General features: G+C 45.5%; 44 protein-coding genes (1 of these 44 running past the window's edge). 8 read left to right on the plus strand and 36 right to left on the minus strand.

Annotated elements, in window-relative coordinates:
* A protein-coding gene (locus tag DMI82_RS10195) for an IS630 family transposase (protein WP_084449127.1) crosses the window boundary here: on the plus strand, positions 1–134 show its final stretch. 397 nt of this gene lie to the left of the window's left edge; 134 of the gene's 531 nt are visible here — the last part of the coding sequence; its start codon lies off the left edge, out of view; the stop codon is at positions 132–134.
* A gap of 35 nt (positions 135–169) precedes the next feature.
* Here the strand turns inward: DMI82_RS10195 and DMI82_RS10200 are convergent, their stop codons facing one another.
* The 4 genes from DMI82_RS10200 to DMI82_RS10215 form a co-directional block, all read right to left on the minus strand.
* A complete protein-coding gene (locus DMI82_RS10200) occupies positions 170–601 on the minus strand; it encodes a hypothetical protein (RefSeq protein WP_110103222.1) in 432 nt (143 codons plus the stop codon).
* 155 nt (positions 602–756) lie between these two features.
* On the minus strand, positions 757–1,416 hold the full coding sequence (locus DMI82_RS10205; protein ID WP_330409241.1) for an SdpI family protein: 660 nt from the start codon (positions 1,414–1,416) through the stop codon (positions 757–759).
* Complete coding sequence (locus DMI82_RS10210) at positions 1,403–1,681, minus strand: autorepressor SdpR family transcription factor (RefSeq protein WP_015527197.1); 279 nt, start codon at positions 1,679–1,681, stop codon at positions 1,403–1,405. Before DMI82_RS10210 ends, DMI82_RS10205 begins: the two co-directional genes overlap by 14 nt.
* Positions 1,682–1,896: 215 nt before the next feature.
* Complete coding sequence (locus DMI82_RS10215) at positions 1,897–2,127, minus strand: HPr family phosphocarrier protein (protein ID WP_110103223.1); 231 nt, start codon at positions 2,125–2,127, stop codon at positions 1,897–1,899.
* Positions 2,128–2,281: 154 nt separating this feature from the next.
* Between DMI82_RS10215 and DMI82_RS10220 the strand changes: the two genes are divergently transcribed.
* On the plus strand, positions 2,282–3,508 hold the full coding sequence (locus DMI82_RS10220) for a 6-phosphofructokinase (protein ID WP_110103224.1): 1,227 nt from the start codon (positions 2,282–2,284) through the stop codon (positions 3,506–3,508).
* Between the two features lie 146 nt (positions 3,509–3,654).
* Here DMI82_RS10220 and DMI82_RS10225 read toward each other — a convergent pair whose 3' ends face one another.
* The 10 genes from DMI82_RS10225 to DMI82_RS10270 form a co-directional block, all read right to left on the minus strand.
* On the minus strand, positions 3,655–4,743 hold the full coding sequence (locus DMI82_RS10225; RefSeq protein ID WP_110103225.1) for a class II aldolase/adducin family protein: 1,089 nt from the start codon (positions 4,741–4,743) through the stop codon (positions 3,655–3,657).
* Positions 4,744–4,983: 240 nt separating this feature from the next.
* Positions 4,984–6,801 carry a S8 family peptidase gene (locus tag DMI82_RS10230; protein ID WP_110103226.1) on the minus strand — a complete coding sequence of 606 codons (1,818 nt, stop codon included), beginning with the start codon at positions 6,799–6,801 and terminating at the stop codon, positions 4,984–4,986.
* Positions 6,802–6,905: 104 nt separating this feature from the next.
* A complete protein-coding gene (locus tag DMI82_RS10235) occupies positions 6,906–7,676 on the minus strand; it encodes a prolipoprotein diacylglyceryl transferase (protein WP_110103227.1) in 771 nt (256 codons plus the stop codon).
* Positions 7,676–8,491 (minus strand): arginase family protein, encoded by an 816-nt coding sequence (locus DMI82_RS10240; protein WP_110103228.1) that lies wholly within the window; start codon positions 8,489–8,491, stop codon positions 7,676–7,678. The genes DMI82_RS10235 and DMI82_RS10240 overlap by 1 nt, the downstream gene beginning before the upstream one ends.
* Positions 8,492–8,534: 43 nt before the next feature.
* Positions 8,535–9,479, minus strand: coding sequence for a DUF308 domain-containing protein (locus tag DMI82_RS10245; RefSeq protein ID WP_110103229.1), 945 nt, complete (start codon positions 9,477–9,479; stop codon positions 8,535–8,537).
* A gap of 168 nt (positions 9,480–9,647) precedes the next feature.
* Complete coding sequence (locus DMI82_RS10250) at positions 9,648–9,839, minus strand: small, acid-soluble spore protein, alpha/beta type (RefSeq protein WP_015527205.1); 192 nt, start codon at positions 9,837–9,839, stop codon at positions 9,648–9,650.
* 97 nt (positions 9,840–9,936) lie between these two features.
* Positions 9,937–10,119, minus strand: coding sequence for a PspC domain-containing protein (locus DMI82_RS10255; RefSeq protein ID WP_015527206.1), 183 nt, complete (start codon positions 10,117–10,119; stop codon positions 9,937–9,939).
* 13 nt (positions 10,120–10,132) lie between these two features.
* Positions 10,133–11,050 (minus strand): DUF4097 family beta strand repeat-containing protein, encoded by a 918-nt coding sequence (locus DMI82_RS10260; RefSeq protein ID WP_110103230.1) that lies wholly within the window; start codon positions 11,048–11,050, stop codon positions 10,133–10,135.
* The gene (locus DMI82_RS10265; protein ID WP_092068371.1) at positions 11,047–11,823 is read right to left on the minus strand and encodes a DUF1700 domain-containing protein; all 777 of its coding nucleotides are present in this window, start codon (positions 11,821–11,823) and stop codon (positions 11,047–11,049) included. Before DMI82_RS10265 ends, DMI82_RS10260 begins: the two co-directional genes overlap by 4 nt.
* Before the next feature lie 2 nt (positions 11,824–11,825).
* Positions 11,826–12,143, minus strand: a complete 318-nt coding sequence (locus DMI82_RS10270; protein WP_015527209.1) for a PadR family transcriptional regulator — start codon at positions 12,141–12,143, stop codon at positions 11,826–11,828.
* Positions 12,144–12,399: 256 nt separating this feature from the next.
* On the opposite strand from DMI82_RS10270, the gene DMI82_RS10275 reads away from it, so the two are divergent.
* Positions 12,400–13,860, plus strand: coding sequence for an RsmF rRNA methyltransferase first C-terminal domain-containing protein (locus DMI82_RS10275; protein ID WP_192925808.1), 1,461 nt, complete (start codon positions 12,400–12,402; stop codon positions 13,858–13,860).
* A gap of 52 nt (positions 13,861–13,912) precedes the next feature.
* Here the strand turns inward: DMI82_RS10275 and addA are convergent, their stop codons facing one another.
* Both addA and addB read right to left on the minus strand, forming a co-directional pair.
* Positions 13,913–17,635, minus strand: coding sequence for a helicase-exonuclease AddAB subunit AddA (gene addA / locus DMI82_RS10280; RefSeq protein ID WP_110103231.1), 3,723 nt, complete (start codon positions 17,633–17,635; stop codon positions 13,913–13,915).
* Positions 17,616–21,038, minus strand: coding sequence for a helicase-exonuclease AddAB subunit AddB (gene addB / locus DMI82_RS10285; RefSeq protein WP_330409242.1), 3,423 nt, complete (start codon positions 21,036–21,038; stop codon positions 17,616–17,618). Before addB ends, addA begins: the two co-directional genes overlap by 20 nt.
* Before the next feature lie 167 nt (positions 21,039–21,205).
* Between addB and DMI82_RS10290 the strand changes: the two genes are divergently transcribed.
* The gene (locus DMI82_RS10290) at positions 21,206–21,643 is read left to right on the plus strand and encodes an FMN-binding protein (RefSeq protein WP_110103232.1); all 438 of its coding nucleotides are present in this window, start codon (positions 21,206–21,208) and stop codon (positions 21,641–21,643) included.
* A 23-nt stretch (positions 21,644–21,666) separates the two neighbouring features.
* Here the strand turns inward: DMI82_RS10290 and DMI82_RS10295 are convergent, their stop codons facing one another.
* The 4 genes from DMI82_RS10295 to DMI82_RS10310 form a co-directional block, all read right to left on the minus strand.
* A complete protein-coding gene (locus DMI82_RS10295; RefSeq protein WP_110103233.1) occupies positions 21,667–23,616 on the minus strand; it encodes an NAD(+) synthase in 1,950 nt (649 codons plus the stop codon).
* A gap of 19 nt (positions 23,617–23,635) precedes the next feature.
* Positions 23,636–24,517: an Hsp33 family molecular chaperone HslO gene (hslO, locus tag DMI82_RS10300; protein ID WP_110103234.1), complete on the minus strand. Its 882-nt coding sequence runs from the start codon at positions 24,515–24,517 to the stop codon at positions 23,636–23,638.
* Positions 24,518–24,534: 17 nt separating this feature from the next.
* Positions 24,535–25,308, minus strand: coding sequence for a class I SAM-dependent DNA methyltransferase (locus tag DMI82_RS10305; RefSeq protein WP_110103252.1), 774 nt, complete (start codon positions 25,306–25,308; stop codon positions 24,535–24,537).
* Positions 25,309–25,484: 176 nt separating this feature from the next.
* Positions 25,485–26,615, minus strand: a complete 1,131-nt coding sequence (locus DMI82_RS10310; RefSeq protein WP_059086908.1) for a hypothetical protein — start codon at positions 26,613–26,615, stop codon at positions 25,485–25,487.
* A 443-nt stretch (positions 26,616–27,058) separates the two neighbouring features.
* Here DMI82_RS10310 and DMI82_RS10315 point away from each other — a divergent pair, with 443 nt between their 5' ends.
* Positions 27,059–27,622, plus strand: coding sequence for an ECF transporter S component (locus tag DMI82_RS10315; protein ID WP_022426584.1), 564 nt, complete (start codon positions 27,059–27,061; stop codon positions 27,620–27,622).
* A gap of 48 nt (positions 27,623–27,670) precedes the next feature.
* Positions 27,671–28,801 carry a pyridoxal-phosphate-dependent aminotransferase family protein gene (locus tag DMI82_RS10320; RefSeq protein ID WP_110103235.1) on the plus strand — a complete coding sequence of 377 codons (1,131 nt, stop codon included), beginning with the start codon at positions 27,671–27,673 and terminating at the stop codon, positions 28,799–28,801.
* Between the two features lie 90 nt (positions 28,802–28,891).
* Here DMI82_RS10320 and DMI82_RS10325 read toward each other — a convergent pair whose 3' ends face one another.
* The 3 genes from DMI82_RS10325 to DMI82_RS10335 all read right to left on the minus strand — a co-directional run bounded on the left by DMI82_RS10325 (position 28,892) and on the right by DMI82_RS10335 (position 32,004).
* Complete coding sequence (locus tag DMI82_RS10325) at positions 28,892–29,713, minus strand: carbohydrate ABC transporter permease (protein ID WP_092068387.1); 822 nt, start codon at positions 29,711–29,713, stop codon at positions 28,892–28,894.
* A complete protein-coding gene (locus tag DMI82_RS10330; protein ID WP_242981829.1) occupies positions 29,713–30,594 on the minus strand; it encodes a carbohydrate ABC transporter permease in 882 nt (293 codons plus the stop codon). Before DMI82_RS10330 ends, DMI82_RS10325 begins: the two co-directional genes overlap by 1 nt.
* Before the next feature lie 84 nt (positions 30,595–30,678).
* A complete protein-coding gene (locus tag DMI82_RS10335; protein WP_015527223.1) occupies positions 30,679–32,004 on the minus strand; it encodes an ABC transporter substrate-binding protein in 1,326 nt (441 codons plus the stop codon).
* Positions 32,005–32,289: 285 nt separating this feature from the next.
* Between DMI82_RS10335 and DMI82_RS10340 the strand changes: the two genes are divergently transcribed.
* Positions 32,290–34,092, plus strand: coding sequence for a sensor histidine kinase (locus DMI82_RS10340; RefSeq protein WP_110103236.1), 1,803 nt, complete (start codon positions 32,290–32,292; stop codon positions 34,090–34,092).
* Positions 34,093–34,096: 4 nt separating this feature from the next.
* Entirely contained in the window at positions 34,097–34,864 is a 768-nt protein-coding gene (locus DMI82_RS10345) for a response regulator transcription factor (RefSeq protein ID WP_092068395.1), read from the plus strand.
* A gap of 98 nt (positions 34,865–34,962) precedes the next feature.
* On the opposite strand, the gene DMI82_RS10350 is transcribed toward DMI82_RS10345, so the two are convergent.
* The 13 genes from DMI82_RS10350 to DMI82_RS19775 all read right to left on the minus strand — a co-directional run bounded on the left by DMI82_RS10350 (position 34,963) and on the right by DMI82_RS19775 (position 52,504).
* Complete coding sequence (locus tag DMI82_RS10350; RefSeq protein ID WP_092068398.1) at positions 34,963–37,065, minus strand: HelD family protein; 2,103 nt, start codon at positions 37,063–37,065, stop codon at positions 34,963–34,965.
* 5 nt (positions 37,066–37,070) lie between these two features.
* A complete protein-coding gene (locus DMI82_RS10355) occupies positions 37,071–37,391 on the minus strand; it encodes a putative heavy metal-binding protein (RefSeq protein ID WP_015527228.1) in 321 nt (106 codons plus the stop codon).
* Positions 37,392–37,547: 156 nt separating this feature from the next.
* Positions 37,548–39,917: a glycoside hydrolase family 31 protein gene (locus DMI82_RS10360; RefSeq protein WP_110103237.1), complete on the minus strand. Its 2,370-nt coding sequence runs from the start codon at positions 39,915–39,917 to the stop codon at positions 37,548–37,550.
* Between the two features lie 172 nt (positions 39,918–40,089).
* Positions 40,090–40,959, minus strand: coding sequence for an AraC family transcriptional regulator (locus DMI82_RS10365; protein ID WP_110103238.1), 870 nt, complete (start codon positions 40,957–40,959; stop codon positions 40,090–40,092).
* A gap of 104 nt (positions 40,960–41,063) precedes the next feature.
* On the minus strand, positions 41,064–41,357 hold the full coding sequence (locus DMI82_RS10370; RefSeq protein ID WP_110103239.1) for a hypothetical protein: 294 nt from the start codon (positions 41,355–41,357) through the stop codon (positions 41,064–41,066).
* A gap of 124 nt (positions 41,358–41,481) precedes the next feature.
* Positions 41,482–42,633, minus strand: a complete 1,152-nt coding sequence (locus DMI82_RS10375; RefSeq protein ID WP_110103240.1) for an aminotransferase class V-fold PLP-dependent enzyme — start codon at positions 42,631–42,633, stop codon at positions 41,482–41,484.
* 4 nt (positions 42,634–42,637) lie between these two features.
* A complete protein-coding gene (locus tag DMI82_RS10380) occupies positions 42,638–44,005 on the minus strand; it encodes a hypothetical protein (RefSeq protein ID WP_092068733.1) in 1,368 nt (455 codons plus the stop codon).
* A gap of 396 nt (positions 44,006–44,401) precedes the next feature.
* On the minus strand, positions 44,402–46,234 hold the full coding sequence (locus DMI82_RS10385) for an ABC transporter ATP-binding protein (RefSeq protein WP_110103241.1): 1,833 nt from the start codon (positions 46,232–46,234) through the stop codon (positions 44,402–44,404).
* The gene (locus tag DMI82_RS10390) at positions 46,231–48,393 is read right to left on the minus strand and encodes an ABC transporter ATP-binding protein (protein WP_110103242.1); all 2,163 of its coding nucleotides are present in this window, start codon (positions 48,391–48,393) and stop codon (positions 46,231–46,233) included. Before DMI82_RS10390 ends, DMI82_RS10385 begins: the two co-directional genes overlap by 4 nt.
* Entirely contained in the window at positions 48,386–48,904 is a 519-nt protein-coding gene (locus tag DMI82_RS10395; RefSeq protein ID WP_021651325.1) for a MarR family winged helix-turn-helix transcriptional regulator, read from the minus strand. Before DMI82_RS10395 ends, DMI82_RS10390 begins: the two co-directional genes overlap by 8 nt.
* A gap of 301 nt (positions 48,905–49,205) precedes the next feature.
* Positions 49,206–49,379, minus strand: a complete 174-nt coding sequence (locus DMI82_RS10400; protein ID WP_044961487.1) for a DUF4250 domain-containing protein — start codon at positions 49,377–49,379, stop codon at positions 49,206–49,208.
* Positions 49,380–49,666: 287 nt separating this feature from the next.
* Entirely contained in the window at positions 49,667–52,249 is a 2,583-nt protein-coding gene (clpB, locus tag DMI82_RS10410; RefSeq protein WP_110103244.1) for an ATP-dependent chaperone ClpB, read from the minus strand.
* A 105-nt stretch (positions 52,250–52,354) separates the two neighbouring features.
* Entirely contained in the window at positions 52,355–52,504 is a 150-nt protein-coding gene (locus DMI82_RS19775; RefSeq protein WP_156906918.1) for a hypothetical protein, read from the minus strand.
* Between the last annotated feature and the right edge of the window lie 192 nt (positions 52,505–52,696).

The following is a 52,696-nucleotide window of genomic DNA, read 5'->3' on the forward strand; positions in this document are numbered from 1 at the left end:
AACTCAAAGCATTTTTAAGGAAAGAAAAGATACGGATTGCATCGGAATTACCATCAGCTATTTCAAAAGGATTTTTAACAATTCGTCCAAAGGACTGCATAGGGTGGTTTCATTCGTGTAATTATGTGCAATAATTTATTGGATTGCTATAGTTTTTCACCAGATTTATTTACAATTCAAATTTCTTCTCTTTAAATCCATAATTTGCTTTTTTCAAATGGAGAAGTCCCATCAGCGCTGCAGGTCTCCTCCACTCTTCAGCCAGTTTCAGGAACACCTCCAGCTCCTGTTCCCCAAACCATTCGCTCTCATAAAGCTTCTCGATCTTTTCCCAGTCATCTTCCAGGATCAGGCGTTCCACAGCCGGACGGATCCTTTTCTTAAGATATGCTCCATAATGCGCGCGTTCCTCTTCCTCCACACCTTCCTCCAGAAAATATCCCCGCAGGGCAACTGCCAGCCGCAGCGGCTCCTGCTTGGTACTTCCGAATTTCCGGTAAAGATGAATGGCCTCTTCTTTGGCATCCTCGTTCTCTGCCCGCATTTCAAGAGCAGTGGCAGCAACTTCCACATCTTTTTGAAAACGGCTTAATTCTGTCATAATGATCCCTCCTGTCTGCTGTCTGTTTATAGTGTTCGAGGAAATGCTTTTGTATGACATTATCATATCACGTACCGCTTTGTTTGAACATTGTTTTTTGTTAAAAAAGAAACCGCCATTGCCTTTTCACGACAATGACGGTCTGAAGATTTTTCTCAGATTCCCTTTTTATAAAGAATAAATGAATAGATCATTGGCACAAGGATGACCAGCAAAATTACCGCAAAAACAATTTCCGTTTTCAGAAGCAGCGAATTCATAAGAAAAAGCAGTCCCGACAGAATCAGTACCCAGCCTGCCATACGGTTGGTACGGTTCCAGTTCTCCTCGCTGTTCAAGGTCCAGGGAAGCTTCATTCCCACTGTATAATTCTGTTTCACCTTATGAACGTAATTTCCGAGAATGATAAACATGATACCTACCATTATATTCACGATCACACCTATATCAAGTTCCATTCCCAGAGCAAGTCCGTAGATCGCCATGCAGGTGATCACAGACACCACCGGAACCAGCCACAGGATCATGGTAAAAATACGCCTGTTGATATTTTTTCTCTTTGGATCATTGGCTGTAAAAAACACGCAAAACAGATGGATCAGCAAAAGCAGAAATGGAATTCCAAAAACTGCCATCGGCTTGCTGCTCCAGCCGTTGGCCACATTGTGCTGATCAAAATGTGTTGCGATCTTCTCCGGCAGACGGTTCCACAGCAGGATCCCTGCCAGTGACGGTGAGATCGTAAGGATACTCCCGGAGATCAGGGACATTTTATATTCCTTCAGAAACTCTTTTCTTTCTTCACCTTTCATCATTCTTTCCCCCTTTCAGATCACTGAGCCACAGAAGCAGCTCCTCTACAACTGTGGTATTCAGTTCGTAATACACGAAATTCTTCACCTTCGTCTCCCACACAAGATCTGCTTTCTTCAAAATTTTCAGATGATAGGATATGGTTGCACCTGTCATGTCAAAATGTCCTCCGATCTCACCGGCTGACATTTTCCCGTTTTTCAGAAGCTGCAGGATTTCTCTCCGCACAGGATCCGAAAGTGCCTTGAAGGTTTCCGCAAACGCCATCGTGTATGTCTTCCTCCTTTCGGATAGTATTTAGAAATATTTCTAAATAGAATATATCATTTTCAGATTTCCCAGTCAATAAGTATTTAGATTTTTTTCTAAATACTCACATTTGTCATCTATAAAAAATGAGGATACCGATCATCGCCTCTGCGACCTTACGATATCCTCATTCACCATCGATCAACCATTATTTATTTTTTCTCCTCTTAAACCTACCTCATGCAAAAACCAAGACTGGATGTGATCTCCGGCGCAAGCTCCGGCACATGTGCACAAAAGTCCATCTCTCTGCCAAGGCCAATAGATGCAACTCCAAGAATGGATTTGCCATTTACTGTCCTGCTTCCCCTTTTCAGATCCACTGCAAACGGAAAATGCTCCGTCACATCAAGAAAACGGTTCACTTCATCCATGCTCTCAAACTGTACTTTTCTTACTGTCATCGTTTTTTCACCTCTTTTCTCTGTTTATACTATTATATTACTATGATATAAACATTTGCTAGAGTAATTTTTTTATAAAAAAGGTGATTTTTTTAGATGTTATCTTCTCCTATTTCTGTTACAATATAAAAAACAACACCCAGGAGGTATCAGAATGTCAAAAAAGAACCTTATCGCAGGACAATCCGGCGGACCGACCGCAGCTATCAACAGCAGTCTTTACGGTGTGGTATCTGAAGCACTTAAACATACAGAGGAGATCGACCATGTTTATGGTATGGTCAACGGCATTGAGGGATTTTTAAACGGAACATTCCTTGATTTCCAGGAAGCACTTCCGGGAGAGCAGCTTCTCGCTCTTACCTGGACACCCGGCGCCTATCTCGGCTCCTGCCGTTACAAGCTTCCGGAATCCCTGGAGGATCCGGTTTATCCGAAGCTTTTTCAAAAATTCGAGGAGATGAACATCGGCTGGTTCTTTTATATCGGCGGCAATGATTCCATGGATACCGTCAGCAAGCTTTCCCGCTATGCCGAAAAGATTGGCAGTGACATCCGTATCCTCGGTGAGCCGAAGACCATTGATAACGACCTTGTAAACACCGACCATACTCCCGGATTCGGAAGTGCTGCCCGCTACGTAGCCTCCACCGTCCGTGAGATCACCCTGGACGCCTGTGTCTACGAGAAAAAATCCGTCACTATCATCGAGATCATGGGACGTCACGCAGGCTGGCTCACCGGAGCTGCTGCCCTTGCCCGGAAATACGTCGGAGACAATCCGCTTCTCATTTATCTTCCGGAAACCAATTTCGATGTAGAAGAATTTCTCCTGAAAGTTAATGCTGCCTTTGAGAAAAACTGCAACGTCGTAGTCTGTGTATCTGAGGGAATCCACGATAAAGACGGCACATTCATCTGCGAATACGACAGCGCTGCCGGAACCGACGCCTTCGGTCACAAGATGCTTGCTGGCTGCGGTAAATATCTTGAGAATCTTGTACGCAGCCGTCTTGGTGTCAAAGCCCGCTCCGTAGAGCTCAATGTAAGCCAGCGCTGCTCTGTCTCCATGCTCTCTGAGACAGACCAGCAGGAAGCAATTCTCGCCGGTGAATTTGGTGTACAGGCTGCCCTGAACGGCGAAACCGGAAAGATGATCGCATTTAAACGTCAGAGTGATTCTCCGTACTCCATGAAATGCACACTGGAGGATGTCAACGTTATCTGCAACGAAGAAAAGACTGTCCCTGTGGAATGGATCACAGAAGACGGCTCCGATGTCACCGAAGACTTTATCCGCTATGCCCGCCCTCTGATCCAGGGAACTGTAAATGTTCCGGTTGGCGAGGACGGACTGCCGGCGTTCGTGTATCGGAAATAAGATTTGTGGTAATGCGGATAAAAATATCCACATTTGCTGCGTAACTCTGTCCTGAATAACTGTATCCGTCATTCGATAAAAATGCACCGGGAATTTCTTAACAGTTCCCGGCGCATTTTCTTTATTTCTCTATATATTTTTCTTTTTTATTTCTTACTGCGGTATGCTTCTGCTTCCCAGTGTGTGATAAAATATGTGATCTCATCGGTCATCTGCAGCGGGCCGCCAAAGCTCTCCGCATACACTGCAAGCTTGATCGCATCCTTTACCAGAAGCTGTGCCTTTGCTGCCTTTCCTTTGTCATCTTCCATGATAAATGCGCCAACGCCCTGTACCAGGATCAGTCTTGGCTCTTTATCATGCTCTGTCATAAATGCATCCATCGCATTTTTCGCCTCATCAATATTTTCTACAAATAACGGATAAGGTCCGCAATATACAATATGATCCGGAGTAAACGGCTTCAGAAGAGGTGCTGCAGCAGTTTTATCTTTTACAAAATTATCAGCCTCCGCAGCCGGTACGACTTCCACCGCATGTCCAAGCAGACTGGAAAGCTTCTGTGCTGCCTGCTCTTTTTCAGGTGTAACTGCATCACTTACATCCGCAGTTCTCTTTACCTGCTTTTCCAGCTTTCCGATCACACCATCGAATAAAACGCCAATCTCCTCTACAGTATCAGCCGCAACAAAAATTCCGTGATTCTGAAGCAGAAGGATCTGCACGTCTTTTCCTGTTTCTTCTTTATAGGCATTCATTTTCTCGAAGCAGATGCGGGCAAGTGTGTATCCCGGTTTACAGATATCGATCCAGAGTACATCTTTTCCAAGAAGCTCTTCGCAAAGAGCCTTTGCGCCCTTTCCGCAGGTCAGTCCATTGATAAGTGTCGGATGAACATGCAGGACATACGTATAGGCAAACAGATTGTGGAGCAGCGCTTCCACGCTGGGACGTTTGGTTTTATCCTCATCGGTCACTGCCGCCATTACATCTGCAAGATATGCCGATTCACGCTTCACATCATCCGCCGGATATTCCGTTTTCATGATCTCATTCAGACGGGCTCTGTCCATTTTGACAAATTCCTCTGCCTTAATGGTAGCAAGCTGTGTACCGGATCCCTTTACATACAGTGTTGTATCGTCTTTTACAGAAGTATTACCGCCTCCTGCCAGAACATAAGCCGGATTGCTTCCGTAAGTGTTTGACATTTTTACCAAAGTTGAAAGCTCCATAGTAAAATCCTCCCTTTTGTATCATTATATATTTTTTCCATATATTTATAGTACACGATACAAAGTGAATTATCTATATGAATATTTTTTCCAAAATTAGTACTTTCGTATCCTTTTATTACTTTTCCAAATGTACTATCTATACATCTTTCCACTGAGTTTCTTCTGCGATCCGGGAAATCGTTTTTCCTTTATATTATAAATAATAAGCAGCATACATGATCAAAAAAACAGATCATCTCACGTCAACAACTCAAAGGTATGATACAGATCCACCCTCCCATACCCCCACTCCGGGTTTGGGTACTGCATGTTTTCTTCTCTTCTTGCGCCTCTCTGCAGATAATATTTCACGCTGCTCCCAGTAAAAAACGGCTGGTTATTCCGTATGATCGCCCATTCAAACAGAAGTGCCGCGATGCCGGCGGTCTGTGCAGCGGATATACTGGTTCCGGAGCGGGTTCCAAATCCGCCTCGTACCAGCGGCACTTTTACGTTAACGCCAGGAGCTGCAAGATGTGGAGTTATCATGCCATCTGGCGTATAGCCTCTGCCTGCTGCAATGTAGATGCTTCCGTCACGGTGCTGGTAGGCGGTTGCCGTGATGCTGTTCCTGGCGTCTCCCGGCGCTGTCACCGTAGTATAGGGGGATGGTTCCAGAAAATAAGTATCCTGGGAGATCAGCCCTTCCACAGGAAGCCACATATGGAACTTTACGTTCTGCTGATTTCTTGCCTTGGTAAAAATTTTCCAGATACCGGACGCCGGATGGAAAAATCGAATATACACCAGCGAATACCCGGTCTGACGCTCGATCAGGATATAATTCACATACACCTTTGTTTCCACAAAAACAAATGACAGCTCCTGAGTCCTGAAACCGATGGAGCTGCTTACCTCCAGTATCTCTCCTGTAGGTGACTGAATGGAAAGCCCGTAGATTTCCGGCGGCTCACCCCAGAATTCCATGGTAAAGCCCTGCTCTCCTTCCGCCACACGAAGCTCCGTCACGATCTGCTCCCTTCCCTGAGAAAAAAAGCCTGCACTGTGGTTTCTGGTATTTCCTTCGTTTCCTGCTGCCACAGATACGGATACTTGGGAAAAATTTGCCACATAGTCCACATACTGGCTTAACGCATTGGTCCCCAGATGTGCGCCCTGGCTGCTTCCGATTCCCAGACAGATAGAAAGTGGCATCTTCAGCTTTTTGGCCTGGGTAATCGCAAAAGCAATGGCCATCATCACATCATTTTCCTGAAAAGCTTCTGCCTCCGGAGGATAAAGATAAAAATTACGGAGATATTGTTTTGCCGGCTTTACCTTGATGATGATCAGGGTTGCCTCCGGTGCTGCTCCGGTAAAATTTTCTCCGGGTACCATATTTCCGGCAGCAATACCTGCCAGTGCCGTGCCATGGCCGTTGGTATCTCTGGATGGCACGATGGCAAACGGATCCTCGGAATCCAGTGCCCGGTCAATATCCTTTTTCCGGAATAATTTGCCATATGGAACTTCTGTATCTGTTATATCATCCCCCTCTTCCGGCAAATTATCTGCATCTCCATTTTCAGCTTCCAATTCCCGCCCAGACTGATTTTGTTCTTCATCTTCTATGGACTGATCCCATAAATAAGCGATTCTGGAGCCGCCTGCATTTCGAAACACTTCATTCTGATAATCAATCCCCGAATCGATCACCGCCACCGCAGTACCTTTTCCACGCAGCTTCAGATAGGGGTGATCGTGCAGCCTGTTGATCCCTGATTTCCCTGCTGCCTCCATATCCATGTAGGTATAGCATTTCGGGATTGAATTATAGGAGATTCCCGTAACCTCGATCTCTCCCATACTTTCCAGCGGAACATAAAGAACACCGAAAATTTCATTGATTGCCTGAAAAGATGTCCCCGGAAAAAGTTCCATAGTATCCTGGACATCCTGCATATATTTCACGATAAAATCCCCGAAGCGCTGACTCTGTGCCGGATTTTCCGTCTGCGCTCCGGGGATCTTATCCTCTGTTTTCATATTTGGTTCAAAATCTTCTTTTCTGAGCATGACAGGCCTGCTTTCGCCTTTTTCATAGATGTATGCAGCGAAAGCCTGTCCTTATACCACTATTGTCCAACTTTTTCCTGATACATGGAACTTCCCTGATTCATTTAAACGCAGCTCTTGCTGTCTCTTTTTTTCCTGATCAATGTCAGCAGCACGATTCCCGCAATCCCGGTAAAAATACTGATAAACTGGGATGTCGACAAAATCCCCACACTTCCACGGATAATATCCCCACGGAAAAACTCGATTACAAACCGTCCAATGCTATAAAAGATCAGATAACAGGCAGTGACCTGACCATCTTCTTTTTTGTTCCGTGCGATCAGCAACAACAGAAGAAAATGCAGAAAATCCAGTCCGCTGGAATACAACTGCGTCGGGATCAGCGCCACGTGATTGGGCGCATATTCAGAATTCTGAAATATCACAGAAAAAATACTCTCTGTCTCTTTTCCATAACAGCAGCCCGCCAGGAAACATCCGATCCGTCCAAATCCCTGGGCCAATGCCACAGATGGCAGGATCACATCTGCATATTTAAAAAATACAAGCTTTCTGATCCTGCAGTACAAAAGCCCCGTCAGTATCCCGCCGATGATACCGCCAAACACCACAAAACCAGAGCTTAAAGTTTCCATTATAAATCCCGGATCCTGGACAATTGATTTCCACTCTGTGATCCAGAAGAGAAACTTTGCACAGAAAAATCCCCCTACCAGGCACCACAGGATCATTGGAAAGATCTGTTCACTGTCAAGCTTCTGTTTTCCGGCTCTGTATTCTGCAGTCAGGCAGCCTGCCACAATTCCAATGGCGATCATCAGACCATAACCGTATACCGTAAATGGCCCGATGGTAAGAAGTTCATTTTTCATCAGTTTCCTCCTGTTATCTTATTCTTATTTCCGTCATGATCTTCGCTCACGTATGCGGACAGAAAACACTCCAGCAAAGCAGCATTGGCCCGGTCATTCAAGGCGCTGTTTCCAGATTCTGCCACATCACATTCACCACAGATATCCACGCCCCGGATTCCCTCTGCACATATTTCTCTGACCCTCTTCAGACATTTCAGCATCGTATTCAGGCGCATGTCTCCCTGGCTCCAGTTCGTGTCCGCATCATCCTTGCAGAGAACATCTTTATCCACAGAAATGTACAGCGGCAGCTTTCCCACATGCTCACTTACAAACGCACACACTTGCGCTTCTTCCATTTCCAGAAGCTTCTCTCTGCTCAAGAACTCCACCTTTTCCTGAATCTCCGATTCCACTCTGGAAAAAGCCTCCTCATCCGGGCCGATCAGGATCACCCTTTTAAGCAATGGAAGTTCCATAACAGAATCGTAGATCCATCCTCCGCAGGAAAGCAGACCTCCGAATGCCGGCGGCTGCATATCCGTGTGATTGTCAAATACAAGAAGCGAGAAAGGCTCCGATATCTTTTCCAGCCAGATCCTTGTCATATAGTGATAGTTTCCGGAATCAATAAAATGGATTCCTCCGGAAGAATAAGGGGCAATACGGCTGCGAATGGCATTCATCGCATCCTCATCACAGTAGCAGTTGGTTCCGGGAATGTCCCTGGCCTCCACCCGGGATACTTCTTTTCCCCTCCAGAACTGCTGATCCTCATATATTCCGGAAAAATCCATCATCAGTATCTTTATATTTTTATCTGTATTTTTCATGTGCACATCTTACCACGGAATGGCAGATGATGCAAGAGAAGGGTCAGTCCTTCCACTCTTCCAGTTCTTCATCGGAACCGTCCAGAAGATCCTTCAGGCTGCCGGTTTCCGCCTGGTCTTTGCCTACAGCCCAGAGCTTCATCTCCACATTCTCCGGTTCTTTTTCCCATCGGGAATTCTTCTGCTTTTGCTCTTCTTCCGGTTCTGTGGGTTCTTCTGTCTCTTTTCTGTCCGCAGAATATCCGTCTGCATCCTGTGCCGGCATAGCCGCTGTAGTCTCTGCTGTAGTTTCTGTTGGATATTCTGTTTCCTTCCCACTCTGCTGCTCACTCGGCGCGTTTTCATCCTGGGTTCTTGTATCATTTGTCACATCCATATCTGCCGTTTCATTTACAGCATCGGAACTGTCTGCACCAGAATCTTCCTTCTCTGTCTCCGCTTTTTTTGCGATCTTTCGAAGCCCCAGCTTCATAATAATATAGAATACGATATCCGCAGCTCCGTCACACACCAGCACCCAGCCGGAAAAGATCAGCAGAGTCATGATCTTCGGAAATCTTCCAAACAGCATCACGATTCCAAGTGCAATGAAAACAAGACTTCCGATCAGAAGCACGCTCCATGCGCCGTTTCCTCCTTTTTTCAGAAGGAAGGCTCCTTTAAACTTCCACAGACTGTCAACCAGTACAAATGCGCTGAGCATCCATGGAAGCAGTTTGATCACGATGGACGGTGTCATAAAAAGAAACACACCCAGCACAAAAACAACCACACCACTTAGAAGATCCATGATCGTAGCTTTCTCTTTTCCACGTATGTAAATATAGATATGATAAATGCCAGCTCCGATGAGGATCAGCCCGAATACTACTTTGCAGATCACGTCCACCGTCTGCGTGGGGATCAGGATCAGGCAAAGTCCCAGCAGTATATAAAATACTGAGGAGATGATCTCACCCTTTAGAATGTTGTTGATTTTTTCACCCATGTTCCTTCATACCTCCTCTGTTATTCCAACAGTATAGCTCTTTTCCACTGGTCAGTCCACCCTGAACCGTCAAAAAAATTTCTTTTTTCCAGAAAAATATTCTTATAATTCAATACAGCCCGAAGGACTTTTCCGGCGTCATTTCGCCTTGTTCCTTCAGGCTGTATTTTACTTTTTATGTTTCTTCTTTTTTGTCATAAGACCACCGATCCGTCCGGTTTCTTTTGCAGAAAGGCTTTTCCACCCGTCTTTGATCACTTTATCCAGAACTCCCATCTCATCGGCAATCTCGTATTTCAGTTTTTCCGCCTGGGAAAGCTTTCCCTCAAGATATGCTTTTACTTCTTTCTCCCTGTTCATCTTCCACACTCCTCATCTTTTTTATGGAGTATGGACAATTTCCGGATAAATTATGCATTCTGAAAAATATGTCCGTCCTTTATGGGTACTGTCATTTTTAATCCGGGATAATGATCGCCGCAATGATATACGCCAGGATTCCGGCTCCGCCCATCAGCGTGATGATCACCCATACCAGCCGGACAAGAGTCGGATCGATATTAAAGTATTCCGCAATTCCGCCGCAGACACCACATAACATACGGTTTACTGATGATTTGTATAGTTTTTTGTTACTCATAATGCTTCCTCCTTTAATCTTCTTCAAATTCAACCTCAACGTTTCCCATTCCGCAATCCAGTTTTATATTTTTCGTGGCACCTTCATTTGTGATCTGTTTATTTCCGGAAGTAATGGATGTTTCCAGAGAATCATCCACCTCCAGATTTCCAAGACCACATTTCAGCTCATAATTATACTCAGTAGCTTTTCCTGTAAGTGTAAGCTCCATATCTCCCATACCACAGCTTCCTTTTAAATTCTCCACCTGAAGTTCACTGATGTCAGCAGTTCCCACTCCGACTGTAAAATCTGCTTCCTTTATATCCAGGCTGCTGGAATTTTCAATGGTTCCGGCCCCCACATTTACTTCCATCTGCTCCGCTTTAAAATCACCATCCAGTTCGATGGTTCCGGCTCCCATCTGAAGTTTTATCTTCTGAAAGCTTAAGTTTTCCGGGCAAAAAATTTCTATGGAACGGTTTCTCACTTTTTGATTGCTTGCAATTCTCAGACTACCGTTGTCATTGCTGATCTGAATGCGATTGTGATCCTTCCCTGAAACTTTCACCTGGACTTTATCCTCATTCCATGTTTTCAAAACCAGTTCTTCGTATCTCAGATCACAGAAAAGGTCTGACACAGCCGAGGCCTCATATACTTTCGTATATGCGGAACTGTCTGCACTGTCTGCCAGAACGCCCTTCTCAGTTACCGCGCTCTCTGCATTTGCCTGAAAATCGTCCTCCTGCTCATCCATATCTTCCTCGGAATCTTCCACTTCCCAGCTGTCTTCATGATCCAGAACACGAAGCACCTGCGTGATTCCATGATCCAGAACACTCACATCTCCCATAGTCGCTCCCATGGCAGCTCCGCCGGCAGTAAGTCCCAGGCCTGCCACACCGAATACCGCTGCAAGGATCAGAATTACCTTCAGAAAACGTTTCATACTTTTTCCGCCTTTCTTCCATTCAGGAGATTGCTGCAGAATCCCGTAAATTTCCGCAGGATCGCAGGCAATATCTTACCTGTAAACCACACCGTCAGTAACAGTAACAAAAGTCCAAATGCCATCATCAGGCATCCGATACCGATAGTCAGGATCCCGGCCGGCGGAAGAGACACCGTCATGGCAATCCCAACAACAATGCACGCAGCTGCACCGATCACAAGGATGATCGATCCCGCTCCTGCAAAAAATGTCAGCAGGAAAGGCAGCAATGCCAGTGTCACCAAAATCCCCAGTACTCCGCCAAATAATCCTTTTATCAGAGGAGCCGCAAAAACAAGAACGATCAGCGCAAGAATGATTCCTGCCTTATTCTGCTTTTTCTCTGCGTGATAGCCGCGCTGGGCACGTCTTTTCCTGCGGTCTTCGAAATTTTCTGTATTTCCCGTATCACGATGGGCCTCTCCCTGTCCATTTCCGTATACGGTTACTTCTGTATAATGGTCCGGCATTTCCCCGTTCTCTTTCACACGGGTATCCTGATATCCGTTCTCTGTGTATTCCCCGTAATCTTCACTGTTCTCCTGAAGATCTGCCTTAATGATCGCAGCAACCTTCCCCGGATTTCCCAGTTCCCGGATCACTTCTCCTTCATTCTCAGGACCTGCATCATCAAAATATCCTTCATAATATTCCAGTGCTTCCTGTCTCTCTGCCTCTGAAATATCGGAAAGCAGCCGTTCAAGCTGTTCCATAAACTGCTTTCTGTTCATAATCAAACTCCCTCCTCAAACATCCTGGTGATCTTGGATGAATAGATCTCCCATTCACTTCTGTAAAGATTCAGCTGCGCTGCGCCCTTATCTGTCAGCTTATAATATTTCCGGTTTCTGCCTGCATATTCCATATTGTAGGCTTCCAGACATTCATCCTTCTGAAGCCTGCGAAGGACCGGATACAGCGTAGATTCTGAAACCTCCAGAACACTTCGCACATCCTGGGTGATCTTGTACCCGTAGGTACCGTCCTTCTCTCTGGAAATAACAGCCAGGACGATCGCATCCAGGAGGGCTGCTCCTGTATTAAATACCATCTGCTCACCTCTCTATGACCTGTAAAACGGACATTCACATTCCGTCTTACTACATGCTGATGAACGCGATCACTTCACGATCCAACGCTCACATGATAAGTCATGTAATATTGTTCTGTGAATAATACTATATATCGTATAATATAGTTTTGTCAATAGTATTTAGAAAAATCCCTCTATACTTTATAATATTTTTCGGAAACCACTCTTTTCACACAATATCCGAAAGAGTCAAGTTTATATTATGGAGGAAATTATGACAGATTCAGATAAAATACAGACATTACCGCTTCCTTTTCTGGAGCGTATGAAAGAAATGCTGGGAGATGATTATGATGCTTTCCTGAAAAGCTACAAAAATCCCCGCACCTACGGTCTACGTGTAAACACCGCCAAGCTCTCCTGCCAGGATTTTCAGGCGCTTTCCCCTTTCCCTATCCGGCCGATCCCGTGGATCAATACCGGATACTTCTACGAGGAGGAAAGCCGCCCTGCACGATGTCCTTACTACCAGGCGGGTCTTTATTATCTCCAGGAACCAAGTGCCATGACACCGGCTTCCAGGCTTCCTATCGAACCTGGAGATTTTGTCCTGGACCTCTGCGCAGCTCCCGGAGGAAAAGCCACTGCCCTGGGTGCAGCCTTAAATGACACCGGATTTCTCCTTGCCAACGATATCAGTACTTCCAGAGCCAGAGCCCTTCTTAGGAATCTGGAGCTTTTTGGCATGAAAAATATGCTCGTCACCGACGAAAAGCCCGCCAAACTTGTCCAGCGTTTTCCTGCTTTCTTCAATAAGATCCTTCTGGACGCTCCATGCTCCGGGGAAGGCATGTTCCGAAAAGAGGAAGCCCTTGCCCGCGACTGGACACCGGAAAAATCTGCTGAGCTTTCTGATATCCAGAAAGACCTGGTCTTAAAAGCTGCCGATATGCTCCGTCCGGGCGGAATGCTGCTTTATTCCACCTGCACTTTTTCCCCATGTGAAGACGAAGAAGTGGTAGCCTATCTTCTCAGACAACGCCCGGATATGGAACTTATGGAAATGCCAGAATATGAAGGCTTCTCCAGCGGCCGCCCGGAATATGCCGGCACAGCAGACACTTCCGATTCCGAAATCGCGTTAAGCTTAAATGCATTTAATCCGGAAGAACTTCAAAAATGCGTCCGAATCTTTCCACACAAAATGGATGGCGAAGGTCATTTTCTCGCCCTGTTCCGCAAAAAAGGTGACTCTCTTCCACCCGTTTTCCGCTTTTCCGCAAAAGGACCGGACAAAAATACCCGGAAATGGCTGGAGGAATTTTTCTCTGAGATCGGCCTGAAAACCATTGGCGGTCAGGAATTTGACTGGAACCGTGTGGAAGTCCGCAAAGATAAAGTATACTATCAGCTGCCCTTCCCGCTGGATCTCCGCGGAATCTCCTTTCTTCGAAACGGCCTCTACCTGGGTGATCTGAAGAAAAACCGTTTTGAGCCGTCTCAACCTCTGGCGCTGGCGCTTCACAAAGGAGATGTGGAAGCAGTTATCTCCCTGCCGGTTTCCGACGAGCGGCTTACCCGTTATCTGAAAGGCGAAACTCTTATGATCGAGCCGGAAGAGGCCGCTCACAAAAAAGGCTGGCACCTTCTCTGTGTGGACGGTTATCCTCTCGGCTTCGGAAAGCTTGTAAACGGGATCCTGAAAAACAAATATCCTGCTGGCTGGAGAGTGTAATCTCTCCGCCGCAGGATATCTGCCCACATTAACATATCATTTCATTTTCAGATCAGAGACTGAACGCTTCTCCAAGAGTAAACGAATAAATATACCGTTCCTTCACCTTCCGGCCTGTCATCCGTTCCAGCGCCTGGGCGTAATCCTCCAGCTGTACATGATAACGGTCGATCAGCTTCTGTTCTTCTCCACGTCTCACAAAGTCCGTTTTATAATCCACCAGAACGATTTCTTCATCCTCTATAAAATACGCATCAATGATTCCCTGTACCAGAACATTTTCCTCACACCGCCACTGCGGATCAAGCTCCGAAGCTTTTCTTGCGATCACAAAAGGCTGCTCCCGGAACAGAAGTCTCTTCTCTGAAGCTGCTTTCATCCGCTGTCCGAGAGGTGCTTCCACAAAATTCCAGATATCCTTTACCCGGACCGACTCAGCCTCTTTTCTTTCCATCTTCCTGGCGTCAACCCATTCTCTCAGCTGTCTGCGGATCTCATCCCTGTTTGCTGTCTTCTGATAGTCCAGGCATTCCATTACACGATGATAAGCCGTTCCACGAAGTGCCCCTGTATACCCTTCCTCTTTCTTCTCCTCGATAAATCGGGGAACCAGCGGCTGGATCTCTTCTTCCGTCTCATAATCCACCGTTTCTTCCAGATCCTGCTCACTGTGGTAGCTTCGCTTTTTCAGTTCTGATACACTCACCTTCACAGGAAGATCTTCCAGATAGTGATAGGGATATACAAAGGAAAAACGTCTCTGGATCTCCTCCCGGATCTCACTGTCAAAAACTCTGCCCGGATTCCAGTTCTCCAGTGTTTCCTTCTTCATTTCCCGCTCTGCCTGTTCCATAACCTCACTTTCTGTCAGTTCCCGTGCTGTGACCCGTGTAACTTTGAATTCTGCCGGATCTTTGTACAGAGGATTTGCGGTATTCATAAAGATGCCATATTCATGAAATAATGGTGCCATGCATCGATGTCTTGCCAGTGCCGGAAGCACATAATCCCAGTAAGTCTTCCCGCCAAGCCTCCTGCCCAGAGAAAGCAATGGTTCCTCACTGTCCCTTAATGCGGACAATTCCCCCAATTCCGGATGCAGGGCTCCAATAGTTCCACTGAGGATCAGTTTTTCCTTTGCACGTGTAAGCGCTACATAAAGTACCCTCAGCTCCTCTCCGAGGCTTTCCATCAGAAGCGCTCTCCGTATGATCTGCTTACACAGGGATGGAGCGATGATCCTCTTCTCCGGCAGGATCGCATCCGCACCGATCCCCAGCTCCGGATGGATCAGGATACTTGCGTTCATATCCCGGAAATTAAAGCGTTTTCCCATTCCTGCTGCAAACACTACCGGAAACTCCAGTCCCTTGCTCTTATGGATCGTCATGATCTGTACTGCACTTTCCCCGGTTCCGGAAAGATTTACCTCCCCGTAATCCACCTGATACTGCTGAAGCTTCTGGATATATCTTACAAAATTAAAAAGACCTCGATAGCTTGTCTTCTCATATTCCATTGCCTTTTCCACAAGCATGTTCAGGTTTGCATTCCTCTGTTCACCATTTGGCATTGCCTTTGCATGGTCTCCATATCCGGTACGTGCAAGTACCTCCAGGATCAGTTGATGGACCGGCGTGTAAGCCGCCTTATCACGAAGTGTATTCATGGTGTCCATAAAACAGGACAGCTTCTCTCCGAGGATTTTTTTGTTTTCCTCAAAGCTCCCATGCTTTCTGTAGTCCTCCACAAACCTGCACACACATTCATAGATCATTCCTTCCGGATATGCGATCCGAAGCTCAGCCAGCTCTTCTGTGGTACATCCAACGATCGGTGAACGCAGTACGCCGGTCATGGGAATATCCTGCAGCGGATTATCCAAGATCCGGAGATAATTCAGCAGTGTCACAACCTCTGTTGCAGAAAAATATCCGGTTCTGGAAGCCGTATATACCGGTATCCCTCTTGCACTCAAAACCTCCCCGAAGGTTTCAGCCCAGCCTGAAGCAGATCGGAGCAGGATCACGATATCTCCATATTGAAGAGGTCGATACTCTCCCGTTTCCTTATCCAGCACCCGTTCATGCCCTACCATAGATCGAATCCTTCCTGCAATGGCAAGGGCCTCCAGCTCTCTCTCATTCTCCGTTACTTCTTCATCCTCCTCTTCCAGCAGCGGACTGTATTTATCCACAAGAAGGATCTCTGTTTTTACAAATTCCGGATCCTGGCCTTCCGGAAAAGAAGCTCCGGGATACAGAGCTGCCGCCTCGTCGTAGGCAATTCCTCCCAGATCTTCTCCCATGATCTGCCGGAAAATAAAGTTGACACTTTCAAGGACTTCCGGTCTGCTTCGGAAATTTTTGTGCAGGTCGATCCGCTGTTCCGGACTGTCTTCCAGTGAATAGCTCTTATATTTTTCCATGAACAGTTCCGGACGGGCCAGACGAAAACGGTAGATGCTCTGCTTTACATCTCCTACCATAAAGATATTTTTGCGTTCATTGACCCAGCCGGAAACTGTCTGCATCAGGATCTCCTGAACCAGATTACTGTCCTGATACTCATCCAGCAGGACCTCATCATATTTTTCAGAAAGCTCTCTTGCCGCCTGGCTGGGCACATAGGTTTCTCCTTCCTTTTTCAGAAGGATGTCCAGGGCAAAATGTTCCATATCTGAAAAATCCAGAACATTTTTTTCACGCTTCTTTGCCTGGAAACGTTCTGCAAAATCCTTTGTCAGCTTTACCAGCATCTCCAGCGGTGGTGCAGATGCTTCTGTCAGTTCCGTCAGCTCAGCCAGATTTCCGTAAAAATATCGGATTCCCAGTTCCTTCAGATTATCTTTTGCATCTTCGCGAAGAGTTTTTACCAGATTTTTCAGCTGCTCCGATACTCCCTCCATTTTTTTTGAGGAAAGTCTTGCAAACTTCAGATTCCGGAGATTCTGCGCTATCTCATCATAATCCCTTTTAACGGACAGTTGTTTTAACTGCCGGATCAGTATCATATCCTTTTCCAGAGCCTCCAGATAAAGCTCCGGTCCATCCTGGAGCTGACAGGTCTTCATTGCGGTTTCTGTAAGCTCTTCCGCTTCTTTCAGTGCGCAGTCTGCAGCCTCCCACAGATATCGGAACCATCGCGTTCCCTCAAGACCTTTTTCCGGATCCAGATGATAATTCTCCACACAGCTGTCCAGCCATTTTTCGGGCCATGGATTACTCATCGCAGCATTATAAAGCTCCAGCACATGTTCCTTCAGTCCTTCATCCGTTTTTCCTGGCGCATAGCATTCCACAAATGCAGTAAAATCTGCCTTTCTTTCTGCATAATGATCCTCAAAAAGCTCCTTCAGCACATCTTCCTGCAAAAGCTTCAGTTCACCCTCATCTGCAGTCCGGTAACCCGGATCCAGTCCGATCAGATGAAAATAATTTCGGATCACATAGGCGCAAAAGCCGTCAATGGTAGTGATCTGTGCCGTATGGATCAACGTCATCTGTCTCTGCAGATGCTCATTATCCGGATCTTCAGTCAGTGCCTGATCCAGTCCACGTTCGATACGTTCCCGCATCTCTCCCGCTGCCGCCCTTGTAAATGTCATGATCAGAAGACGGTCAATGTCCACCGGTTTCAAAGGATCCATGATCTTACTTAAGATCCTCTGCACCAGCACTGCAGTTTTACCGGAACCGGCTGCTGCGCTGACCAGAATATTCCGGTCCCGGAGCGTGATGACCTTTTTCTGCTCCTCAGTCCATTTCACTGCCATTCTCTTCCTCTCCCTTCATGATCTTTTTCCACAGTGCATCTTCTTCTATGGACGACAGCCTGTGAAACTCATATCCCGGTATCTTCCTGTCGAAGCCGCACACAGTAAGATACGGACAATATGTGCAGGCATTCTTTTTTCCAAGTTCATAGGGTTCCACTGCCGCATTTCCATCCAGGATCGATTCCCTGATGTCACAGATCTTTCTCCGCACATACGCTCCCAGAGCATCAAACTGCTTCCTTGAGGCAACAGAAGATCTTTTGCTGAAGCTTCCGTCCCGGTTCAGGGATACCGGTATGGAGGCCATAGTGCTGTCGATTTTGGTACTCATATTATCATCTGCCTGTACAAGCCCGTTCATTTTCATTTTCTTCAGCATCTGCTCATTGATGCTTTCCATATCCGCATGGATCTTCTCCTGTATCATAGGATCCTTCACATTATAATAAAACACACCGGCCGGAACGATCTCGCGATCCGGATACTTCCGTTTTTCCACCTGTAATGCTCCATCTAGATAGACCATCAGCTGAAGCCGAAGGCCATGATACAACGCCAGCAGATCAAACGAAGTATTTCCGGTTTTATAATCGATCACCTTCACATAGACCCGGTTGTTCTCCGGCTCTTCCATGATATCCACACGGTCGATCCTTCCGCCCTGAAACCTCACCTCAAATCCTTCCGGCCGGAATGCTCCATGCTTCAGCTGTTCCTGCAAAGCCCACACGGTACGCCGCAAAATACGTCTGGTCCGTTCGATCATATATTCATTTCTCGCACTGCTTTTAAGGATCGTATTTCCGTAATCTGCGGAAACCTGATCCAGACAGCTGTCTATGATACGGTTTCGCTCTTCCTCCGTAAGCTCTGCCCAGTCCAATCCCTCTTTTCGGACTTCCACCGCAAATTTTTCCAGTGCCATATGCATGACATTTCCCATATCCATAGCCCGGAACTCATACTCTGCACGTTCTGTAATCTTCAGTCCATACTGCAGAAAATGTGCAAATGCACAGGCCGCAAAACGCTCCAGCCGGGTAGCACTGTACGGGGAAATTTCTCCATAGAGGATCTTTGCCACTGTTTTTCCGATCTTGTCTGACGGTCGTTCTGAAAAAGATGCCTCTGTAAGTTTTTTTACAAGGATCCGGTATTCCGGGCTCTGAAGATACCAGCTGTACAGTTCCTGGAAGACCGCATTATCCTGGTAAGCTTCTCCTGCAAGCCCTCTCAGGAAATAATCCAGGCTGATTCCCGGAAGCTCCAGTAATTCCATAGGTTCCTGCATATCTCCGCACTGCCGGATCTCCATTTCCGGAAACATCTCCCGGATATTACTGACAAGAAAGGCCGGACTCAGGGCTTTTCCCTGGCTGTCAGACTGACAGAAGGACAGACAGAGCAGTTCTCTTGGCTTGGTCATGTTCAGATACAGATAAAATCGCTGCATGTTCATCAGTTCCTTTGGCCCCGGTGCAAGCTGGATCCCCTGATCTTTAAAAAATTCTCTGTCAATCTCCGTAAGCATTCCTCCACCAGATGTATTCTTCGGAATATTCCCTTCATTTACTCCCACAAAAAACAGTGCACGGATATCCTTCAGCCTGGTTCTCTCCATATCTCCCACAAGTACCTGGTCCATACTTGGCGGGATCAGAGCCACCTTGGCCTGGTTCAGTCCTGTTTCCAGAAGCTGACGGAAATCCTGGCGGTTCACGGTTTCCTCTCCAAGGATCTCCACCATATTATCCAGAAGTTCCATAACAATTCCGTAGATCTGGGCATATTCCTTTTCCATGGCCTTGTCGCCCTGTTCCTTGAATTTCAGTTCCTGATGCTTCAGTTTCTGCTGCACCTGGCTCCGCACTGCAAACTCGTAGAGAAAAGTACAGTATTCCCGCACCGTCTTTTTCCCACCTTTAAAGCTTAGCGCAATCTCTCTGGTCTCATCTGCGAACCGCTGCCGGATCTCATTAAGCCTCTGAATGCTTTCCGGCGGCATTCCCCGGTAAATACGCACCCACACTTCATCCCATTTCTTAAATCCACGGATACCAAGAGCCAGCACATAATTCTCCAGAAGGTCTGCTTCCTCCCTGGTCACACAGGACATTCCGCACCGGAGATACCGGAATACACTCTCATAGGAAAAATCCTGCACTGCCATCTCAAGTGCTGCCCGGAAATATTCTACAAACGGATTCATCAGGACCGTGTGCTTCTCATCAATGAAATACGGGATCCCTGCTGCTGTAAATACCTGCTTTGCAAGATTTCCATACTCCTCCAGGTTACCTGTGATCACGGCGATCTCACCGTAACGGCAGCCCTTTTCCCTTACAAGTCTGGCGATCCGGCGGGCAGCTTCTTCCATTTCCTTCTGCGGGTTCACTGCCGAAAACATGCAGATCTCATCCTGCGCTTTTTTATATATATTTTTTCGGTAACGGAAGATATTTTTTTCAAGGAAATGAAGGGCAGGTGCCTGGGAAAAGCGGGATTTTCCCACATCCTTCAAAAGAACCGGTGTCTCGATCTCCCTGGTCAGCTCCGAAAGCCCGTGGATCATCTGACGGCTCATATAAAAAAGCTGATAAGGTTTTCCTCTCATGCTCAGATTCTCATCCGCATCCATGGTCACCGTTACCATCACCTTCTCACAGACAGCAAGAAGTTCTCCCACAACACGCATCTGAATAGGCGTAAAACCGGTGTAACCATCCAGAAGGAGTACACTGTTTTTCATTTTTTCAGAAAACGGAAGAGCTTTTTCCAGCGCATCCATTACTTCTTCTCCTGTCATATAATGATCCTTCAGATATCCGGTAAATGCCTGGTAAAGAACAGCTACGTCTTTCAGCTTCATCTGAAGTAACGCTCTGTCACCGGAATCCTCGATCATCTCCTGGATCTCACTGTCCCGGATATCGTACTGCATAAACTCCGACAGGATAGACTTCACTTCATCCAGGTATCCCGCTTTACGCATCTGACCTCCCAGATAGGAAAGCTTCTTTCCATGCTGCTGTACCATCTTCTGCAGCACCATACTCTTACCGGTTTCTTCCAAAAGGATGCGGCTGTCTCCTCCAACTTCCTCCAGAACACGGTATGCAAGACGCTCAAAGCTCAGGATATCAATATTCAGGATTCCCCTGCCCGGACTCATCTCCACCAGTGTCTTCTGGGTCTGCATGGTAAACTGCTCCGGCACGATCACATAAAAAAGCTTCTCAGGATGCAGCCCTGCCTGTTCTATGATATTCTGATAAGCATAACAGGATTTTCCGCTTCCGGAACTTCCTATGATAAACTGTAATGACATCTTCATCCTCCCGATCACTTGCAGATTTTCAGTCATTCCGGCGCCATCCTGCGCCTGAAGTATTCCTATCATACCACAAATTCTGCTCCTATAGAACGGTCGTTCACTATATTCTGAAATATCTGCCTGCTCTTTTCCTTATTTTTCTAGGCACAGTATCGAATAACCTGCGCACAGCTGTGGCATAAATCCTCCCTCCCGATAATAAACTATATAAAAAGCTTTGGGAGGCGTGCGCCATGAGTTCCAAAACCAGGATCATCGTCCTACATATGAAAGAGATCATTTACACAGCTGTCTTTCTGGCTCTCGCTGTTGTTCTGGCTGTCGTTCTTTTCTTCATGTTCGGTCCCGGAAAAAATACCAGTCATACAGACAGCGAAAAATCCCGCTACAAGCCGGGCGTCTATACCTCTTCCATCACCCTGAACGAGAATACCTTCGATGTGGAAGTTACTGTAAATGCTGACAGGATCAAGGCCATCCGTCTGGTGAATTTAAATGAAACCACAAAAGCTTCCTATCCTCTTATGGAACCGGTTCTGGATTCTTTGGCAAGTCAGATCTATTCCAGTCAGTCCCTGGAAGACATTCAGTACGCAGGAGACCGGAAATATACCTCCCAGGTACTCCTTTCAGCTATCACGGATGCAGTAAAAAAAGCGGAGAACACTTAAGCTCTCCGCTTTGCGATCTACATTCAGATTTCAATCTTCTCCAGCACATCCTGCCAGATCCTTGCACTTGCATCACTTGGCATTCTGAGATCTCCTCTTGGAGAAAGTGCCACGCTACCTACCTTCGGGCCATCCGGCAGACAGGAACGCTTGAACTGCTGGGCAAAAAATCTCCGATAGAAGGTTTTCAGCCATTTCAGGATCGTCTCTTTATCATAAATCCCATCAAAGGTCAGGCAGGCAAGCCTGTAGATCTTATCCGGTGTAAATCCTGCACGCAGCATGTAATACAGATAAAAATCATGAAGCTCATAAGGTCCTACCAGATCCTCCGTCTTCTGGGCGATCTTGCCATCCTTAGGAGGAAGAAGCTCCGGGCTTACCGGAGTATCCAGGATATCCAGAAGAACCTCCTTCAGTTCCTCATCTCCGCAGGTATCCGCATAATAACGTACCAAATGACGTACCAGTGTCTTCGGGACAGAAGCATTTACACCATACATGGACATGTGATCGCCATTATAGGTTGCCCAGCCAAGAGCCAGCTCGGAAAGGTCTCCGGTTCCCACAAGAACACCGCCTTCCTTGTTTGCCGTATCCATCAGGATCTGCGTACGCTCACGTGCCTGGCTGTTCTCATACGTCACATCGTGGATCTCCGGATCATGTCCGATATCCCGGAAATGGATATTTACCGCCTCTTTAATATTTACCTCGGTAAGCCTTGCACCAAGGCAGCGGCTTAACTTGCAGGCATTCTGATAGGTTCTGTCTGTGGTTCCAAAGCATGGCATGGTCACACAGTGGATCTGTTCTCTCGGCATTTCCATCCGGTCAAAGGCACGTGCCATTACAAGAAGCGCCAGGGTAGAATCCAGTCCTCCGGAAAGTCCTACTACCGCACTCCTGCTGTGGATATGCTCCATACGTTTCTTAAGTCCCATAGCCTGGATGTTCAGGATCTCCTCGCAGCGCTCATCACGCTCTTCCTTCACAGACGGAACGAAGGGATACTGTGGATATTTTCTGGTAAGTCTTGTTTCCTCCTCTGCTACGGAAAAATCAACTCTTGTATGACTGCAGGTAGAAACTGCCGGATACGTGGACATTCTTCTTCTCTCATCAGCCAGTCTCTGCACATCAATCTCACTGTAAATGATGCCGTTCTCAAAGCGTCTGCTTTCCGCAAGCATGGAACCGTTCTCTGCGATCATATTCTGTCCGCCAAACACGAGATCCTGGGTAGACTCCCCTTCCCCTGCACTGGCATAAATATATCCGCAGATCAGTCGTGCTGACTGCCCGCTTATCAGAGTTCTCCGGTAGGAATCCTTACCTACCATCTCATCACTGGCAGAAAGATTAACGATGATATGCGCACCGTTGACGGCATGACGGATACTTGGCGGCGCAGGGACCCAGAGATCCTCACAAAGCTCTGCTGCAACGGTGAATTCCGGAAATTCCTTACATTCAAAGATCAGCTCTGTTCCAAAAGGAATTTCATCCCAGAACTCATCCTCCTCATTTTTCTCGCACTTCAGGAAGTCCACAAATTCCACATCTTCTTCCTCTGCACCTGCAAACTGTCTCTGCTCATAAAACTCATTATAATTCGGAATATGCGTCTTCGGCACAAATCCCACGATACGGCCATGATTCAGAGCTGCTGCCACATTATAGAGCTTGCCTCTGTGACGCAGCGGGAGTCCCACAAAGATCAGGGCGTCCGTCTCCCTTGTCTCCTCTGCAATATGCAGAAGCTCATCCCACGCACTGTCCAGAAGACATCTCTGGAGAAAAAGATCGTGACAGGTATATCCTGTGATACAAAATTCCGGAAATACCATCAGCTTGACATGTTCCTTTTCCATTTCATGAATGGCCTTCAGGATTTCCTCTCCGTTTGCCTTGCAGTCTGCAACGGTAACTCTCGGCGTTGCCGCTGCCACCTTGATAAAACCATGCTTCATTTTTTCTTCCTCCCGAGTTTTATCGCTTGCACTCTCTTATGATCCTCTTAAGATCTTCCACGGTAAAATTATAATTCTTATTGCAGAAATGGCAGTTCGTCTCAATGTCCTTGCCTTCCTGGATCATCTCGTTAAGTTCTTTTCTTCCGATGCTGATCAGCGCTTTTTCCACACGCTCTCTGCAGCAGTTGCAATGGAACTGTGTGGGCAGTGTATCATTGATCTCTATGTCAAAGCCTTCCAGTACTTTTTCAAGAAGACTTTCCGGTGTGTGCCCCTGCTCCAGAAGATTGGTAACAGAATCGATCTTTGATACGTTTTCCTCAAGCTTTGCGATCACCTCTTCCTCTGCAAAAGGCATCAGCTGTACAATAAAGCCTCCCGCCTGACGGACTGTATTATCCTTATTCATCAGCACACCCAGTCCTACCGCAGACGGAACCTGCTCGCTGGTTGCAAAATAATAGGTGAGATCTTCTGCGATCTCGCTGGTCTGAAGAGCAACCTGTCCCACATATGGCTCTTTCAGTCCCATATCCTTGATCACATCCATAAAGCCTACGCCGACAGCTCCCGCAACATCCAGCTTGCCTTTGCTGTTTGCCGGGATACATACATCCGGATTCCCCACATAGCCCTTTACATTTCCGTGAGAATCTGCAGTTACTGTGATTCCCTGCAGTGGTCCGCCTGCATGGATCCGAAGTGTAAGGAGATCCTTTTCCCCTTTCATCATAGCTCCCATCATGGCACCGCCGGTAAGGAGACGTCCCAGTGCCGCTGTTGCCACCGGACTGGTGTTATGATTCTTTCTCGCTGTCTCCACCATATCGGTTGTAACAGCCGCAAATGCACGGATCTGGCTGTTTGCCGCTGTTGCTCTTACAATATAATCACTCATATAAAAAATTTCCTCCTTTATTTCTTGTCTGACGGAATTTCCTTTCCATGTTCTCTGGCCACAAAAGTCAGTCTTCCGCTGTCCGGCTTCGGTGCATCCTTGGTGTATGCGTCATAAACCGCCAGCGGGATCAGGCCTGCCTTTTCAAGAAGTTCCCTTACTTTCTCCGGATCATAGGCCTTCTGGTAGTGAATTTCCTCGTCTCTCTCATAAAGACCATCTTCTCTCGGAAGAAACAGAGTCAGATCATACACATTGATCCCGGTCTCCTCATCAAATTCATTTTCCCAGATAAAGCTTCCCTCTTCCCGATTCTCTGCAATAGTCGTATTTCCAAGCATTTCCCGGTATTTATACGGGGTGTTCATATCAAATATGAAAATTCCATCCGGATCAAGATAATTGTTCACCAGTTTAAATACAGTAAGCAGATCATCCTCCTCTGTGATGTAATTCATACAGTCACAGACGCTGACGACAGCACGTACCGTTCCATAAAGTTCAAACTCCCGCATATCCTGTTCCAGATAAAGGATCTCATGACCGGATTCTGCACGTTTTTCCATGGCTTCGCCAAGCATTTCCTCAGAGTTATCCACACCGATCATATCATACCCGGACTCAGCCAGAAGCTCTGTCATCACTCCGGTCCCACAGCCAAGTTCCAGCACGATCCCATCTTCAATTCCGTATTCTTTAAGACTTCCTATAAGATATTCCGCCCATTTTTCATATTCCACATTGTCCATGAAAATGTCATAAACTCTGGCGAAATCACTGTATGCTTCCATAAAAACCTCCAAATATTTTCCGGGCGTTCCATCGCCCGCAGCGTTCACATTATACCATGTCTTCCTGTATAAGTATACGCCTCTGACATAATATGACACAAAAAATCCGGGACCGCAGCCACAAAAGCTGTGATCCCGGAATTCTTATCTAACCGAATCTCCTGCTGCTCCAGGCTTTACTGTACAGGCATATAGTATACGTCTGCAGCCTCACCGTGCCAGTAGAAGCTTGTTCCATCCTCTTCATATACATCACAGTCATACTGAGAAGAGAAGGTGAAACGGTTTCCTTCGTTATCCATCCATGCACCGTTTCCGTCCGGAACGATAACACGTGGTTTACCATCGGAGTTTCTGTAAATAGTTCTTGTCTCATCTGTGTTGCCAAGCTGCTCATCTGTAAATCCGCCATTTACGATAGCACCGGAGGAGCTGCTGTCAGTGGATGCAGTTCCATTGGAAGAACCATCAGATGTACTGCTTCCGTCTGTAGATGTTCCGTCAGATGCTGCACTTCCGTCTGTAGATGTGCTTCCGTCGGCAGCTGTAGTTCCATCTGCTGCTCCGTCAGAAGAAGCTGCTGCATTACCATCTGCAGATGCACTTCCGTCAGAGGAAGCTGCTGCATTACCTTTACCGGCAGTCTTGGCTGCGGAACCATTTGCCGCACTCTTCAGAGTGGAATCACCAAGGATTGCAAAGCTGTCGACAGACTCCTGAACCTTTTTCAGAGCATCCTCTTTTTTAACAGATGCCACAAGGCTGTAATACTCACTGTCATTTACAAAGTATTTGTTGATAGCATATACATAACCGTCACTCTTGGTCGTATCCTTATATTTCACAGTATAGGAATAAATGTTGATTCCGTCTTTCTGATCTGCCTTGTAATCCTGGATCTCAAAATCGGTTCCATTTACCATGTTCTCTGCCTGTGTCATGGAAACTGCCATATCCTGGGAGTTCGGGATCACTGCAGATTCCAGATCTGCACCGGAGCCGTGAAGGATCAGGATCCTGCCCTGGTCCGGAGACTCGAAGCTTACCATATCTGTCTCATCGGACTTGTTGGCCCAGGTTGCATCTGGAAGCTTGATCGCTACGGATTTATCCTTGGATGTATAGGTTGTATTCTGTGCGTCTGCTGCAACAGTCGGTGTAACCTTCGCTTTTTTCGCCGGTGTCGGAGTAGGAGTAGACTCCACAACCACGCTGTCCTCTTTTCCTCCTCCGAAACTACATGCCGTCATGACACCAGAAAGAGCAACAGTCATAGCTAAAAGTGCAATAAATTTTTTATTCTTCATAGTATCCTCCTCATAATCATCATCAGTCACAAAGTGTGTCCGGAATATTCACTCCTGAACACACTCTTTGCTATAGTTTACGATTTTATTACAGCTTTGTCAATTGATTTCTCCCTGTACTTTATGAATATCCTGTAAGCAGATATCCTGCTCCGTACAGGATTTTTCTAACATTATAATTTTCCCAGATATACCTATCTTATTCTCTTCTTATGCTGATCCTGTATTTCCCGTTTTACGCCTTCATTACGAAAGTTCTGGTTTATTCCCCACCAAGTAAGCCTCCTGTTTTAATGACAAATATCTCCTTAAATCTGTCCCCTCTTTTTTTTCTATAATTGTGTCTTTATTCATGTACACTCATGTTGTAAAGTATACCCAACCAAAAATATATGAAAAGAGGACATCCATACATCGATGTTTTCGGGAAAGGATCTATCACTATGGAAAAAGCAGTTCAGACATCTCAGAGAACTGACCAGGAGCTTTCATCTGTTCAGTTTCTCACCATTACAGCCGCATTTGTTGCACTGACTTATATCTTCACCGCATTTATTAATGTTAAGCTTCCGATCGCAGCCAACGGCGGACTGATCCACCTTGGAAATGTGCCGTTATTCATCGGTGCCATTTTATTTGGAAAGAAAACCGGAGCCATTGCCGGTGGGATCGGAATGGGTCTCTTTGACCTTCTCTCCGGATGGACCCTGTGGGCACCATTTACTCTGATTATTGTTGGGATCATGGGCTTCACAGTAGGTAAGCTCACAGAAGATCCCCGGCATCAGAACATGAAATGGTATGTGATCGCCATTGCCGCAGCCTGCGTGATCAAGGTTGCAGGATACTACCTTGCAGAGGTTATCATCTATGGAAATCCACTGGCACCGGTATCTTCCATCCCGGGAAACCTGGTCCAGATCGGTGTTGCAGCTGTCATCGTTCTCGTAGTGATCACACCATTAAACCTTGCAGCAAGAAAAACCGGATTAAAAAAACAGCTGTAACAGCTGCCGTAATTTGCGGAAATAATATAAAGATCAAGAGGTGAGCTTATGTATAAGATCATGACACCGGGACCTACACAGGTCGCAGAAAATGTCCGTCTGGCAAGAAGCATGGAATGCACAAATCCGGATCTGGACGAAGATTTTGTCGAATTTTATAAAGAAACCTGCGAGAAGATCAGCTCTCTTCTCCATACCTCCAACGAAACTCTCATCTTAAGCGGTGAGGGTATCCTTGGACTGGAGGCTGCCATTGCTTCCATGACTGAGCCCGGAGATAAGGTTCTTGTTCTGGACAATGGTATCTACGGAAAAGGCTTTGCCGATTTTGTTTCCATGTACGGCGGCAGACCGGAGCTTTATACCAGAGATTATCAGAACACTCTCGATGTAAAGGAACTGGAAGCCTTCCTTGCGGATAACCATGACTACAAATATGCAACCGTAGTACACGGTGATACTCCAAGTGGCATGCTCAACGATGTATCTGCCATCTGCCCGCTTCTTAAAAAATACGGGATCCTTACCGTTGTAGATTCTGTCTCCGCTTCCTTCGGCGAGCCTCTGAACATTGATGCATGCCAGATCGATATCATGTGCGGCGGATCACAGAAGGTGGTATCTGCACCTCCGGGACTTACCTTTGTTGTAGTCAGCAGTGATGCAAAGAAGGCAATGACTGAAAGAAAGGCACCCATTGCTTCTTTCTACGCAAATCTCACAACCTTCACACATTATTATGAAGAAAAATGGTTTCCATATACCATGCCGATCAGCGATATCTATGGTCTGCGGGCTGCTATTGACAACATTGCCGATGATCCTGGAATCCTTACACGCCACGCCAAAATCGCCGCAGCCTCCCGAAATGCCATTACAGGCGCAGGCCTGAACCTTTACCTGCACAGCGGATATTCCAGTACAGTTACTGTTTTTGAAGTACCGGAGGGCACAACAGCCGAAGCGATCCTTGAGGGAGTAAAAAAAGACTACAACATTATGCTGGCAGGTTCCTTCGATGTCCTGGCTGGCAAAGTGATCCGCATCGGACATATGGGAAACAACGCTACATTCTATAATGTAAGAGAAGTTTTCGCAGCCCTAGACGGAACTTTACGCAGGCTTAGCGTTCCACTTAAGGCTTCCATGGAGGATATCTTCTGCAAAAACATGCAGTAATTTCTGAGATTTCAATAGTAAAAAGCACTGTAAGATGAATCCAACTTTTCATCTCGCAGTGCTTTTTTATAATTCTTATAATATTTTTCTTTATTCTTTTACCGCACCGGATGTCATACCACCTACGATGTATTTCTGGCCGATCATGTAAACAATGATAACCGGGATACAGGTAAGTACGATATCAGCAAAAATATAGTTCCAGTAACTCTTGTTCTTTCCGAAGAACTGATATACAGCCATTGTCATCGGGAAGAGACGGCTCTTGCTTGACAGATACAAAGGTGTGAGGAAATCGCTCCATACTGTCATGAACTGAAGGATAAAACATGTTACCATAGTTGGTTTCAGAAGCGGCATGATGATCTTGAAGAACAGGCTTAACGGGCCTGCGCCGTCGATAACAGCAGCCTCGTCCAGCTCAACCGGGACAGAGATTACGAAGTTACGGATGGTAAATACACAGAACGGAATCATTGCACTGGTAAATACCATGATAATGCCAACTCTTGTATCGTTCAGGTGCAGTGTACTGAGTACACGTACCAATGTTACATAGTTGACCGGGAAGAACAGTCCGCAAAGTACAAAGTAATACAGGAATACATTCAATTTTGTTCTCTTACGGCACATAACAAATGCAGCCATGGAGCAAAGTACAACGCCAAGTGTTGTAGCGATCAGCGCATATGCAAAACTGTTCAGGAATCCCTGGATCAGACTTCCTTTTTCAATAACCTCAGAGTAGTTGGAAAATACCCACTCTGTAGGAAGTGCCAGACTCATTCTGGCTGCCTCTGCTTTTGTCTTAAAAGAGTTGATCAATACCATATAAAATGGAAGCACGACACATAAGCAAAGCAGGATACATACAACATGTTTTAATAAATTCTGAATTCTTTTTTTTGCCATTACTGCTGTACCTCCTGTTTACTCAATGTCTTAACAATAAATACACCTATGATCGCTGTAATTACAAGAAGAACAGTATTCAATGCAGAAGACATTCCATACTGGCCTCTGGAATAGAGCTGGAATGCATAAGTTGTAAGAACCTCTGTTGCATGTCCAGGGCCACCGTTTGTAAGTACATAAACAATATCGAATACTTTCAGACCATATGTAATACCAAATACAAGGTTGATCATGATAGCACCACTCAGCATCGGAAGTGTTACATACCGAAGTCTCTGCCAGAAGTTTGCACCGTCAATCTGTGCAGCCTCATAATAAGATTTCGGAATCGTATTCAGACCTGCAAGAAAGATAGTCATAACATAACCAATACCTCGCCATGCATCTACACCATAGATGGATTTCCATACAATAGCCAGATCAGACAGCCATTTCTGTTTGAAAATTCCAAGATGGAATACATCAAGAAGTGTGTTTAAAAGTCCGTTATTATAATTCAGGATGGATTTAAATACAAGACCAATGATTACAAAAGGCAGAATAGACGGCAGGTAGAGCAATGTTCTGTAAAGCCCTTTGCCTTTAAGTCCCTCCTGAAGCATAATCGCGATCAGAAGAGCCGGGATCAGCTTAACGATGTTGGAAATGATAGTAAACTTCAATGTATTGCCAATACCGCTCAGATAAGACTTATCTGATGTAAAAATCTCAGCAAAATTCTGCAGTCCCACAAAATGAGTACCATTAAGAACACTTCTGGAGTTCCAGTCTGTAAAGGAGTAACCAACACCCATTACACTGGGAAGCAGGAAAAAAATGATATATAATGCCAACGGCAGTATCAGAAACCACTGTGGATAGATTCTCTTCTTATTCACAGAAAGCACCTCCTGTTTTAAGTTAAAACAGAGCCGGCAAATACCGGCTCTGCCTTCGGGTCAACTAGTTTTAAGTTCTGTTATTTATTTCCAGTTCTCGTCGCCTACAGTTTTTGCTGCCTCAGCACGGTTGGTATCCATATTCTTAAGAACATCGTTTGCTTCCATCTCGCCCTGGCAGAATGCAACCATATCCTGACCAAACTGTGTCCAGTAATCGTTTGTATATTTTGTACCTGTCTGAAGTGTTACAACAGCCTTCTTGTCATCCGGAACTGTTTTAAGGAACTCCTGCTCCTCCGGCAGCCAGTGCTGCTCAAGCTTGTCATCGTTAACGTCAAGGTTTGTGTATGCCGGAGAGTTGTCAAGAATTTCCTGAAGGCTCTCTGTTGTTGTAACGAAGTTGAAGAACTCTTTTACAAGATCCTCATGCTCTGTTCCCTTGTAACCAAACATTGTCGGGCCGGAGTTGCTGCTTGGATACCAGGTATTGTCGCCAAGTGGCTCAAGGAACATTCCAAACTCATCAGATGTGCCTGTGTCTTCCTGGATCTGTTTGATGAAACTGGAATTTGCAAGTGCCATTGCACAGTTTCTGTCACCAAATTCGTTGGACATGTTTGTACTGTCTGTTCCGATCCAGTCTTCTCCGAAGTATCCTGCATCAGAGAGTTCTTTGAACTCATTCAGAACTTCAAGCATCTTCTCGTTATCTGCAAATGTTGCTTTGTTTTCATTTAATTCGTCATAAAGACCAGGTGTTGCTTCTTCATAAACGCCGCCGATCTGGAAAAATGCCAGCTGATGCTGCCATCCATCTGCACCAGGCATGAACCAAGGTGTGATTCCTGCATCCTGGATCTTACCGCAGAGTTCTTTCAGCTCATCATATGTTGTCGGTACTTCCCAGCCGTTCTCTTCGAACAGTGTCTTGTTGTAAACCATTACATACTCCGGAGATGCGTTCCAGATCTGAAGTCCGTACAGTTTGTCATTGTATACGCAGGACTCTTTTCTTGTTTCCGGCATAACATTCTCCCAGGAAGCTCCTGTAAAGTCGATGCAGTATTTCTCAGGATCAACGATGGTAGATTCAATTGCAAACGGGTTGGACTGGATCCAGAAGATATCTGCACAGGAATCTGTAGCAAGTTTGGACTGAAGAAGATCTGAATACTGATCAGCCGGAATTGTCTGAAGGTCTACGGTAACATCGTAGGTATCCTCAAAACGTTTAATTGTCTCATCGTAACGATTGTCCATCCATCCTGCTGAAACCAGGATGCTGAGCTCCTCGCCTGCGAAATCGCTCTTCTCATCCGCTGCAGATACGTTCACTGCAAGTCCTGTCGTCATGGAAGCGATCATTGCTGCTGCACAGGCTACTGCCAGAAATCTCTTTCTTTTCATTAATGTTTCCTCCTTTTTTTGAACTGATTTTTCGTTCTCTCTTGATGATATTAGTTTATCATCTGATCATTTTAAAAGCCATGGATATTCCTGCCCTGTATTTGTACTTTTTTCACAGTTTATTATACTTTTTTCATATTTTCCGTAACTATACACAAGTTTCTATTGACATTTTCAAGCACTATTTCAGAATTACATTTTTACGGTTTGTACTTTTTTTACAAATGTGCTATACTTTTAGCCAATGTTTTGCACGACCATTTCACACACAGGGGGCTTACCAATATGAAAACACGCAGTCTGCAGTCCAAACTTTTTATCGCCTACCTTGGCATGACCTGCCTGATCCTTTTTTCTTTTGCCATATTCTTTTATGTTTTTGCATCCGGGCAGCTGAAGAAAAGCCAGATCAGTGCCATGAGCACCTTAAATTCCACATTTCAGTCCCAGGTAGACTCTGCAATCCAGAATCTTGACACTGTATCTGTAAACATCAATTACAGCAACATGTCGAAATCCGTTCTCGACCAGAAATTTGACCTTAATATTTCCGATGAAATGCTTTCTGCCATGTCCGATCTTTTTATCTCCTTAAGCGGCACTGAATTGAAAGCAGATCAGGTAAATCTTTATGATTTCTCCGGATATGTGCTCCAGGCCGGCCTTTCCACCATGGTCAAAAAAAGCGACGACTCTCATAATGAATGGATCCAGAAAGCCCGTGAAGCCAACGGAAAAAAAGTCCTGACAGCTCCTTACAGCACTTACGTCTATTCCAAATCTGCCCGCTATCCCCAGTGGTTCATCTCCCTGTACCGCTCCTTCACCAACCAGTACGGCCGTGGTGTCGGCGTGATTGAAACCGCCAAACAATGTAAATCCATCTTTAAGAGCATCATTTCCTATGAGAAAAAAAATCACGGAAATGCTGCCAGTGTCTATGTTTTCAATGAGTCCGGCGATCTTATCTATCCTTATGATATCACAGCCGACGATACCAATGATATTTCAAAATATTACAAACTTACTGATTCTGACCAGGATACCCTTACCGTACAGAGTCCCGTCACAGATCAGAAAGAATACGTCTCCAGACTGAATTCCGCATATACAGGCTACACTTATCTGACTATCCAGCCGGAATCTGTGATCCTTGCCCCTGTATACAAAATGCTGAAGATCCTTCTGGCTGTTGTTGCTGCTTTTCTTGCCGCAGCAGTAATCGTTTCCTACAGGCTTTCCCGTTCTGTAGTAAAACCGGTGAAACACCTGAAGCACATTATCCAGCGTATGGAAATGGACACTCTCGGCCAGGAAAAAGTCACTTCCTATCCGGTTTCCGTCAATGAACTGGAAGAACTGTATCAGGCATTCCAGCTGATGAGCGATAACCTAAAAGATTCCATGACTCAGCTTAACGAAGCCAAGGAGCAGGAAATGAAAGCACGCAGCATGGCTTTGCAGAGTCAGATTAATCCTCATTTTTATTACAACTCTCTTTCCAGCATTATGGTGCTTGCAGAAAACGGAGATACGGATACCGTGGAAAAAATGTGCCGCAATCTTTCCAGGATCATGCGTTATATTACCAATACTGCTGAAACAACTGTAACACTCCGCGAAGAGCTTGATTATGTCCAGAAATATCTCTACTGCATGAAGGTCCGCTACCAGTCCAGTCTGAATTATTCCATTGATGTGGATGAATCTCTTCTGGATCAGCCGGTTCCGAAGCTGATCATCCAGCCTATTGTGGAAAACGCTATCAAATATGGTTCTGACTGCGAACCGCCATGGACTATCACAATCAGCAGTACAATAAACCAAAACAGCTGGCAGATCGATGTTACAGACACCGGACCGGGATTCACTGAAAAAGCCAAGAAAAAAATAAATTCAGATATCATGAATGCCATTCGAAATCCCGGCATGCCTGCTTTGAAGATCAACGGTCTTGGCACTGTCAATGTATTTCTCCGCTGGAAACTCTTCTGCAAAGATGACATCATTTTCAGGTATGGAAATACAGCGGACGGCCACGGAATTGTTTCTATTGGACGGTATTTTCAGACAGATGCGGAGGAATAATACTATGAACTATACTGTTATTGTGGCAGAAGATGAAGAACTTCTTCTGAATAATCTGGTACATAAGATTGAAAAAGCAGATCCTGATTTTCAGGTGATCGGCACAGCACAGACAGGTGCACAGGCCCTCTCGCTGGTGGAACAGATGAGCCCGGATGTGGTATTTACGGATATCAAGATGCCCGTCATGGACGGAATCACCCTGCTCACCAGGATCCGTGATCAGTTTCCCTTTACGAAATTTGTGATCACCAGCGGATTTTCTGATTTTGAATACGCAAAAAAAGCCATCACGCTGAAGGTTTCTGATTACCTTCTGAAGCCTGTAGATCCGGACGAACTCCAAAATGTTCTCCTTAAGATCAAACAGGAACTTCAGATCAAACGTGATGACTACGAAACCGTATTCGCCCCAGGTGCTTCCTGCATGTCACCGGGACAGATTGCAGAGCTTCTCAAGAACTTCATGGTACAGAATTATGCAGAGGATATCAACCTGAACCTGATTGCAGGAACCATGAACTACAGTCCCAGCTACCTGACCAAAATCTTCTGTCAGGTCTATGACTGCACCCCTACCAAATATCTGATCAATCTCCGGATGAGCCATGCACAGAAGCTGCTGATCCATGAGCCTTCCCTTTCTGTAAAACAGATCGGTGAAATGTGCGGCTATCACGACCAGGGATATTTCAGCAGGATCTTTAAGAAACATACAGGGAAAAGCCCTCTGGAATATAAAGATGAGGGAGAGCGCCAGCAGATCAGTTAATAAATTTTCCAGGTATATATAAACAAAAAAGTCATTTCACGACGTCCGGTTATGCTCTGTTCCCAAAGCATCCGGCTTCTGAAATGACTTTTTATATTTTATTTCACAACTTCATACATATACAATTCATGAAGAGCTCTCGTCGCCGCAATATATCTCGCCCGCTCCACGATCGGACTTCGGTCTTCCCCAGGAAATACAGAAAATACTTGATCAAACTCCAGCCCCTTTGCCATGTAGAATGTTGTGACAGTCAGGCCTTTTTGGAAGTTTGTGCTGTCTCTGTGAAGAAGGGACAAACGCTCCTTGGTATCAAAGCCTTCTGCTTCCAGCTTCTCCTTCAGAATGTAGTAAGTTTCCCTTGCTTCATCTGCAGTTCTTGCGATCACTGCTGCTGTTTCATATGAAATAATATCTTCAACACCTTCATCTGCATTCTCAGCTATGACTGCCTGCTTCTCAAGCCGCAGCTCTCTCACTACGCTCTCCAGTGCCTCCTCAAGCCCCGGAAATTCTTTTTCCACAACAGGTTTTCCATGACGTTCAAAAAGCTCCACTTCCGTAATTCCCGCCAGTTTATTGGCATAAGACGCAATCTCAACAGTATTACGGTAGCTCTTGTTCATCACGATCCTGCGTATATCTTTTCCAAAGATCTTAGGCAGAAATGTCAGCACATCCTGTTGCTCGCCGTCCATAGTCTGTTCTCTGTCCCCAAGAATAGTCATCCTACATTTAAAGAGTCTCTGAATGATCAGATACTGGATCATGGAATAATCCTGCATCTCATCCACGATCAGATGGCGCACACCGGAATCCTCCTGCTGAGTTTCCAGCCGATATTTCAGATACAAAACCGGATACACATCCTCATAGCGCAGCTTTCTTTTTTCATACTGAACCTGTGGAAGAGAAGGAAAACCTTCCTGTCTCAGGAAACGGTTGTACAGCACATAGAGATCTCTTGTCTCATACATCCTGTAGAAACGGCTCTTCACAGCCTCCCTTTCCTCATCCGGAAGATCGAATCCCTTAAGAGTCTCCACCTCATCAATGAAATATTCTGCTACTGCATCCATTCTGGAAAGCAGCGGGATATCCATGAATTTAAAGTAAAAAAGCTCTATGATCTCCTGCTCTTTTTTAACCACGCCTCTGTGTTCCACATCACGGAAGTTCATAAGGCTGTCCTCAAGCTCCACCAGATATCCTTCCATACGATCCAGAAAATCCCGTGACAGTTTCTCTTTCAGAAGCTTTTCATCGCATAATCCTGCAATCTGACGCTCGATCAGATCATATCTGTCTTCACAGTCAGAAACAACATTTTTCAGTCTCTTGTATGCAAAAAGGTCAAAGCTCATCTCCCGGATATTCTCCTCGCCAAGCTCCGGCAGGATATGGGAAATATAGTCCGAGAACACCCCATTCGGTGAAAGCACCAGCACAGAAGAAGATTTCAGATTTTTCCTGTCATGATACAGGAGATAAGCGATCCTGTGCAGGGCAATGGAAGTCTTTCCGCTTCCTGCTGCTCCCTGGATCACCATGATACGATCCGAAGTGTTTCGGATGATCGCATTCTGCTCCTTCTGGATCGTGCGGATAATATTCTTCAGCTGTACATCACCGTTGCTTCCAAGCTCTGCCTTCAGGATCTCATCGTCGATCTTCACATCACTCTCAAACTCATAGATCATTTTTCCACCGCGGATCTTGTACTGCCACTTGGCAGCAATATCCCCGTGGATCTCGCCAAGCGGAGCCTGGTAGGAAGCCGGTCCCTTGTCAAAATCATAGAACAGTCCGGACACAGGTGCTCTCCAGTCATAGATCAGCGGAAGTCCGCCGTTCTCCTCAGCCAGGTTCGCAATTCCGATATAAAATATCTCCGGCTCATCTTCTCCTTCATAGCAGAAATCCACCCTTCCGAAAAACGGTGAATCCATCATCTTCCTGAATCTCCGACGCAGTTCGATCTTCTCATTGCTGGCATTGATCTCATGGAGAAGTGCCTGCTGGTTATCAAAATTCTCATATCCGTACTGGTCCATCTCTGTATAGTTTTCCCAGTAGTACTCATGCATACCTTCGATTTCTTTCTGTCCGGCCTCTATGGATTCATCCAGCTGTGCGATCCTGTGCTTTAATGACTCTGTCACATGTGAAAGGTATTCACGTCCGTTTTTTACCGCTGCCATAAGCCTTAATCCACCACTACAGCAGTTCCGCTTGCTGTTACCATCAGCATTCCATTATCTGCACCAAGCACTTCGTAGTCAATATCCACACCGATCACTGCATTAGCTCCCATTGCACCTGCACGCTGCTCCAGCTCTGCCAGGGCTTCTCCTCTGGCTTTCTGAAGTTCTTCCTCATAACCGGCGCTTCTGCCGCCAAAGAAATTCCGAAGACCTGCTCCAAGATCTTTCATAAAATTTACTCCTGTGATCACTTCTCCGAATGCGATTCCTTTATATTCACGGATTGCTCTTCCCTCTACAGATGGCGTTGTTGTTATGATCATGGTAAAATCCTCCCGTTTTTGTTGTTTTTTCTCAGGCATAAAAATGCCTTATTACAGAATTATACCCGAAAGCCGTCACGATGTATAGAGTAAAAAAAGGCTGCCCAAAGAGATGCCAGGCACCTTTTCAGACAGTCTTTCCTTATTATCGCTTATTTATTTTACAACTTCAGTCACATAGGAAACTTCTTCCATTCCCGGATAACTTCCCTGACGCCCGCCAACAGTCAGAGTTCCTGTTTTATCATCCCAGGTAAGCTCTGTTGTTGCATAAGCACCGTTTTCAAAATTGTAGTTATTTCCCTCATCCTCATAAATAGTGAACTTGCAGTCTTCACCTGGATATACCATAAGTTTCACCGACTCCTCAGGTTTCTGGGAAGCATATACAAGTCCCTCTGCAACAGGAAGGATACTTCCTGCTTTTACAAAGATCGGCATCCGGTCGATCGGAGCATCTACGGTTACGTACTGGCCGCCTTCATACTCCTTGTTTGTCCAGTAATCGTACCATTTCGTACCTGCCGGGAGATAGCATTTCCATGTTTTCTCTCTATGGAGCTCAGTACTCTCCGGTCCGTAATACATCGGCTCTGTAACAGCACAGATCAGAAGGGACGGTCCGAACATAAACTCATTCTCAACCTTGCGTGCTTCTTTATCCTCCGGGAAGTCAAAGAGAAGGCTTCTCATAATCGTATAATCATTAAAATGTACAGCACCTGCAAGGGAATAAATATACGGCATCAGATGATAACGGAGCTTGATAAACTTCTCGATGGCATCATAGAACATGGTTCCTTTTTCACCAAAGTTCCAGATTTCTCTTGGTGTATCAGTTCCATGGGAACGGAACATCGGAAGAAAGGTTCCCATCTCCAGCCATCTTGTATACAGCTCACAGTATCCTTTATCCTTCACACCTTCGTTATATTTGCCCTGCCAGAACCATTTCGGCTCCGGATCTGTGTTGCAGCCGCATCCACGGTTCTGCCACTTATCAGCAACTGTAAAGAAAGCGCCGATATCCAGTGTCCAGTATGGATATCCACTCAGTCCCATATTCAGGCCTTCCACGATCTGTGTCTTAAGATTATCCCAGGATGCACAGGTATCGCCTGACCACAACATTGCAGAATATTTCTGGCCGGAAGCATAGCCGGAACGTGTCAGGTTAAGAACTCGTTTCTCTTCTGTAGTTTTTCTCTGATTCTCATAAATTCCCTTTGCATGCATCAGTGCAAAAGCATTGGCAACAGCAGGATCCAGATATTTCTTGTGCTCACCGCCGACAAGCTCATATCTTTCCCATGGCTCTCTCTTTGCTGCACCACTCCAGTCAGGACCGGAAAACGGTTCTGTGGAATCGCACCACCAGGAATCAAAGCCCTGGTCAAAAAGTCCTTCCTGTGCCTGTTTCCAGTACATTTCTCTCGCTTCTTCATTAAAAGCATCATAAGTCGCATAATCATAAAGAAGATGACCAGTCTTAAAAAACTCTGTATGGTTCTTGCCGCCTGCATTCATATTCGGCCATACGGAAACCATGGTATGGGCATTCAGTTTGTGGATTTCCTCCGCACATTCTTTCATATCTCCGTAACGCTTCTGATCCAGGATCTTCTCGCCCCAGTTTCCAGGATCCCAGGTATTCCAGTCCTGTACCACACAGTCAAGCGGAACCCCGATCTTACGGTAGTGGCGAACAATCTCAAGAAGCTCTTTTGCCGTGTAATACTGCTCTTTGGACTGTACATAGCCATAAGCCCATTTCGGCAGCATCTGCGCCTTGCCTGTAAGATAACGGTAATCATGGATGATCTCATCCATAGTATGACCGCCCATAAAATAATAATCGATCTGATCTACAGTATCCAGAAACAGATAGGAATCTTTCAGATCATCATTAAAAGTCATAAGTGAACAGCAGTCAACAAGAATTCCATATCCTTCTGTGGAAACCAAAACCGGCATCGGGATACGCATGTTATGCTGATATAAGTACTGGCAGTGACCTCTGTAATTGTAAATACCTTCCTCTGCCTGGCCAAGCCCATGGATTTCCTCATCCTCTTTCCATGTGAAGAACAGTTTTCCACGATATGCTGTTCTTACTTTCTCAGCTTTCAGATTCTGGATAAAATTCCTCTCACCGTCAACTGTCTTTACACGGTTGATGATCGGCTCCTCATCGCCTGTATTATAGTGGATCACATCTGTTTCAGTCAGTTCCGGTTTCTTCTGGGAAAGCCACTTGCTTCCGTCTGCATGCTTCCAGATGATATCACCGGATGCAGTGTTGATCTCTGCACAAACTTTCACAGTTTTCACAATGATACTTCCTGCATTTTCCTCTGCTGAAAAATCAACCTCAGGATATTCTTTTTTCTCAATGATCAGGGAGTCCTGTGCCTCTTTGATCTCTTTTCCGGAAACGATCATGCGGATGATCTCCTCTGTCACCGGAACCACCCGGTATGTCAGCTTTCCTGCTTCAAACTGTACATAGCTATCTGTTTTAACCATAATTTCCCTTCTCCTTATCTGTCCGGTAAATCAGACATTAATATTCCGTTTCTGATATCGGAGCCTTTCTAATAAAAAAGCTCCGATATCAGGACAAAATTTCTTACTTTTATCCTAACATCGAAGCCTGATTTCCGTCTATGACTTATCCGCTCATGAATTTTAACTATTTTTACTGTTTCTTCTGCTTCTCATCTTTCGGCGGTTTCCCCACGTGTTTTTTGTAAAGTCTGTAAAAATTGGAAATATTATTAAATCCGCATTCCATGGCGATTTCCGTAACATTTTTATCTGTTTCCCGAAGAAGCTCACGCGCATGGTTGATCCTCATCCTTGTGACATAATCGCTGAAACTGATATTTGTCACCTTACGGAAATAAGAAGAAAAATAGTTGGAACTCATATATACGGAAGAAGCAACTTCTTCCAGAGTGATCTTCTCACAGTAATGATCATCTATGTAATTAAAAGCCTGCTCAAGACGCTTCATTGCATTTTTCTTCTCACGGAGCATTTCCCCTGACTTGCTCTTATCCTGATAAGCCCGGATCAGCATGGTAAGGATGCGAAGTACATTCGCCTTGATCATCAGCGGATAGCCTTCTTTTTTCTGCTGCCATTCGTGATAGATCTCCCAGATACTGGAACGGATCTCTCCGCTTACCTCTTCTTCCCTGCCGATACGGTTCTTAAAATTACTTCCTCTCTCAACAAAAGGCTTCAGATATTCCGTATCAAAAATACTCAGCTTTTCGGCCACGAATTCCGGTGAAAAGATCATCACAAGAAGCTTCATGTCTCCACCGATCAGCTTCCATCCATGAGGCTCCACATTATTGAAGATGATGATGTCATCTTCTTCCATTGTATATTCCTGCCCGTTTACAAAATAATTTCCCTTGCCCCCCAACACACAGGTGATCTCGAAATAGCTGTGCCAGTGATAACTTCCAGGCCGACTGTTCTCCGGTGTCAGTTCCACCTCTGAAATCTGAAAAGGAAATTCTTTGTCAAGGGGTATGTTGTCTCTCTCTAATCGCAAATTCTGCCTCCTGTAAACGCAGACACTGTCATCGCATCAGCTGTTTCCGGCAGGACCGGCAGCCTTTCCAGTGTCTTCTTACGCTCACAATATTATAGCAGATATTATTTTTCCATGCAATCTGTGATAGTTCGTTCTAACTCTTCCAGCTGATCTTCGTGCTTCCCATGGACAGCAATGCGGAAATAATCATTACCCTGAATTCCTTTTATCATATAGTAATCGCTGTCAATCTTAAAAAACGGCTGTTTCAGCATATCAAGATATGTGAATCCACCCAATGGTCTCAACTTCAGAATGAATTCCCGCTCTACCGGTTCATCCAGAAGATAATCCCAGGCAAACCAGCCGGATTCTGCACATTTTTCCCTGGAAGGCTGTTTTCCTATTATTTTCATAATCGTGTATTCCCCTTTCCTTTACAGGCAGATTTCCCGTGGATCTGCTGTCTGCCCTATATGACTGATTCCTGTGATCGTTCTTCGTAATACATCCGTATAAATTTGCTCTGTAACTTGCCTGCTAAATATTCCGTGCCACAGATGCTGCTATTTCCTTCGCAGCTCCTAAAAATTCCTTTATATCCTTCTCCTCCGTAAACCACGAAACACTTACTCTCACAGTTCCGCCCTCTTCTGTTCCCATTGCCTTATGGATCAATGGCGAACAGTGAAGCCCTGAACGGACAATGATCCCATATCCGCTTTCCAGAATATACGCGGCATCCGAAGCTTTCAGTCCCTGAAAATTCAGGCTCATCACAGGTCCTCTGCATACGTCATGGTTTCCGTAGATCCTTACACCCTCTATCTGCTCCAGACCACAATAAAGCATTTCCATCAGACGAGCTTCTTTTTCCATAATTGCCGCAAGTCCTGTCTGCTCAATAAACTCCGCCCCAGCCAGAAGTCCTGTGATTCCCGGCATGTTCTGAGTTCCTACCTCATACTCATAATCTTTGTTCTCGTAGGTAAGCTGTGCGCTGTTTCTTCCGGTTCCCCCATATTTCAGAGGCTTCAGCTCAATTCCGCTCCTGACATAAAATCCGCCGGTTCCCTGAATTCCCATCAGACTTTTGTGGCCTGTAAAAATAAGCGCATCTGCTTCCCATTTATCTGCATCAACAGGGATACAGCCAGCACTCTGCGACACATCCACGATCAGGATCAGTCCATGTCTCTTTACAAATTCCCGGATCATCTCCATATCCTGCACACAGCCTGTCACGTTGGAACAGTGGTTCACGATCAGCACACGGCTGTCCGGTCGTACTGCTGTTTCCAGGGCTTCTTCCGTCACTGTCCCGTTTATCGTACACTTCACTACCAGCACCGGATGTTCTCTCAGCTGTTCCAGATTATATACCGGACGTAGCACACTGTTATGCTCTGTCTGCGTTACCAGGATGCTACTGCCTTTTTCACCGTAGTCCAGCCCCCCAAGGACTGTATTCATGCTTTCTGTTGCCCCTGATGTAAAAAATATTCTCTCTGTTTCCCTGATTCCAAGGAGCTGTCCCAGTTTTTCCCGGCAAAGTACTTCCACATCTTTTTTCATGATCGAGCTGCCGCCCCGGAACTGCGAAGCAGGCGTGCCGCTAAGGCACGCCTGCACAGCTTCCAAAACAGCAGGGGGCTTCGGCCAGGAAGTTGCCCCGTTGTTCAGATATATCATCCAATCATCCTTCCAGAATATTGAAGTTCATAATTTTTGCAATCTTCTTGATCATCTTTGTGTAATCACCGAAGATCAGCACCTGATGATGTCCGAATCCTGCAAGATTGTGCATGAATTCTCTTGCATCGTCCATCTGGATGTAGTAGAACGGACTGCAGTATGTATCTGCATATTCAGAACGGATAACCTTGCCTTTCTTGATGCACATGGTATCGCCTGCCGGATTGAAACGTCCAAGTGTGATATAATCATCATCGTTCTCTGTGAAGTCAACCTGCAGTTTTCCACCGAATCCCTGGCCTGTGAATGCCCAGAGTTTGTATGCCAGCGGTTTTGTTCCATAACCGTTCATCTGAAGAGCCGGTACTGCATGGTGGATGCGGAGAAGCTCGTCTGTCTCGTGGTTCGGGTTACCCATGAATGCCGGACGTTTTCCGGCATACTGCATGATCAGCATGGCCATCAATGCGTTAAGGTCTTCCTCACATCCGCTTGGAATTCCCTCGTCTTTCATGATGGAATGACACATACATGGTGTGAATTTACGGTTCTGCGGGATTTCTGTTGTACAGAGCTCATGACATGCGGTTGAGAAAGCGTTGCAGTCATAAATATCCATCATCTTTTTGGCAGCCAGATAATATTTCACGTCATTGATAAACCAGTCTGTGTTTACCTGTGTATCGGTAGATCCTGCAATGATCTTATCTGCAATCGGTTTTGCTTCCTCATCTGTGATCTCATCCATATATTTGAAGATGGATGTAAATGGAAGCTTCACCACTTCAACTCCGTAACGCTGACGAAGGATCTCCGGATCACGGATCAGACTCTGGATTCCGAATGTAGGCTGAGATCCTGCTGTCAGTACAAGCGCCCTTGTATTGCGAACTGCTTTTCTTACCCAGAGAATATGCATGATCTCATTCACATCCTGAAGATCCATACATACATATGCCTCTACTCCGATGGAACGGCAGTATGCTGCAAAATCAATTCCTTCGTTTCCGTTCTGCCAGATAACGACCGGCTTTCCGAAACGCTCAAGCTTAGGAATTCTCCATCCCATGCAGAGGAAGCAATCGATCTCATCAACATCCTCTCCGATTTTTGCAAAAAGGTCTTTATCTACAACAAAAGACTCATTATAGCGGACATCCACAGGCTCCGTGAATTCTACCTCATCAATAACCCCTTGTAATCCCTTAACTGAATTTTTGAATGCCTCATCAGCTGCTTTTGTCTCAGCTTCAACAGTCATATCCTCTTTATGTCCGGCACGACATGGTCCCTCCCAGAAATGTGTATGTGTCAGACATCCAACCAACGGTTTTACTACAAGTTTCATATCCATTGCTTTCTGTTTCATAATAAAAATACCTCTCTTCTCTTTAACATTCCGCATTTTCCAGTTTGTAGTTTTTCCACACACTCGATATATCCTATTATACTGTATGAATCATGGAATTCCTCTTTATTCTTCCGAACAGACTGTACTTTCTTACGATTTTGTGCTATTTTCATATAATTTATATTATTATTCCCATCATTTTTATATGAATTATACAATATTTATTCACCACATTAACCTGAAAAAAATCCGCAAAAAAAGCACCGGAAACGTGGCCGATCCGTTTTTCGGATGGAAGTACATTTCCGGTGCTGTAATCCTGCCCAATACTCAGGTTATCTTATGCCTGAGCCTCTTTCAGCAAAGCAGACATTCGGAATCCGCTTCGCTACTTCCTCATGAACAAAAACAGGATTATGCCTGTTTTTGTTCAAACTGACTGTTATACAGATCCGCATAGAAGCCCTTCCGTGCCAGGAGCTCTTCATGATCTCCCTGCTCAATGATATCTCCATCCTTCATCACCAGGATCAGATCTGCATCCTTAATGGTAGAAAGTCTGTGGGCAATAACAAAGCTGGTCCTTCCCTTCATCAGGTTATCCATAGCCTTCTGGATCTGCATTTCTGTTCTTGTATCAACGGAAGATGTGGCCTCATCCAGGATCAGGATCTTATTGTCTGCCAGGATCGCTCTTGCAATGGTAAGCAACTGCTTCTGCCCCTGAGAAACATTACTGGTTTCCTCATCCAGGACCATCTGATAGCCGCCGGGCTGCTGCATGATAAAGTTGTGGATATGGGCCGCTTTTGCTGCTGCGATCACCTCTTCATCCGTTGCGTCCAGTCTTCCGTAGCGGATATTTTCCATAATGGTTCCGGAAAACAGCCAGGTGTCCTGCAGCACCATTCCGAACATCTCACGGAGATTGCTGCGGTTAAAGTTACGGATATCATGTCCGTCAACCTTGATGCTTCCGCCATTTACATCATAAAAACGCATCAGCAGCTTTACGATCGTCGTTTTTCCTGCACCTGTAGGTCCTACAATGGCGATCTTCTGACCGTCATGCACATCTGCGGAAAAATCATTTACAATGATCTTATCCGGATTATAACCGAATTTCACATGCTCAAACTGTACATTTCCTTCCAGTCCCTCAATGGAATCCGGATTCTCCGGCTGAAGCTCTTCCTCCGGCTCCTCAAGAAATTCAAATACCCTCTCAGAAGCTGCCGCCGAGGACTGTAGAAGGTTTGTAACCTGGGCGATCTGCTGGATCGGCTGTGTAAAGTTACGGATATACTGGAAGAAGGACTGGATATCTCCAACCTCGATAGTTCCTTTGATGGCAAAAAGCCCTCCGAGAAGTGCCACCATCACATATCCCAGATTTCCCACAAACTGCATGATCGGCATCATCATTCCAGAAAAGAACTGTGACTTCCATGCAGACTCATAAAGCTTCTGGTTGTCATGCTCAAATTCCTTCAGCACATCCTGCTCTTTGTTGAATACTCTTACCACATCATGGCCGCCGAAATTCTCTTCCACCTGACCATTTACTTTTCCCAGATACTCCTGCTGTGCCTGGAAATATTTCTGGGAGTGTTTCATTACTTTATTAATGATAAGCATGGAAACCGGCAGGATCAGCACTGCTGCCAGTGTCATCCACACGTTGATGGAAAGCATCATGATAAATACACCGATCAGTGTTGTTACGGATGTGATCAGCTGTGTCATGCTCTGGTTGATGCTCATTTGCAGGGTATCCACATCATTTGTCACCCTGGAAAGGATCTCACCGTTTGTTCTGCTCTCGAAATAATTCATTGGCAGACGGTTGATCTTCTTTGAAATATCCTTTCGGAGATTGTATGTAACATCATTGGAGATCCCCGTCATAACAAATCCCTGGATCAGGGAAAAGCATGCACTTGCCACATACAGTCCCAAAGTCCACAGAAGGATCATTCCGATCTTACCGAAATCAATACCGCCTGTACCGTTTACCTTAGCAACCAGACCATTGAACAGCTCTGTGGTAGCTTTTCCAAGGATCTTCGGGCCTGCAATATTAAACGCTGTACCTGCCACTGCAAAGATAAACATCAGGATAAAACGAAATTTATATCTGCCCATATAGCCAAAGAGCTTTTTCATGGAGTCTTTGAAGTCCTTGGCCTTCTCTGTTGGCTGCATTCCGTGTCCGCCCATCGGACCTCTTCTTCTCTGCTGACTCATGCCAATTCCTCCTCTGATAACTGACTCATGGCAATCTGGCGATATACCTCGCAGGACTTCATCAGCTCCTTATGGCTTCCGATCCCTGCCATATGTCCATCGTCCAGTACAAGGATCTTATCTGCATTTAAGATCGTACTGATACGCTGTGCCACGATAATGGTTGTTGCTTCTTTTGTATGTTCTTTCAGCGCTTTTCGAAGTGTGCTGTCTGTTTTGAAATCCAGTGCGGAAAAGCTGTCATCAAAGATAAAGATCTCCGGATCTTTTGCGATAGCTCTGGCAATGGAAAGCCTCTGCTTCTGTCCACCGGAAACATTGCTTCCTCCCTGTGCGATCGGAGTCTTATATCGCTCCGGCTTGGTGTCGATAAACTCCGTAGCCTGTGCAACCTCTGCTGCTTTTTTCACTGCATCTTCCGAAATCTCTGTCTTTCCGTAACGGATATTGGAATCAATGGTTCCTGAGAAAAGTACACCCTTCTGCGGAACATAACCGATCCTGTCACGGACATCCTTCTGTGTCATTTTCCGGACATCCACGCCATCCACTTTCACAGATCCTTCTGTTGCATCATAGAAACGCGGGATCAGATTGATCAGTGTACTCTTACCACTTCCTGTACTTCCGATGATCGCTACTGTCTCACCTTTTTCTGCCTTGAAGGAAATGTCTGTGATAACATTCTCTCCTGCCTCCGGATATGCGAAGCTTACATGATCAAATTCTACAGTCCCCTTCACATCCTGGGAAGGCTGTACCGGATCCTCCGGATCCTGGACACTGACTTCTGTCTCAAGCACCTCGTTGATACGGCGTGCAGATACATTTGCTCTCGGCAGCATGATAGACATTGCTGTGATCATCAAAAATGACATGATGATCTGCATTGCATACTGGATAAACGCCATAACATCACCAACCTGCATGCTTCCGCTGTCTACTGCATAAGAACCGCTGTAGATGGTCAGTACGGAAACTGCGTTCATGATCAGCATCATCACCGGCATCATAAATGTCATACAACGGTTTACAAAGAGGTTTGTCTTCGTCAGAGTGATATTTGCATCCTCAAAACGCTCCTCCTCGTGTTTCTCCCGGCTGAATGCACGGATAACCGGAATACCGGTAAGGATTTCTCTTGTTACCAGGTTCAGCTTATCTACCATGGTCTGCAGGGCTGTAAATTTCGGCATTGCGATCCTGAACAGCATTGCCATAAATGCCATGATCAGTACAATGGCCACCCCAAGGATCCATGTCATGGAGGAATCTCTCTGAAGCACGCGGATCACACCACCGATTCCAAGGATCGGCGCGTAAAGCACGATACGGAACATCATAGCCATTACCTGCTGGATCTGCTGGATATCGTTCGTGCATCGTGTAATCAGGGATGCTGTTGAAAACTTATGGTACTCTCTGCTGGAAAAACCTATGACTTTGTTATAAACCAGCCCACGGAGATCATGTCCCATAGATGCAGCAACTCTGGATGAAAGAAATACCACACATACTGCAGCCATCATGGTGACCAGTGCCATCAGCACCATGCGGATACCTGTTGCTTTCATGTAATCCATCTGTATGGCATCCACATCTTCACCCATAGCTTCATATTCTGCACGAACATAGGAAACACCTGCCTGTGTGATGATGGATTCCTGCATCTTGTCGATCTTTTCTCCGACCTGGTCCTTCATAGCAGCCAAAGCCTCTGCCGGCATCTGAGAAAGAGCCGCCAGTGGATCCGTCCCTTCCGGGATTCCCATTTTTGCAAGAGCTGCCTTTGATTCCTCACTGTCGGACGTCAGAGTAGAAACGATCACCATCGGTTTGCCGAAGATATCGTTGAGTTCTTCTCTGTCTTCTTTGGAGATTTTATCCTTTAATACCAGATCATCTCCCTCTTCCTCATAAAATCCATCCACAGTTTTCGCATCATCCTCTTCCATAAACAGCTTCAGACTGTCCATAGACGTCTTTCTGATCTTCTCAGGAACACTGTCTTCAATACCGTTCTGCTGAATTCCCACATTAATGATATTTGATGTGTAATTCGGCAGAGACAGATCACAGTATGCCTGAAGAAAAAGAAGCGCAATGATGAGTACGATGTAACCTGCAGATCGTTTCAGATATTTCATCAGTTTAATCACGTTTCTGTTCCTTCCTTTCTGTCATTTCATCCGGATGAAGCTTTTCTATGGCTTCCTCCGGCTGGATCTTTTCGATATTTACAAGGATCTGCTCCAGAAATCTCCGAAGCAGGCACTGTTCCGCCTCACTGAAGCCTTCCATCATCACAGCCTCATTTTTATGGATCCGTTCCAGTGCTTTTGCCTTGATTTCCTTTCCCTTTTCTGTCATGTAGATCCTGGTCACACGCTGGTCCTTTTCATCCGGTTTCTTATAAAGAAAGCCTGCTTTCTCCAGTCTCTGTATCGATACATTTACCGTAGGCGGCTTGATATGCAGGATCTTTGCAATTTCCCGCTGACTCAGGCCATCCCTTCCGGACACAAGCCCCAGAACCGGTATCTGTCCCGGATAAATCCCAAGCTCCTGCATCTGACCAAAGCATTTCGTCATAAAATAACGGTCTACCTTCATAAACAGAGATAAAAAGCTGCTCTGCCTTTCTTTCTCATCTTCCTCCTTACAAAACACGCTGTCACTCCTCTCTCATCCGATCAGACACCTGCTCTTTGTTAATGATATACGAAGCAGTGATCTTCTTTTTTAATTAGTCGGCTAACTATATATAATATACATCTGCACAAAAAATGCAACTGGTTTTTGTGAATTTTACACTTTTTTAAGATTTACAGCTTCTTTAATTTCCACCTGAAATCTATTAATTAATTTGTTAAACTAATTTATTTTCTGCTGTTTTTCCTATTTTTCCACAAAAAAATACCCGCTTCGTTTTTTTATTCGAAACGGGTACTTCTTTCTGTTCCTGATTTTCTTATACAAACTGATTCACAGCCGGATCATAAGCATAATCGATCATGTCAAGCTTATCCTCCAGTTCTTTCCTGTTAAGTCCTCTGTCCTCACAGAAGGCATCCAGGGATCTGTAAAAATCCCGCAGCTGTGTATTTACGTAACTTAAAAGCATTACCGGGTCCTTTGGTATCATAATCTGTTTCCATCCTTTTATCTGATATTTATCCAATATTCCAGATGCTGCTGGATAGCTGTCTGATCTGAAATATCAGATTTACTATCTTACCAATTTTATTTTTTGTCAAGAGACAATAAAAAAATTTTTCAGGATTTTTTATTTCTTCAGTATCTGATAAAAATATTCCATTCCTTGTCCCAAAAAAGAACTGCCTAGTTCCGATTTTCATCCTGAAATGAATTTCTATCAGAACCGACAGTTCTTTTCCTTGTCAATCTATCATAACTTTATGGAGTTATTTTTTACTTCGTGCTGACGGTAAACGCTCCGTCCTTCACATCCAGCACAATGGTATCTCCCGCATGTACATCACCGGAAAGGATCTTCTTGGCTGTCAGTGTTTCCACGTAATTCTGGAGATAACGCTTCAGCGGACGTGCACCGTAAACCGGATCATATCCGTTGTCCACTACCATCTGTTTGGCAGCATCTGTAAGCTCCAGGGAAAGTTCCTGGTCAGCCAGACGGTCACTGAGTTCTTTTACCATCAGATCTATGATCTTGCCAATGTTATCCTTGGTCAGCGGCTTGAACATGATGATCTCATCCAGACGGTTCAGAAACTCCGGACGGAAGTGTCCACGGAGATCTCCCATAACCTGCTCCTGTGCCTCCGGTTTGATATCTCCCTTCTCGTCGATACCGTCAAGAAGATACGGAGAACCAATGTTGGAAGTCATAATCAGGATCGTATTCTTGAAGTCAATGGTACGTCCCTGGGAATCTGTGATACGACCATCATCCAGCACCTGCAGAAGCACATTGAATACATCCGGGTGAGCCTTCTCGATCTCATCGAAAAGAACAACGCTGTACGGTTTTCTTCGAACAGCCTCTGTCAGCTGACCGCCTTCCTCATATCCGACATATCCTGGAGGCGCTCCGATCAGACGGGACACGGAATATTTCTCCATGTACTCACTCATATCGATACGTACCATATTCTGCTCATCATCAAACAGTGTTGCAGCCAGAGTCTTGGCAAGCTCTGTTTTACCAACACCGGTTGGTCCAAGGAACAGGAAGGAACCGATCGGCTTTGTGGGATCCTTGATTCCGGCTTTGGAACGAAGGATCGCATCTGTTACAAGACGGACACCCTCATCCTGTCCTACTACACGTTTGTGCAGCTCATCCTCAAGGCCCAGCAGCTTGGTTCTCTCACCTTCTGTCAGCTTGGTTACCGGAATACCGGTCCATCTGGAAATGATACGAGCAATCTCATCATCTGTGACAGCCTCATGTACCAGGCTTCTGTCACTCTCTTTAACCTGCTTCTCCTCAACTTCCAGCTGCTGCTGAAGCTTCGGCAGCTCGCCGTACTGCAGCTCTGCTGCTTTCTCCAGATCGTAATTCTGTTTTGCTTTCTGGATCTGTTTATTGATATCCTCGATCTGCTCACGTAATTTCTGAAGCTTCTCTACGGAATGCTTCTCATTATCCCACTGAGCTTTCTGGGTATTAAAAGTATCTCTCAGCTCTGCAAGTTCTTTCTGCAGATCAGCCAGACGCTCTTTACTTAAGTTGTCAGTTTCTTTTTTCAGGGCAGACTCTTCAATCTCCAGCTGCATGATCTTACGTCTCTGCTCATCCAGCTCTGTAGGCATGGAATCCAGCTCCGTCTTGATCAGCGCACAGGCCTCATCAACAAGGTCGATTGCCTTATCCGGGAGAAAACGGTCTGTAATGTATCTGTGTGAAAGTGTGGCAGCTGCAACCAATGCACTGTCTGTGATCTTAACACCGTGGAATACCTCATATCTTTCCTTCAGGCCACGGAGAATGGAAATGGTATCTTCCACTGTCGGCTCATTTACCATAACCGGCTGGAAACGACGGGCAAGTGCAGCATCCTTCTCAATGTACTGTCGGTACTCATCCAGAGTTGTTGCACCGATACAGTGCAGCTCACCTCTGGCAAGCATAGGCTTCAGCATGTTTCCTGCGTCCATGACGCCATCTGTTTTACCTGCACCCACGATCAGATGAAGCTCATCGATAAACAGAATGATCTGTCCTTCGCTCTTCTTCACTTCCTCAAGTACCGCTTTCAGACGTTCCTCAAACTCACCACGATACTTGGCACCTGCAACCAGCGCACCCATATCCAGGGCAAAAATCTTCTTATTCTTAAGACCTTCCGGTACATCTCCTGCCACAATACGCTGTGCCAGTCCCTCGATGGCTGCTGTTTTACCAACGCCAGGCTCACCGATGAGAACCGGGTTGTTCTTGGTCTTACGGGAAAGAATACGGATAATATTCCGGATCTCCGCATCACGGCCGATCACCGGATCAAGCTTCTGGTTCTTCGCCTTCTCCACAAGATCCTCACCGTATTTATTCAAAGTATCATAGGTTGCCTCCGGGTTGTCACTGACAACTCTCTGATTTCCTCTGACTGTAGAAAGTGCCTGAAGAAAACGCTCTCTGGTGATTCCAAACTCATTGAAGATCTTCTTCATGCTCAGGCTCGGATTCTTCAACATGGAAAGAAACAGATGTTCAACAGAGACATACTCATCTCCCATAGCCTTCGCTTCATCCTCAGCACTGACCAGTGCCTTGTTCAGATACTGGCCAAAATGAAGCTGTCCACCGGAAACTTTAACTTTGGCATCCAGTGCTTTCTTTACTGTGTCAATAAAATATTCCTTCTGGATCTCCATCTTCTCGATCAGCTTGAGGATCAGGCTGTCCTCCTGTGTCAGCAAAGCATACAGAAGGTGTTCCTCTTCGATCTCCTGATTGCCATATTCATAAGCAATCTTTTCAAGATCCTGGACAGCCTGTACGGATTTCTGTGTAAATTTACTGATATTCATAGGCTTTCCTCCTATTCTATGAAAAGCATTTCCAATATTCGCATACCGGAAATGCTGTGCTTTTTTCTTGTTCTAGGAGAAATATAACACTATTTGTTAGCACTGTCAAGAGGTGAGTGCTAATTTTTGTGTTATTTTTTTGCAACCGTAAAATGAAAAACTAATTTCCGCCTTTAGCCCTTTATGCTCTTTTATTGGAAGGTGTTTCTTTACGAGCTCAAGTTTCAACTCCTTACTATACTGTTTCCTAGACATAAAAATATGCTCCTCATATGATAGATTTTTGGATATTTCCATTGTCTACCATATGGGGAGCATATCAATCCAACGTAAGCGTCCAATAAGAGGGTGTATCGAAATTTCTGGCTGTTGCATGTAAACTATTGATTAGAGTTTTGGGAGTTGACTCTAAAAACTCTAAATCTAATCTAAGGAGCAGGCTTATGG

This window comes from Blautia sp. BCRC 81119 (assembly GCF_003184505.1).
GTDB classification, from domain to species: domain Bacteria; phylum Bacillota; class Clostridia; order Lachnospirales; family Lachnospiraceae; genus Blautia_A; species Blautia_A fusiformis.

Excerpts from the sequence above, each read along its gene's own strand:
- DMI82_RS10200 (WP_110103222.1), bottom strand. The coding sequence starts at position 601 with ATGACAGAATTAAGCCGTTTTCAAAAAGATGTGGAAGTTGCTGCCACT.
- DMI82_RS10205 (WP_330409241.1), bottom strand. The coding sequence starts at position 1,416 with ATGATGAAAGGTGAAGAAAGAAAAGAGTTTCTGAAGGAATATAAAATG.
- DMI82_RS10210 (WP_015527197.1), bottom strand. The coding sequence starts at position 1,681 with ATGGCGTTTGCGGAAACCTTCAAGGCACTTTCGGATCCTGTGCGGAGA.
- DMI82_RS10215 (WP_110103223.1), bottom strand. The coding sequence starts at position 2,127 with ATGACAGTAAGAAAAGTACAGTTTGAGAGCATGGATGAAGTGAACCGT.
- DMI82_RS10220 (WP_110103224.1), top strand. The coding sequence starts at position 2,282 with ATGTCAAAAAAGAACCTTATCGCAGGACAATCCGGCGGACCGACCGCA.
- DMI82_RS10225 (WP_110103225.1), bottom strand. The coding sequence starts at position 4,743 with ATGGAGCTTTCAACTTTGGTAAAAATGTCAAACACTTACGGAAGCAAT.
- DMI82_RS10230 (WP_110103226.1), bottom strand. The coding sequence starts at position 6,801 with ATGCTCAGAAAAGAAGATTTTGAACCAAATATGAAAACAGAGGATAAG.
- DMI82_RS10235 (WP_110103227.1), bottom strand. The coding sequence starts at position 7,676 with ATGAAAAATGAACTTCTTACCATCGGGCCATTTACGGTATACGGTTAT.
- DMI82_RS10240 (WP_110103228.1), bottom strand. The coding sequence starts at position 8,491 with ATGAAAAATACAGATAAAAATATAAAGATACTGATGATGGATTTTTCC.
- DMI82_RS10245 (WP_110103229.1), bottom strand. The coding sequence starts at position 9,479 with ATGGGTGAAAAAATCAACAACATTCTAAAGGGTGAGATCATCTCCTCA.
- DMI82_RS10250 (WP_015527205.1), bottom strand. The coding sequence starts at position 9,839 with ATGAACAGGGAGAAAGAAGTAAAAGCATATCTTGAGGGAAAGCTTTCC.
- DMI82_RS10255 (WP_015527206.1), bottom strand. The coding sequence starts at position 10,119 with ATGAGTAACAAAAAACTATACAAATCATCAGTAAACCGTATGTTATGT.
- DMI82_RS10260 (WP_110103230.1), bottom strand. The coding sequence starts at position 11,050 with ATGAAACGTTTTCTGAAGGTAATTCTGATCCTTGCAGCGGTATTCGGT.
- DMI82_RS10265 (WP_092068371.1), bottom strand. The coding sequence starts at position 11,823 with ATGAACAGAAAGCAGTTTATGGAACAGCTTGAACGGCTGCTTTCCGAT.
- DMI82_RS10270 (WP_015527209.1), bottom strand. The coding sequence starts at position 12,143 with ATGGTATTTAATACAGGAGCAGCCCTCCTGGATGCGATCGTCCTGGCT.
- DMI82_RS10275 (WP_192925808.1), top strand. The coding sequence starts at position 12,400 with ATGACAGATTCAGATAAAATACAGACATTACCGCTTCCTTTTCTGGAG.
- addA (WP_110103231.1), bottom strand. The coding sequence starts at position 17,635 with ATGGCAGTGAAATGGACTGAGGAGCAGAAAAAGGTCATCACGCTCCGG.
- addB (WP_330409242.1), bottom strand. The coding sequence starts at position 21,038 with ATGATAGGAATACTTCAGGCGCAGGATGGCGCCGGAATGACTGAAAAT.
- DMI82_RS10290 (WP_110103232.1), top strand. The coding sequence starts at position 21,206 with ATGAGTTCCAAAACCAGGATCATCGTCCTACATATGAAAGAGATCATT.
- DMI82_RS10295 (WP_110103233.1), bottom strand. The coding sequence starts at position 23,616 with ATGAAGCATGGTTTTATCAAGGTGGCAGCGGCAACGCCGAGAGTTACC.
- hslO (WP_110103234.1), bottom strand. The coding sequence starts at position 24,517 with ATGAGTGATTATATTGTAAGAGCAACAGCGGCAAACAGCCAGATCCGT.
- DMI82_RS10305 (WP_110103252.1), bottom strand. The coding sequence starts at position 25,308 with ATGGAAGCATACAGTGATTTCGCCAGAGTTTATGACATTTTCATGGAC.
- DMI82_RS10310 (WP_059086908.1), bottom strand. The coding sequence starts at position 26,615 with ATGAAGAATAAAAAATTTATTGCACTTTTAGCTATGACTGTTGCTCTT.
- DMI82_RS10315 (WP_022426584.1), top strand. The coding sequence starts at position 27,059 with ATGGAAAAAGCAGTTCAGACATCTCAGAGAACTGACCAGGAGCTTTCA.
- DMI82_RS10320 (WP_110103235.1), top strand. The coding sequence starts at position 27,671 with ATGTATAAGATCATGACACCGGGACCTACACAGGTCGCAGAAAATGTC.
- DMI82_RS10325 (WP_092068387.1), bottom strand. The coding sequence starts at position 29,713 with ATGGCAAAAAAAAGAATTCAGAATTTATTAAAACATGTTGTATGTATC.
- DMI82_RS10335 (WP_015527223.1), bottom strand. The coding sequence starts at position 32,004 with ATGAAAAGAAAGAGATTTCTGGCAGTAGCCTGTGCAGCAGCAATGATC.
- DMI82_RS10340 (WP_110103236.1), top strand. The coding sequence starts at position 32,290 with ATGAAAACACGCAGTCTGCAGTCCAAACTTTTTATCGCCTACCTTGGC.
- DMI82_RS10345 (WP_092068395.1), top strand. The coding sequence starts at position 34,097 with ATGAACTATACTGTTATTGTGGCAGAAGATGAAGAACTTCTTCTGAAT.
- DMI82_RS10350 (WP_092068398.1), bottom strand. The coding sequence starts at position 37,065 with ATGGCAGCGGTAAAAAACGGACGTGAATACCTTTCACATGTGACAGAG.
- DMI82_RS10355 (WP_015527228.1), bottom strand. The coding sequence starts at position 37,391 with ATGATCATAACAACAACGCCATCTGTAGAGGGAAGAGCAATCCGTGAA.
- DMI82_RS10360 (WP_110103237.1), bottom strand. The coding sequence starts at position 39,917 with ATGGTTAAAACAGATAGCTATGTACAGTTTGAAGCAGGAAAGCTGACA.
- DMI82_RS10370 (WP_110103239.1), bottom strand. The coding sequence starts at position 41,357 with ATGAAAATAATAGGAAAACAGCCTTCCAGGGAAAAATGTGCAGAATCC.
- DMI82_RS10375 (WP_110103240.1), bottom strand. The coding sequence starts at position 42,633 with ATGATATATCTGAACAACGGGGCAACTTCCTGGCCGAAGCCCCCTGCT.
- DMI82_RS10380 (WP_092068733.1), bottom strand. The coding sequence starts at position 44,005 with ATGAAACAGAAAGCAATGGATATGAAACTTGTAGTAAAACCGTTGGTT.
- DMI82_RS10385 (WP_110103241.1), bottom strand. The coding sequence starts at position 46,234 with ATGAGTCAGCAGAGAAGAAGAGGTCCGATGGGCGGACACGGAATGCAG.
- DMI82_RS10400 (WP_044961487.1), bottom strand. The coding sequence starts at position 49,379 with ATGATACCAAAGGACCCGGTAATGCTTTTAAGTTACGTAAATACACAG.
- clpB (WP_110103244.1), bottom strand. The coding sequence starts at position 52,249 with ATGAATATCAGTAAATTTACACAGAAATCCGTACAGGCTGTCCAGGAT.
- DMI82_RS19775 (WP_156906918.1), bottom strand. The coding sequence starts at position 52,504 with ATGTCTAGGAAACAGTATAGTAAGGAGTTGAAACTTGAGCTCGTAAAG.